We start from the raw sequence: 57,671 nt of genomic DNA, 5'->3' as shown, positions 1-57,671 counted from the left end.
AATGTAAGAAGCCAATTAAGAAACAACCGTTAATAACCCTATAATAAGGGGCGCTAATATAGCATATTATCGAGCACTTTGGATATGAACATCCGTGACAGGCTTATGATTAATAGCTATTAGTAAGAGGGGGTTTGTAGAATGTGAGTCGCGACGATCGAGTAGAATGAAGTGTCTGTTCATAGCACCTTATATAGTCATTCCACTATAAAAGTATTACTGCGTTAACTTCGCTTGAAGTATTAAATATACATCTATACTCGGTTGCCTTGTACTACTTTTAAATTGAATCGACTATAGCATCGCTGACTAGGTCGTGTCCTTATTTTAAAAATGGTGATAAAAATTGCCGTCAAACAAGGAAAGTAGCGCAAATAATATCGAGATATTGATAAGCTATTTGACGATGTTTGGCAAAAATTAGCCATTTTTAGCCCATTTAAAGGTTAATAGATTGGACTGAAGGCACGTCCTAGTCATGCTGGTGATAATGTGGGTCGTGCTTGACTGGTATGACAACTAAAAACCTGGTATGTCCATTCAACGTATCAGTAATGATGCGCCCTTGATGTGCGGTAACGATTTGTGATACTAGCGATAAGCCTAGTCCAGAACCTTTATTTTTTTGTTGCAACCGCACAAATGGACTAAATACTTCTTCACGTTTGTCTTCTGGAATACCCGTGCCTTCATCAATCACTGCCAATACTGCATATTTCGGTAATGGGCGTACAGGATCGGTCTTGGCTTTTTTTAGATGCTTGGCAAACAAGCCTTCTTTGCGCGGTGTACTGAGTACTTCTGTAGGATTTTGAGTGTTATTTTGAGCATCACCCTTGTCGCGTGTATTGCCACTTTTATTTATTATAGCACCTTTGGATTTAGGAACTGTATCATTCAAGGCAGTACTCTTAGCGTCATTGATAACTGCAGACGGCTCTTCAGTGTCAGGAACTGCTTTCCAAACCATCTTTTTAATTTTGTCAGTCAAATCATTGGTAAAGTTATGATAATTAGCAATCAATGAAGATTCACTGGTGCTTCCAACGGTATCGTTACTGTTGACTGCGTTTGTCAAAGTGCTTGAGTCAGTTTGAATGCTATCCACATCAGTAGATTCTGTTAAGGTCGCGTGGGCTTCAATAGAATCAGTGTCGCTGTTGGCATTACTAATATTACCATTATCGATTTTAGTCTCTATGTTCACATCGGCATCGGCATCGGAATTGAAATCATGCTCAACCGCAATATTTTCTCCGTTTCTATATATCGGTGGTGCTGGCAACACAGTCATAGTATCTGGGGCTTCAGATTTAACTTTATCAGTAATATGAGAAGAATCATTTAACTGCGTATGACTATGAGTATCGTTTTCATTGACATCGATTGGTTCGTGATAGGAGTTAAAATCAGAGCTATTATAATCAGCAAAGCTACTGCAGAGTATCGTTTGTAGCAGGTAATCAGGTATGGTATCTGCTTCATCAATAGTTTGCACACCATACAATAGTACCGTCACGGGCGGCTTGCCGTGTAGCATAGCATTGGTTAACAAGTTACGAATCAAATGGGTCAACATCGATGATTGACCATCGATCACAATATGTTCACCAATGAGTGTCGCTTCAGGATAATGTTGCCGTTCTTGATTCACCAGATCATATAAGTCTAAGCTTTCAACTTGCTGCAAGGCATGACCGGCGTCTAAACGACTCACCAATAAGATACTCTCTACCAAATCATTGAGCCCTGACAAATCGCGGTTAATCGCTTGCGCACGTTTATCAAACTTTGCTTTGGTATCAGATGGTAGCGCCCCTGCGAGCATATCCATCATCTCAATCTGTAAGCGGATACGAGTAATGGGGGTACGTAGCTCATGAGAAGCATGTGCTAAGAGCAGGTTATTGGCATCGATAAGGTGTTCGATTTTTTGTGCTGCTTGATTAAATCCACGCGCTAGTGAGGCGATCTCATCGTTACCACGAGCATTCACCCGTACGGTAAAATCACCATCACCCAGTTGCGCCATCTGCTGGCTCATCTGATTGATGCGCCAAGTGATGGTACGAGCAATCCACCATAGGACACCTGCCATAATCAGTAACAGTAGTAGTGTGCCAGTAAATAAATTCAGCGCAGAAGAGAGTACTGGTTTTTTAGGCGGTAAGCGTGATTCATACAAAAGCGTATAGCCGGTGCTGCTATAAACTTGAGCTTGCTTGGTAGGGGAGGTGTCTGCGAGAGAGGGAAAAACGCGTGAAAATAAAGAGGGCGGTGCGGGCAACTCCAATGGCAAATCGCTGTTATCCGTTTGCATTAGCAATCGACCTTCGCTGTCATACAAGCCCATCTTTGCCTGTAATGACTCATCAAAGATATCAAAGCTCTTTTTGACCACTGCTAGCATAAAGCGCGCTTGCAAGCGATTGTCCTCGCTAACAGAGATATTCAACTCATGCAAGAAAGGGTCTATTTGTCCTAAAATCTGGGTGGCCAATACTTCTGATCGAATACTTGCATCTTTATCGTGCACAAGTTGCGTCAACAGCACCATCGCCACTGCAAATAAAATAAGTGCCAGCATGACACTGGCAAATAATTTGGCAAATACCGAACGAAATCCCAACTGCTGCATTAAACCATCTCTACTATCAGCCGTTTATATCGACTTATACTTCTAATTTGCATAAACAAATTAAAAGTATGGTTTTTATCGATTAATTTGCCACTTTTGTGATCAAACCTGATCAGTGGCAAATTGATAACCAACACCGCGTACGGTAATAATACGTTTTGGCTGGCGTGGGTTGTCTTCAATTAAAGCACGCAGGCGCGAGATATGAACATCAATGGCGCGATCGATATTATCTGAGCTGTCATCATTGGGCATGGCTTGCCACAGTTGCTCGCGATTCAATACTTTACCAGAATGGGTGGCAAAGTAATGCAATAATTGAAACTGATGCGTCGTTAAACGAACAGGCTCATCGTCGATGGTCACTTCATGGCTGTCAGGGAACACGCTCAAACGACCAAAGGTCAAGCTGTCAGACTGGCTATCTGCTTGATTAGGCTGCTCATGACGGCGAATAACAGCACGGATTCGAGCGAGAAGCTCGCGTGGCTCAAAAGGCTTAGATATATAATCATCAGCACCCATCTCAAGTCCCAGCACGCGATCGGTGGTATCGCCTTTCGCTGTCAACATGATAATTGGCACTTTATTGGTCATGTTGTTTTTATTGCCGCGAATTTTTTGACAAACTTGCATACCATCCATGTCAGGCAGCATTAAGTCAAGCACGACCAAATCAATGTCACGCTCTTTAGCATCCAATAGATCAAGCCCTTCTTGACCAAGCCCTGCATGATGGACGTCATAATAATTCATGGTCAGGTAATCGCTGATTAACTCAGCTAGATCAGGATCATCTTCGATTAATAAAATCTGCTTGCTCATGGGTTATCCTCTAGTTGTTGTTATGGTTGGCCAAACGTTTCATCTGTTTTGATATTTTGTATCACGATAAATACATCGCTGATTTTAGGATCTTAAACAGTTAAACGATTAAGCCTCTAGGTTCTCAAACTTTCTAAGATTTCTCAAACTTTCAAGATATTGAATCATTTAATACCAATGATTCAGAATACTCGGTTAATGCTATATATTGTACGGTCATATTGCCTAATTACGCAGTTACAAAACAAGAGAGGCTTTGTTAATGTTTCTACACAATGTAACTGTCGGCATGCATAGCTATGAGACATTGACTTTTTTACCTTTAGCATCAGCTGGTAAATCAGCCAAACAAATCAAACTGTCGTTGCTAATACCCGCAATTAAATATTGCTTTGTGATAGGGTCATATTCGACTACTTCAATAGGCTGGCGTGTTAGGCGCTGATCCTGTCCAATAATCCACACGTTAGCAGTTAACGGTGACAGAGGCTTATATGGTGACGTTTGTAATTCTGTCAAGTCAACATCGTGCAACGCGCGCTTAGGTACGATAGTGCCCACATCTATTTGACCATAATTAACCCGCCCCGTGACTTTCATATCTGGCAATAACTTGTCTCGACTTGCTTCATTGTCAATGACGTTAACATAGACCAACAGCTTTTTCGGCTGGCTGGTCGCTGTCAGTTTACTGACTTGTCCTGTGAACTGTTCCGACATACCTTCAGCTGTAAAATTGACAGTCTGACCAACCGAAAGTTGCGGTTCTGCTTGAATAGGTAGGGTCGCGATAAAGTGTAATTTAGTTTCATCGCTAAGCTGTAATAAAGGCGTGCGCGCCTCTAGTCTTTGACCTGCTTTGGCATATAAGTTTTTTACACGACCAGAAAAACTGGCGCGCACAGTGACCAAATTATACTGATTCTGCTGCGGTTTTGAGCTCGCCGTGCTATTAGCGCTGGTTTGGTCATTGTTTTTAGGATTGCCGACTGCGTTTTTAGGAGTGCCCACTGTGGCGTTTGCTGCTGCCTCTTCTTTGTTAGCAATTGGGTCGTTTTTAGTGGTTGTTGCACCATTTTCTGCTGTAGGCTGATTTGGTTTTGAGCTAGCGTCCGTTTTTTGTGAGTGTGTTTGCTTTACATCAACCGCATCGTTCGTCATCTCAGAATCTGGGGCAACGCTGTTCGATGCCGAAGATTGCTCCTTGGCTGGGTTGGATGCATCTACTGTTTTGCTTTCTGATTGCACGCGTCGAACAATAAGCAGCGGCATATCTTTTTCTACCCATTGACCCTCAGTAACCAGTATTTCTTCGACGTTAATGGGGTATGCAGCGATAAGTTTAGTCTGTTTGATAGGTTCGATCTTACCTTGTAAACCAAGGCTGGGCTGATAACGTGAAGGTTTTATGCTCAATATATGATCTGGCGTCATGGTCACACTATCGTCGGTAATGACAATAGGGGTATCTACAGTCTCACTGTTTTCTGCAGTCACAGGCTCATTGGTAGGCGGTGATGGCTGACAGGCAGCAAGAAGAAAAGCACTCAGTAGATAGGTGCTATTTTTTAAAAATTTAGAAGCCATCATAGCAGTCACCATAGTAGTCATCGTTTTATTATATAGTGAATTGCCACTGGGTGAAATAAGTGCGGAAAACTTAATAAACCGCTGACATTAAGTCTACTAAATCCAGTCATTAGCTAAGCTAGGAGTGACAGCAAGTCTGAACAAATTTTTATATTACTGACCAGTTCGAATATTGGCTCATTCATAACTGGAAATTAGTCGATAACTGTGCTAAAACAAACATAACAAAATACAATGATACATTTTTATCACAAAAGAAAATTATTCAGCAATGTGCCAAGCGTTTCTATATAATGCAGAAATATCATAAGGTTGATGGTTCTTCTACTTCGGGCTTACCTCTTTTATCGTCAAGGTCATCAGTAATAAAAGGTACTTTACCTTGTTTTAGACCAAATACGGTTGCAGTGGACGATAATAAAAGCAAAATAAGTCGTCTAAAAAGCCATAGATTTGGCGCAATTTAGTAAGCTTATTAATTAGAAAGTGCGTATAGTAGCCCATGTTGACGCTCTGTTTGACAGGCAGATACTGGCAGATGATATGTCGACTGTCATAACATATGGTAATGCAAATTTAGCGTCTCATATCAGTCCAATAATGAATGATATGACAGGTTGAAATAACCGTTAAATTTTTGCATTGATGGATGGTATTAAGAATAAATAGTCGTTTATAGGACACTGATAATGGAAAATAATTTTGATGGTTTAAAAGTAATGGTGATTGATGATTCAAAAACCATTCGCCGTACCGCAGAGACTTTATTACAAAAAGCGGGTTGCGAAGTTGTGACCGCCATTGATGGTTTTGATGCTTTAGCAAAAATTGTCGATAACAATCCAGATATTATTTTTGTCGACATTATGATGCCGCGTTTGGATGGCTATCAGACTTGTGCGCTAATAAAAAACAACCCTGATTATGCCAGCAAACCTGTGATTATGTTGTCGTCTAAAGATGGCTTATTTGACAAAGCGCGTGGTCGTATTGTGGGTTCAGATGAGTATCTGACCAAGCCATTTAGTAAAGATGAGCTGTTCGAGGCAATTAATCAGTACCGCTAATATAAATGAGTCCGCTTGTAGATATATCGTTAAATAACGTCTTACGAGTTGGTATGATTTATGCATTGCTATGCTTTATATAGAATCAGATAAATTAGGCTAGGCATTACGGTTAAGAGGTTTAGTATTGATAAAATATTACTAATAACTGCTCAATATTTAACCGAAACTGTTAAGAGAGTTGCCCTGCCATTCATGGTTGGCGTGCTACTTTCAGTCGGATTGTCTCAATAATATAACAACATATCCTTATGGATACTTTCGAAAATAAAGGAAATTCCTATGACTACAGTTTTAGTCATTGACGACTCACCATCTGAGATGGCGAAATTTCGCGACATGCTTGCCAGACATAATTTCAAAGTATTAGAGGCTATAAATGGTGAGCAAGGTTGCCAGATGGCCATTGATCACTTACCAGATGTCATTTTAATGGACGTGGTTATGCCTGAGATGAACGGTTTTCAGGCCACTCGCAAAATTACTCGAGGTAAAACCACCGCGCATATTCCAGTGATTATGATCAGTACCAAAAATCAGGAAACCGATCGAGTTTGGGGAAAACGCCAAGGCGCTAAAGAGTATATGGCTAAGCCCGTTGACGAAAATGGATTGGTTAATATTATTCGTAAAGTAATGGAGTAGATTGTGGCTTCCAGAGGGTTTATTGAGCTTCTGCGTTTAGCAGACTTGGCACGCGCGCGCAAAAGTGGTCGCCGCGGTGGACAAGAGTATGACTGGCAAGGTGTGGTATTCGAGATTGGCGGACAGCGGTTAGTTGCACCGATGGGTCAAGTATCAGAAGTATTGGCCATGCCAGAGTATACCAGCTTGCCTCTAGTGAAGCCTTGGATGCTAGGCATCGCCAATATCCGCGGACGCCTATTGCCAATCACCGATTTGTCTCAGTTTCTACAGGTCCCTAGTCGTTTAACACAAATGAGCCAACGCAAAGTCATTGTCATTGAACATGACAATCTCTTTTCAGGACTGTTAGTGGATCAAGTAATTGGGATTGAACAATTTACGCATGATCAATACCGTACAGAAGCTATAGAGCCTAATTCGCCCTTTGCTCCTTATAATCACGGCAAGTTCTTTAAAAATGAGCAAGATTGGTATGTTTTTATGCCAAGCCTGCTCGCACAAGACTTGCAGTATACCGATGCTGCAATATAGCAGTCGATAACAGCTATCTGGCTGCTATAACGATGACGAAATAATAGCGAATGACATGATACGGTTGGGTGTCAGTATTCATACAGGCTTTGCTAATCACTGTTGTTTTTATAACAATAAGATTGTCAAAGTCAGTCACGATGAGACTTTGATGATTGTTTGAAAGGAATACGTACGATGAGTGATGTTATAAAGAAACCTGTAGCTGGTACGACCAATACAACAGATGGCAAGGACGCTAATAGCAAGTGGAAGTTATTGTTAGGGTTTTTTGTGCTAATAAGTGTGGCCTGCCTGATTTGGCTGGTCAATTCGTTATCGTCAGTAAGTCAGTACTTGGCTGATTTTAATCAATCCGTTACTTTACCAGCGATTATATTTGTCGTAGGGGTATTAGGCATCCTCTTTGCTCTGTATCAGTTACTGAAGCAGCGTGGGGGATCAGAGCGTCTACTCATTGAAAAAGAAACCTTGCGTCGTCGTCAGGAAGCAGAAGCGGAATCTGAGCGAGCGCGTCAAATTCAAGAAGAAAACGAACGTAACCAGATTGCTATTCTACGTTTACTTGATGAATTGGGTGATTTAGCAGAAGGTGATTTGACGGTTAATGCCACCGTATCAGAAGATTTTACTGGGGCAATTGCTGACTCAGTAAACTTTGCGATTGACCAATTACGTCAATTGGTTTTGGTTATTAACAACACGGCTGACCGCGTTTCGCAGTCTTCAGACCAAACACAGATGAATGCAGTCGAACTTGCTGAAGCGTCTGAGCACCAAGCACAAGAAATTGCTGGTGTATCAGCGGCTATTAATGAGATGACAGTATCGATTGACCAAGTTTCGAACAACGCTTCAGAATCAGCGACCGTTGCTCAGCGCTCAGTAGCTATCTCTCATAATGGAGCGGAAGTTGTACAGCGCTCTATTGAAGGTATGAACGTGATTCGTGATCAGATTCAAGAGACCTCAAAACGTATTAAGCGTCTGGGTGAGTCTTCGCAAGAAATTGGTGATATCGTTGGTTTGATTAATGATATTGCTGACCAGACCAACGTTTTGGCATTGAATGCTGCTATTCAGGCATCGATGGCAGGTGAGGCTGGTCGAGGCTTTGCAGTCGTTGCTGATGAAGTCCAACGTCTTGCTGAGCGTTCAGCTAACGCTACCAAACAGATTGAAACCTTGGTAAAAACCATTCAGGCAGATACCAACGAAGCAGTTATGTCAATGGAATCGACGACCTCTGAAGTTGTGCGCGGTGCACGTTTGGCAAAAGATGCTGGTGAAGCCCTAGAAGAAGTGCAGAGCGTTTCTAGTACCTTGGCTGACTTGATTCAAAACATCTCAAACGCCGCTTTGCAGCAGGCAGAATCTGCTGGTCACATCTCTCATACGATGAATATTATTCAAGATATTACCTCACAAACCTCTTCTGGCACAATGGCAACCGCGCGCTCTATTGGTGAGCTGAGCGAAATGGCTGCAGCATTGCAAGAGTCAGTCACTGGTTTTAAAGTATCAAACGATGATGAGCTACTAGAAAATGAGATGTTGGATACCGAAGAAGCGTTATCAGCAAATGTGTAATGACAAGTGTTAACGTCAAGTAGGTGTTAGACCACTGACCGTTTTTAAATTAATGTGTTAATAATATACTGTGCAGATACGATGATTTGCAGCAGTGACTATAGCAGGTGACGTGAATAATTTTACTCAACCAGACAGCAATTCCATCAAAGCAGTCAAACCCTCGTTGATTAAGGGTTTGCTGCAGACAGACAGTTTTGATGTGCAGCAGTGGCAGCGATATATAGAACAAGAGATTGGTTTCGTTCTACCCAATGTCCAGCTGCAATGGTTGATAAATGCGATTGAACACACGGCATTATCACATGGATTGACAGTTGGAAAGCTGTGGTGTCAACTACCAAAAAATGATGAAGTACGCCAGCAGTTATTGGATAAAGTACTGATTCACGAAAGTCGTTTTTTTCGCCATATGCCTTCTATCGATTTTGTCACAAAGTGTGCATTACAGCATCAGCGCCAGCAGCTTACTGCCACTAGTACTGATCGTGGTCACAACAATGATGCTAATGATTTATTTCGCATTTGGAGTGTTGGTTGTGCCAGTGGGCAAGAAACATGGTCATTGGCGATGAGCTTGGCTTCTGAACAATTGATTAATTATACGATATTGGGTACAGATGTTAGCCAACAAGCCATTACAAAAGCACGACTAGGGCAGTATGATAAGCGGCAGCAGACGTTAATTCCAGACCTGTGCCAGCAGTTCGTTCAGTCATTGCGAGCTAAGTGTGATATCAGTCAATCGCATTTTTATAAGGTGTCTACCGCAAAAAAGACGATGACTGGCACTCAGGCAGACTGGCAGATTGCGTCAACGTTACGACGCTATGTTAGCTTCGCTTTACACAATATTATTGAGCAAAAACCACCCACTTCGCACCTTCAGCATGTCATTATCTGTCAAAATATGCTGCTATATTTTCGCAAGTTTGATCAGCGTGATATTTTGGCAAGGCTATCAGAGCAGTGTGCGTTAGGTGGATATATTATATTGGCTCCAGGTGAGGCGTTGTTTTGGCGTCCTTCAAATATGCGCCGTATTGCGCACCCACAGGTTAATGTGTGGCAAAAAATTAATGTCTAGATTAGTGCCTAGACAAGTTAGGATAACCCTATGAAAAACCAGCCCAATGACATAGTGACGCTTGAGTGGTTATTACCACTGTTTAATCAGCAATTATCACAGATATCTGATGGCTGGCAGTTAGACGCTGATAGCACTGATTACGAGCAGATGGTGCAACATTATCATCAGGTTGGTGGCGCGCTAACGATGATTCGCCTTAATTTATTAGCAGATCTTGCCAATAAACTGAGCTTGCTGGCAGACGTTAGCAGTCGCGATAGTATTTCTGCTAACGACCGCCGCATTGGTCAGTTTTCTCATCGCTTGCTACAGCGTGAGTTGAATCAATACGCAGGTATGGGTAATCACAACACCGTTTTAATTGATAATGCTGCTGAGGAGCTTACTCAAGCACTAGCGAAACTAGGGATAGCACCAGATATCTCGGTCAGCTTGGCGAATACTCAGCATAAGAATCTAAATAATCATGCTATCGATGATCATATTATCGACGGTATCAATAGCATCGAAGTGATGATGCCGGCGAATAGAACGGCGACGCATTTAGCTGATTATCACTATCAACAATTATTACTGGTTTGGCGACAGCAAGTACAAGCGTTATTGAGTGCCAATACCAATCAACCGTCCTTATTGACTACACTAGAAAGAGTCAGCCAATACTTATGGCAGACCACTCAACATGATGACTTACAACGCCTTTGGTACTTAACGGAACTGTGGCTAAATGACCTTGCTCATAATGATACCCCATTACCTGAGCATTATGCGTCATTGCTAAGTCAGCTGGATCAAGTAATAGAGTCTCGCACTCAGCAAGCTGAGTTGTCATCAAGCGTTATTCGAAGCTTAATCATAAGAGTGTATATCGAACTAAATAGCCTTGCTCAAAGTAGCAAGCGCACTCAGTCACTCCTAAATGATTTGTCGCAAACGTCGTCAACGGGACCACGTTTTTTACCACGTATACTCAGTGAGCTTGAGACACTTATCTTTACTTTGGATAAGCCAGACACACTTCTCGTTCCTTTACAGAAAATACAAAGTCAACTCGAAGGTCGAGGTTGGACTTATTACGTGTCGCAAATACATGCAATTGTTACAGACATAGAGCAGGCTCTATCATCAGAAACAGGATTTGCGCAAGAACAATGGCAGATTGAGCGTCAGCTTCAAGAGCTATATAACGCTATCTATCATACCGAACAGACGATATCTCTCAAAATAGGGGACGCCGCTTCTTTTACGGCATTGTCTGCAACGTTTGAAGATATTGAAACGCAGTCGGAAGAAAGTCCTGCGACGGCTTCTGTTGGTGGAAGTTTACGTGAGCTGCGCATCGCGGTAGAAGATGTCAAACAAAGCTTCCATGAATATGTACAGCGTCAAGACATTGACTTACTGCCCATTGCTGCTGATTTTACCGATATTGGTGATGCTTTTGCCGACATGGGATTGCCATCAATTCGTCAAACCATGAATGATATGTCAAGCATATTTACACAATTGACCATTCATGAGATTGACGTACTCAGTTGGGATGTGACTCAGGCATTGGCTGAAGGGCTAACGTCTATTGAATTGTTGCTTGATTACCTTGCACAGCAGGTTTTTGACCAGCAGCTATTAATGCGGGCAAATGAGTATACTGCGACTGCCGCCCAACTTCTTACTCACTATATTGCATCGCCAGAGACCATTAAAGACACTTTCCTTACCCAAAAATCCGTAGCGACCAACGTATTGCGTTATGATGATAGTGGCGAGATTGCTCCTGCTAGTAGTCAAAATGATGTTGCTAACCAAGCTTTGACTGATGTAGATAATGAGCGTGTGGTAGGGCAAGACACGGCTGATGGTGATAGTACGGAGAGTGACGCATTAACGCGTGCTCGTGAACAAGTTAAGCCTGATAATTTTGAGATGGACGCAGAGATTCGTGACATCTTTATCGAAGAGGTGACGGAAGTCATTGCTGATTTAGAAGACTTTTTACCTATTTGGCAGCAAGATTCAAAGGATTTAACCCCACTCACTGAGGTGCGTAGAGGGTTCCATACTTTAAAAGGCTCAGGACGTATGGTTGGGGCTTTTAGCATCAGCGAGATGGCATGGTCGATCGAAAATCTGCTCAATCGTCTGTTAGATAAAACGCTGCCTGTTACAGATGACGTCGTAAATCTGGTGATGGATACGGCAAAACGGCTACCAGCATTAGTGATAGATTTTGAAGCGCAACAATCTCCAAGCTTTGATCCTGCTATTACTATTCTACAAAGCCATAATCTCATGACACAGCAACCTATCAATGCTGGGCTGACCATATTAGATGCTGTCACTGCTGATTCAGACTCAGCATTAGAACTATCGCATCCATTTGATGATGATGCTGAACTGCTAACTGCTCTCGACATGAGCAATGAGTCAAACGAGACAACTGCTGATAGTACGAAGAGCACTGCTGTTGCTTCCTTATCTGCTATTGATATTCCAGCGATACTCAAACCCTTTATGCAAGAAACTGAGCAGCTAGCGGCAGATGCTCATGATGCCGATCCTGATATTAAAGAGATATTTTTAGAAGAAGCTGACGAAGTATTGGCTGAGATTGTACCTTTATATGAAGATTGGCGATTATTGCCAGCTGACTTAAGCGGATTGGTGGATATTCGTCGTGGGTTCCATACCTTAAAAGGTTCCGGTCGTATGGTCGGTGCAAATTATACGGCTGAGCTGGCTTGGGCTATAGAAAATATGCTTAATCGCATTTTGGATCATAGTGTGGCTGTCTCAGCAGATATGCGTCAGCTTATTGCCGATGTGCTAGCTGCCTATCCTGCGATGCTAACAGTATTTGAAAATGACAGCCAAAATTATCCAGCGATGGTGCCTTTATGGATCGCATGCGCCAATGCTTATAGCAAACAGCAAGGGGACGAATTTAGCTATTCTGCCTTGTATGAGCAAGCATCAAATAGTTCTGAGGATGAGACCATCCAAGCGTCAGTACTATCGTCTGCTATTGATGAGCATAGCCCGACCCAAGATAATCTTAATACAGCGATAGATACCACGCTGCAGACGATTAATTCTGTCAATGAAATGATAGCAGAAGCGCCTATTTATTTAGCACCGCAAAGCGAAGAAGAAAAAATGTTTTGTGAGATTTTTATCGACGAAGCAGAAGGACTGTGGCAAGATATTGACCAATTCGTTGATGAGCATCAAGATCAGTCTTATATTGAAGTGACGGATGAGATTGTACGCGCATTTCATACCTTGCGAGGGGCTTCAGGTTCTAGCGCTTTAGCAGCGATCAGCGAGGTTAGCGCAACGATAGAGCATAGCTTAGAGTTACTACAGCAGCAAGATACTGCCATGAATGCTCAACATCTAGAAGCATTGGCGAAGTCTGCTACGCTAATGGACGGTTATTTAAACAACTACAAGCAAAACGTTCAGCCGCAAAATATATCGATCGAAGATGCACAAAGTCAGCAAGACATAGCCTCATTGCAAGCCATGCTTGGTGAGCAATACGTCATTAGCGATGATAAGGTCACGGCTGATAACAAACCAACGATAGAGCAGTTGTTAGACAGTAATATTGATGAACTATTGGATGCTGAGTGGGAATTAGATGACGCACTTAATCACTCTGAGACAGCACATGTTCAGGGCTATATATCGCAGCAAATATCGCAAATAGCTTACTTAGCCAATAAAGCAGAAGCGTTTCCAAAATTCACCTCTATTCTCAATGAGTTGGGTCACGCTTATGCCTATTTGAGTGATAATATTGATACGGTAAGAAATATCGATACCCAGTCGGTTTTACACGCTGGTCATGCTCAACTGGTTGGTTTGTTCGATGCATTGGCTGGTAGCACGTCATTGAAGATTGACCAACAAGTTATTGAAGATCTACAACGTATTTACCAAGACGATGATAGCCATGGTGATGAGGGTATCTTTGTCGTGAGAGCCGTTGCAGCACCTGAACTACAGCTTGAATCTATTGATACTGATGCTGAGCTATTAGAGATATTTTTAGAAGAAGCTCAAGAGCTCGATGCCGCGCTGGATGAGAGTTTTAATAAGTGGCGTACTGATATCAGCAATATAAATGCGCTAAAAGTTTTACAGCGCCATCTGCACACTATCAAAGGTGGTGCGCGAATGGCAGGTATTCGTAGTATTGGTGATCTGACCCATGAAGCTGAAAGTGTCTATGAAGCATTCGTAGAAAATAGAAGAATACCGACAGCACAATGGCTTGAAATAATGCAAATAGTGCAAGACACAATGTCGTTGCAAGTACTGCATATCGTAAATCATAAAAAATCATTTTTTGCCTCAGCGCTGATTGAGCAACTACAACAGTTTGTAAAAGCCCAAGCCTTGCCAGAAACGGTAGAGCTAATCATACCTATTCCGAAAACTCACTTCGAACCTGAAGCACAAAGCAGGGTGACTAACAACGCTCACCTCAGCGCTGACGTATCTGATACCTTGAGCCTAGACATGATGATTAAACAGTCATGGGCGAATGGTTTGCCAGATCCTGATATATTGTCGGTGTTTTTAGAAGAGGCTGAGGAGCTCACCAATCGTAATAAGTATCTGCAACTGTTCTTAAAAGATACCAATAACACAACAGCATTACAGGCATTGCAGCGTGATTTGCATACCATCAAAGGTGGCGCACGAATGGTCACCGCAGCTGGTATCGCTGATCTGGCACATGAAATGGAATCGGTTTATACAGATTTTGTAGATAATCGTCGTCCTGCTACCAAAAAAGTATTGGAGTTGCTGGTTGCCAGTCATGACTGGCTTGCTGATGCGATCTCTATCCTTAGACAACATGTCAATCCACCGACGCCTGCGCTATTGATTGAGGCATTGCAGCAATTTAGTAAAAATCCTGACAGCTTAAAGCAAATCCCTAAAGAATCCCTACAATCGCAGCATGAAGCGCTCTTTATTGCTAGAGAGCAGCAAGACTCACAGTATCTGGCAAAAGATATTAGCGAGATGCCCTCTATGCTCAGCAGTACGGGTGAGGAAGATCAGAGTGCCAATAATAACGAGATGATTCGTATCTCAGGTGGTTTGATCGAGCATATGATTAACCTGTCTGGTGAGTCAGCCATCAACCGTGCTCGTATCGATATGGGCATGAGTAGCTTGACCAATAGTATCGAAGATATGGGTATTACGGTACAGCGCTTGGCTGATCAGTTACGCCGAATGGAAATCGAGCTTGAGGCGCAGATCTTGTCGCAGATAGACGATGAGCTGATTAATCACGAAGGGTTCGACCCTCTAGAGATGGATCAATATTCTTCTTTAAATCAGTTATCCAAATCTTTGACAGAGTCAGCCTCAGATTTGATTGATATTAATCATACTCTATTAGAAAAAACACGAGACAGTGAAAGCCTTTTATTACAGCTGTCTCGTACACAGACCGAGTTACAAGATGGGCTTATGAATTCGCGCATGGTGCCGTTTACGCGCTTAACGCCACGTCTTGAGCGTATCGTACGACAAACTGCCAATGAGCTGAATAAATCTGTTGAATTAACGATCATCAATGCCGATGATGAGATGGATAGAACCATTCTAGAGCGCATCACTTCACCGCTTGAACATATGCTCCGTAACGCCGTCGATCATGGTATCGAAAATACCTCAACGCGTTTAAAAGCAGGTAAAGAGCGTAGTGGGCGTATTACTCTTGAGGTAAATCGAGAAGGTAGTGAGATTGTCATTCAGTTAATAGATGACGGTCGCGGCATCGATGTAGAAGCCGTTCGTAATAAAGCCATTTCTCAAGGCTTGATTGATGCAAATGATAATAGCCTAACTGATCTTGATATCATGCAGTATATTTTCCATGCTGGATTGAGTACCAGTAAGCAAGTGACGCAGATTTCTGGACGTGGCGTGGGCATGGACGTGGTCATCAGCGAGATTCGTCAATTAGGTGGTGCTGTATCGGTTGTCTCAGAGTTGGGCAAAGGCTCACGCTTTACGATGCGCTTACCACTGACGGTTGCGGTATCTGATGCATTGGTTGTGCGTGCCGCGGATCGTTATTATGCTATACCTTTGGTACAGATTGAGCGTGTGGTACGGATTAATCCAGAGAAGCTTTATGACTATTATCAGTCAGGTGATGCAACGTTAAACTTTGAAGATGTTGATTATCGAGTGCGTTATTTAAATGAGATTTTGTCAGGCAACGAACTGAATGAGCTGGTCGTTAATACCAATACCAGTTTGCCACTCATTATCATTAAGAATCGTAGCGGACAGAATATTGCATTGCAGGTTGATCAGATTGCAGGGTCACGTATTGAAGTCGTGGTCAAACCTCTAGGACAACAGTTATCGAATCTACCAGGTATTTCAGCAGCGACTATCATGGGCGATGGTTCAGTAATGCTTATCTTAGACCTGATTGCTTTGATGCGTAATGCGCAGTTGGTCAAAAATATCTCGCAATCTGCTGATTCTAAACGGAGTCGTTTAGAGTTTAAGTCTACTATTTTAGTGGTTGATGACTCTGTTACCGTACGTAAAGTGACGTCACGTTTCTTAGAACGCCAAGGGTTTACTGTGGCGGTGGCAAAAGATGGTATCGATGCGATTGAGATATTACAAGACATGATACCAGACATGATATTGCTCGACATTGAGATGCCACGCATGGATGGTTTCGAGGTGGCTACTCAAGTGAGACACAGCAAGCGCTTACAACATATCCCAATCATCATGATCACATCACGTACAGGTGAAAAGCATCGTGAGCGTGCACTGGAGATTGGTGTGAATGATTACATGGGTAAGCCATTCCAAGAGCAAGAGCTACTTAATAAAATCCAGCACATACTGGGTCAAAAGGTCAGCTTAACCTATGAAGGATAATGCACGTGTTTTGGCGCTAAGAGGAAAAAACAAGGACGATATTAAGGTGATGGTAGTGGCAGAAGACCATCATCAGCGTATGGCCTTTTCAGATACTGTACGCAGTTGTGGTTTTAGCCTTGTTGGCTGTATGTCACGGGCGCAACTGCAAGAAAAACAGGGGAGCTCTGATACCTCGATTGACATCTGGCTAATAGATAGTGATTACGACGACAGTGTGGTAGCCGCGACTACGGCATCTAAACCTGCTGCGGTGTTAGTGGGTTTTAGTCAAGCACCTTATCTAAATGAAGCGCCGCAATATGCCAAATGGCAGCGCAAATTAAAGCGTAAGCTGGCACATATGTTGGCATTACCCGTTTTAATGGATGCACCCGTGCACAAACCTGATAATGCTGATGCAGACTGGCGCTACGTAGTATTTTTGGGTGCTTCTATGGGCGGGCCGAGTGCTATAAAAGAATTTTTGGATAACTTGTCGGCGACGCTACCGGTATGTATTTTACTGGCGCACCATTTTAATAAAACGATGATTGGCACACTGCCACGCATCCTGAATCGCCATAATGACTGGCATTGTCAGGTGATTACTTCTTCGCAGCGTTTAAGAGCAGGCCAGTGTCTTATAGCTCCTATTGATAAACAGATTGTTTGTGACTCTACCGGTCGAGTCATATTGCTAGAGCAAGCTTGGGAGGGTGAGTATAAGCCCGCGATTGGTCAGATTCTCAAAAACACCAGTGACGTTTATGGTAGCGAGCTTATCAATATTATATTTTCTGGTATGGGTAATGATGGCTCGCAGTATCTGGATCTCATTCAAGAAAACAACAGTCAATTGTGGGTGCAAGATCCCAGCTTAAGCGCTTGCCCAAGTCAACCTCAGGCGATTATTGATTCAGGGTATTGTGGTTTTATTGGCAGTCCAGCGGATTTAGCACAAAAACTAACAGACTATATTGATGAAAGATTAGTAGTAGCCTCTTTGCATTAACTGATTGTGAGCGATGTATGAAACAAATTTTGAAACATTCGTTTGAGGCAGTGAGCTTACTGACCACAAATAACGGTATGCTTGATGTCACTATTGTGCCAGCATTTGACCAACCTGATTGGCTTATTCCAAGCAGCCTGATTTTGAGTGTGGATGATTATAATGAGCGCACGGCAACCTATGAATGGCAGCAGCAAAAGATAGTAGTATGTCATCTGCTACCACAGGATCAAATGCCAGATACCATGATTGTATTAGAGGGCAATACTACCGATCATCGCTTAGCTTTACAAACGGCAGGCGAGCTGCACCACCGACAAGTGCGTATTTCTGAGGTTAAAGATACTGACGTTCCTGAGCAATTTAACAGCCCTAAGCATGCCGATAATATAGACAGCGACAAAACAGCCCTACCTTTTGATGAAAACGTTATGCTATCCTATCTTTTCCAAACGGTTATGATCGATGATAAGGCTTATTTGGTGCCCGACTTAGATAAAATTGCGCATCAATTGGTCGATTTAGACAGTTAGCTTCTCGCTTATATCGGGGTTTATTTCTACTATCAGAGAAATAGGGTTACCCAATTACTTTGATGATTGCTAATCGTTGAATGAGTGGTTATTTTGTCAATAACATTGATGATAGATAATTAGTGATGAGGGTAATAGGATAGCTCATGAATAGTAGCAATTCAAATGTGTCAAAGTGGCCAGTCAGCAGCCGGATATTTCACTGGATCAGTGCCGTTTTACTGTTGGTTACGTGGATAATGATTCTGTTGTACGATAATCTGGATAACAATCTTTATATTGGGTTGCATAAAGCGTTTGGTATTAGTTTGTTATGTTGGATGATAGCACGGGTGCTTAATCGTGTATTTATTAAGGCGCCGCCACCTGTACCGATGCCAAAGTGGCAGTTATTAGCCTCTAAACTATCGCATTTTGGCTTATATGCCTTATTAATTGCAATGCCAATAGCTGGTTTGCTGATGTCCGTTTATGGTGGACGCCCCGTCGATATTTTTGGCTTGTTTCAAATCTCTGTATTTGTCACACCAGATAGAGAGTTGGCACGCTTTTATAATGACCTGCATACTGATATTATTTGGCCGACCATTATTGCCTTTACACTTATTCATATCGGTGCTGCTCTATATCATCAGTTTGTCAAAAAAGACAATTTGATAGCGCGTATAAAATAATGGTCTCAAAATAATCGTAGGCTGCCATAGGTAAACCTACTATTTCATACCATATAAAAAAGCCCTAAGTTATGATACTTAGGGCTTTTTTGTTTTTCTAAGACAGCGCTTATTTTTTGTGTTCAGGTAGACTGATATTCATCTCTAATACGTCTAGGCTGTCCTCAGAACGATGATTGATATTCACATCATCAATCTGTACGCCATTGACGTATTTGTTGACCACTTCTAAAATCTCACGTTTCATTTTTTCGATACGATCAGCTGTTAAGCGGTTGTTTAAGCGATTTTCGCTCGCAACGATAACCTTAAGACGCTCAGTAGCCATATTAGCGCTACCTGCGCTACCACTGTCGTCAGTACCAAATAGGCTACTCCAAAATCCTTTTTTCTTCGTCATCATTGACCTCCAAACCAGCGCTGTAATAGACTCTTTTTCTTCACGTCAATATGACGTAGTGGGCGTTCTTCACCTAAGAAGCGGGCGACGATGTCATCATAACATTGACCAGCAATTGAATCGGTATAATGAATAACTGGCTCACCATGGTTAGATGCTTCAAGCACTGAGTGACTTTCAGGAACAACCCCAAGTAATGGAACTTTTAGGATATCATTTGAAATGGTATCAATGTCCATCATCTCGTTGGCTGCTGCGCGCTCGGCATTATAACGAGTAATAATCAAATGCTCACGTACAGAGCCTTGGTTTTCTTCAACCTTTTTGGTCTGGCTTTGCAAGATACCGATAATACGGTCTGAGTCACGCACTGAGGAAATCTCAGGGTTAGTGACGATGATCGCTTCATCAGCATGATACATGGCGAGTTGTGCACCGCGCTCAATACCAGCTGGTGAATCACAGATAATATAGTCGAACTGTTTAGACAGCTCAGACATGACCTCTGCCACCCCTTCGTCTGTCAGGGCGTCTTTATCACGCGTTTGACTGGCGGGTAGGATATACAAGTTTTCAAGCTGTTTGTCTTTGACCAGTGCTTGCGACAAGCGTGCGCTACCAGTGATGACATCAACAAAATCATAAACAATTCGGTTTTCACAACCCATGATTAAGTCTAGATTACGTAGACCCACATCAAAATCGATAACGACTGTCTTATAGCCACGCAATGCTAAACCTGCGGCAAAAGAGGCACTTGTCGTGGTTTTGCCCACACCGCCTTTACCTGAAGTGATTACAACTATCTTCGCCACAATGGCACACTCCTATGAATCAATGGGATATCTTTTATATAAAAAAATAGCGCAATTGCACATTATTCACATGCTATATATACACTACCTGCGAAGGTAGCCTAGCATAAATAAACAAAAATTTATAGCACGTCCATAGTAAATCAGAAAAACAGCTTATATATGGATCACAAAGCGTTGCTACCTAGAATTTGCTGGTCAATATTGCCTATTGTGAATAATAAAATAGACGCTGACGAGTAGTGTAGATAGTGGCAGAGCTAGCGATTCATCATAGAACAGTTTTGTTAAATAAACTTACTATAATATTAAGTGCGCTGTCTAAACGTCTACTGTTGAGATTTTCTAATAAACGTTTTTTGATAAGCGTCATGTATGATGAAAATCGGCTTAGCCTGTCTACATTTATAAAAATCACGGACGCATCTATTGTTATTAACGGCAAAAGATTTAAGCGTCATCCATTACCGTAAATACTAAGCCTTCACCTTCGACAAATCTTACTTGTACAGATTTGTCAATCACGTGCTCAGGTAAGTTGTCTCGTAAGCAATAAGTTCCCGCTACTGACACCAAAGAAGGGTTAAAAACTTGACAAAAAATACGGGCATCTTTGTCACCAGTAGCGCCAGCAACCAAGCGACCTTGGGCACGACCGTAAACGTGCAAGCTATTATCGGTAATCGCTTCCGCCCCGCTATTGACACTATTGGTCAAAATCAAATCACCGCCCACGTGATTCAGGCTTTGTCCTGAACGTAGCATTTGATCGTAAATTAAACTGGTAATATGCTCAGCGCTCACCAATGTCTCTGCTGTGGCGTGTGCTATCGTTGTTTCTGTGTTTGACTCGCTGATGGCTGCAGTATCATTGGTACTGTCTGAATTGGTGCTGGCTGATTCTGTATGCTTATGATCGGGAGCTTTACTTACTTGCGTTGCAGCTTTCTTGCTAGGTAATATACGCTCAATACGTTTGCCATCAGCAGGGAAGATGGCCAATCGCTGCTCACGGGCTTGCGCATCTAGTGTACCGGTCACGACGCCAATAGGCTGTAAGCCCCACGACCATAAAAGCTCTACCAATGCTGAGAGATCTTGTTCAACCTCGCTATCGATAAGGATGGGGATGTTACTAGATTTATTACTAAGCGTTGCGGCAAGCTGGGCGTCTATCGCGCTTAAATCATCTGTGCTAAATTGCAAACGTGAAAAAGTCAGCATCTTGCCATAAAATGCCAATGCTGGTAATGCTGGTGCGGCGCTCGAGCCTTGGCTGTCGTTGTCTGAAACTGTCATATATAAATCCTCAAGAGATAATTCTGTCGCTGTATCCACGGTGTTGTTTTTATTATCAAGTCATACCATTCATTTGCTTGCCAAGCCTAATGTTTTGTAGGCAGGGCGTGCTATTAGCAGTATGGATTATAGATGAAGCATCTCTTGATGCTTCCACTGCTGCACTTTTACCTGCGCTTCAAATTCAGTCAAACTGTCATCAATGATACTCGAAATCAAGGTATCTAACGCAGTATTATCCGTATCGATACTGGCAATGCCGTTGGCAATTGCTACCATCAATGAATCGAGGCGTTCGGGGTCTAGAAGGCGTTTATTCAGTGCGTAAACGACGTTTTCACCTATATTGTGACCGACGTGTTGCAGCTGTGATTCAATCAAGCTACCGGCAATCGGTATCATGCGTAGGTAGCGACGCAGCTCAGGCGTATTGGCCAAACCCTCTTCAATAGCATTGCCCATCTCGCTGGCTAATATACTGCCGCCACCTGATGCTGCCGTCAACTCCTGTAGTTTTGGTGCTAGCTCTGTGCGCAGTATCGACAGTACTGCTGCCTCAATCTCGTTACGATTACGAGTTATCGTTGATTCAATAAAAGATTTATGCGTTTTAGGATCGGTCAGTTGCTGCCGAAAGTTTTGAATAGTCGTCAATATGACGCGGTCGGATAGCTCTTCTAATAATAAGTCGATATAGAACCTAATCCGATTGATCCATGGCTGCGGCAGCACTTGGTAACCAAGCTGGTATAAGCGTCGCCCAATGATAACCGCTCGGAATAAACGTAAGGCACGCAGCTGCGGAAAGCACCCCAATACCTCATACCAATGGACAAAAGGAAAAAAGAACCAGCGATAGTAGACGTTTTGTTTTATCGCAATCGACCAACGTAGCAGTAGCTCAAAGATCAAAAATAGGGTAAAAAACCCACCAGCGGTACGTAAAGGCTCATGTAAGGTATTTTGATACCAGTTGAGAGCATCGCTAATACTGAGCCATCCTGCGGCATTGCTACTAAAGCTACTCATCAAGATAGCATCAATACTAATCAATAATAGATCGATACTGATGGCAATAATCATCACGATATCGTAAGTGAGTTTTAAGCGATTTGGCGTTGGTCGGTTTGGCGTTGGTCGGTTTGGCGGTGGCAGCGTATTATTAGGCGGCTGATTGGATACAGGCGCTGAGTCTAGAGGCAGGCTAGTAGAAGAGGAAGCGGGCACAGTCAAACCTTATAAATGATAAATAGCACGAAAAATAAGCGGCTCAAATAGTACAGGGCTATCAAGTCACTAACGGTCAAAAAGTCATGGGCTCATGACTATTCACATTATCAATGAATAGAGCCAAAAAACAACCCATCTTTCATTATAATTACGCATTATCATTTACGAGTTAGCATTTACGAATTGACATCTAGCATTCGCATTTTAAACAACAGCGCTCAATCGTGTTTATAAAACGACTTAAAGTAATTCACTGTTGTATGCCGTTGCTCTGTTAACGATGTCTCTAAGCATTCGGAGCTTTAGGGTTTGTTTCAAACTCAGCCAACATATCGGTAATACGCTGATCTTTTTGCTGCCAAATTTGCTCTACCCAATCAAACATTTGAGATTTTACCGCGTCATCATTTTCGTAACCACCATTTTTAATACCGTTAAATAATGCATCAGGCATCTCAATATAACGCACATCGACGCCCAAACGCTTGATGTTACCTTTCCACAAATCACTATAACTTGGTACACCATCAGGATAAACGATGGTCATATCTAGCATGCCATCGATGTCTTCGCTTAGCGCGTTAATGGCTAAAGATAGGCCGCCTGCCCGTGGCTTCAATAAATGAGTATAAGGAGACTGTTGCTTTGCATGTTTGGCTTTGGTGAAACGCGTACCTTCTAAGTAATTCAGTAAAGTAAAAGGTTTGTCTTTTAACAGGGCACAGGCGCGTTTGGCTTCTTCGATGTCTTTGCCTTGTAGAGCAGGATTTTTAGCGACGGCTTCTTTAGAATGCCGACGCATCATTGGGAAGTCTAAAAAGTAAAAGGCTTGACCCACAATCGGAATGTAAATCAGTTCAAATTTGGTAAAAAACCGTGTCAATGGCAAGCGTTTTTCACTAATGTACTGCACGATACTGGTATCGACCCAAGACTGATGGTTGCTGACCAGCAAATATTTACCATTGATGTGAACGTCATCGGGTAAGCTGATGCGCCAATCTTTACGTGGCAACATGTCATCGATCAAGGCACTGTTGCTACTGATCCAATAAGTCGCGATTTTGATGACCGCTTTGTCTGCGATAGGAGCACCAGTGATGACTTTGCCGACACCCATTAACCATAAGGGAATACTACCACCGAAGCTGTTGGCTGCAATAACCCCAGTCGCTGTCGCAAGTGAAACGGCTTTGCCTAACTTAGGGTTGCGTTCGTGTATTTTTCGAATAGTAGATGTCAATCGCATGCTAAATCCTTTTCGGTCAGTCTTATTAGTATATAAATGATTCATTGCCAGTTTTATTGCACAATTTTAGCAGAAACGGTTCAGAGTGTACGAGTGTAAACGTGACTTGTGATAACACCTTGCGCTAATGGGTAGTTAAAAGTGAGAACACAAACGTATCCAATCACTGTGAAAGTCTCATTAAATCATTCTGCACTTCTCATACACAGGTGTGACAAAATATTACACATGATTAGATTGTAATTGCCATAATAATGACGAGTGTATATTCAGCATTTAGATGGAATTAACAGAAAATATTTATAAAAAGCACACTTTGTCTATAATTTTTTAAACTTAAGAGGAAATATTATGCGTAATACATTAATGATTGCAGCAGTAGCGTCAGGTCTAGCTCTTAGCGGTTGTGCTACTGATCCAAACACTGGACAACAACGCTTGAACAAAACTGCCATTGGTACATTGGCAGGTGCTTTAGGCGGCGGCGCAATTTCAAAAGCAACAGGTGGTGATAACACAGGTCGTGATGCCGCGATTGGCGCAGCTTTGGGTGCTGGTGTTGGTTACTACATGGAGCGTCAAGCCAAGCAGCTTGAGCAGCAAATGGCTGGTACAGGTGTAACCGTTACGCCAAATGCGAACGGTAATATTGACCTAGTAATGCCAGGCAACATCACGTTCTCATTTGATGATGCGTCTTTAAACCCATCATTTAGACCAACGCTTGATAAGCTTGCATCAACGCTAAATGAATATAACCAAAACACGATAACGGTTGCTGGTCATACTGATAGCAAAGGTTCTGATGCTTATAACATGAAACTGTCACGCGATCGTGCTTATGCAGTAGCCAACTATTTAAGCGCACGCGGTGTGGCTTCTAGCCGTATCAATGTCGTCGCTTATGGTGAATCTCGTCCAGTTGCTGATAACAGCACCGAGTATGGTCGTCAGCAAAACCGCCGTGTTGAATTAACCATCAATGCGCCAAACAACGTACGTTAATTCATACGATGGTTTAGCTGTCATTATAGTGTTAAAAAAGGTCAGTGATAAACTGGCCTTTTTTTATGCCTGATATTTAGATTTCAAATTAAAAATGATTTTAGGTATCAGGATTCCGTTAGCTTCGAATCAATATAGAATATTTCTGATGCTTTCATTTATAAAACAATTGTTAGCTAAATGGTTATATTAATATTAATTAAATATTGATAATGATTATCAATAACACTATAATTTACAAAGCTTTGTTATTGTGGCGATACTAGGGTAGGTTGTCAGTTCATTTGAGGCTTTTCTACTAGGGTAGGTTGTCAGTTCATTTGAGGCTTTTCTAAATGGACTAAAAATAGCTAAATTTTGTCTAATAGTATCAAATTCTGGTCAATATTTTGATATTATGTGTGCTGTTTTTCTCATTTGACTGTCATTCATCTCATTTTTATCAGCATTATTTAAAATGAAGATATGCCCTAATGCTCTTTATTCAAAGCCCATTTTTCTTTTGCGATACTTTTTGAGGATATGTATGACGATTACCACAGTAACGAGCCGTAAGATTTTACCAACTACTTTAGCTGCTGCGCTTGCAGGGTTGTTAATGGTGTCGGGTTGTACTAAGCAAGCCAAGGAAGACACGGACACTACCGCTGCCGATACGCAAACAGCTGTGCAAGACACAACCGCTGCAGATACGACGAAACTATCAGCGGTTGATCAAGCTTATACCGATAGACTTATGATCAGCTATGCCAACATGGCGCATGCGGCCTATAAAGATTCGCTAGATACTGCTAAAGCCCTGCAAACAGCAGTAGAGACATATGTGACAACACCAACCCAAGCAAACCTTGATGCGGCAAAAGCGGCGTATAAAGCCGCGCGCCAGCCGTATTCGCAAACTGAGATTTTCCGTTTTGATGAAGGCTTTGTGACAGCCAATGATAAACGAGCTCTCGGTAGTATCGATGGTTGGGAAGGACAGGTAAATGCTTGGCCACTTGATGAGGCGCTGATTGATTACGTTAGTGATGGCTATGAAGGTGAATACAATAGCCAAGACAATATCATCAATAGCGATAGCATTACGGTTGGTAGTATCAAACAAGATACCAGTAATATCACCCCTGAGCTATTAGCAGAAATGAATGAGATTGGTGGCAGTGAAGCCAATGTGACGACCGGCTACCATGCGATTGAGTTTATGCTATGGGGACAAGATACCAACGGCGTTGGCGAAGGGGCAGGTAATCGTCCAGTGACTGATTATGCGACTGAAGCAGGTCAATGTACCAGCGGTGAGACGGTCAATGAAGATGCTGGTATATGTGAGCGTCGTGGCGCATTCTTAAAAGCAGCGACTCAATTATTGGTTGATGATTTGACTGCAATGGAAGCTGAGTGGCAGCCTGAGAGTGAGAATACCTTACGTAGCGACCTGATGGCTCGCAAATACGATAATGGTCTACGCCAAATCATGTATCAGATGGGCAGCCTAGCATTGGGTGAGCTTGCTTCTGAGCGTATACAGGTTGCGTTTGTAACGGGCTCTACCGAAGATGAGCACGAATGCTTCAGTGATTTGACCCATCTAAGCTATGCCAACAATGCCCGTGGTATCCAAAATGTCTTTAACGGCAACTATAAGACAGTCGCTGGTAAGAGCGTTGGTGGCTATGGTGTTAAAAACTATCTAGTCGATACGAACAACAAAGAAGCGGCTGATAAATTGGCTACTGACTTTGCTAAGGTAGAAGCCGCCTTTAATGTGATTGTTGAAAAAGGTGAAAAAGAAGGCATCAAAGTTGATCAAATGATTGCCACCGCTGGTCAAGTAAGCAAACAAGGTATTTCAGCTGAAGAGCAAAATACCCGTCGTAGCTGGATTGAAAATAGTATCACTAGCTTACAAGAGCTGACAGCTGGTATCGAAAATGCGGCAAAAGCGGTCGGTATTGACAATTTAGATGCTGACGCAGGTTCGCAGTTTTAACCGATCACGAATTTACTGGCTTAACAGCAAGCATAGCAGTGATTGACATAGCAGTGATCGATAATGCCTGACAAGTCGTTATAAGCTAATGAGAATTATTTTCATGGAAAAATAATTTAGGTATAATACACACGTTGTCGACTACCGTTGGCAGCGTGTTTTTTTACCATATTAAAATAGCCTGATAGGTCAGTACGTCATTACATTGCTGTACCTTATCGACTAGAAGTGAAACACTTTATAGCATGCGATTTTAATGGTTCTAGATTAGAACTAAGGTACTCTTTATGAACACGACGATGAACACCACAAATATTTTCAAAGCCAAAACCCCTGCCTCTTTTTATGCGTCTTTTGTCAGCAAAACTACCCTGTTAAAGCCAACGCTTGGTATTCTATGCGTGCTATCTCTTAGTGCTTGTCAGCCGACGAACAGTGTGTCTGATGATATTTCTGAAAACGAAAAATCTGCCATTAATAATGCTGACAACCCAACGCTAACACCTGAACGCCTCCAAACCATCGAAACGCTCGCTGGCGTACCAATGCAGCAATTGGCAAGCTTTGATCCGCAAGAGGTCAAGCAAGGTGGTGATACAGGAATCAGTATTAGCAGCGCTGAGAGTTACTCTAAACCTTCATCAAACTTGACGGCATCACGAAAAGGGCATTTCTTTATTGGTAATGCGTTCTTTCGGCAGCCGTGGGTGATTGCCCCTGCCAGCACTGACAGCCGCGATGGTCTGGGCGCATTGTTCAATGTTGCTGCCTGTCAGTCGTGCCATGTCAAGGACGGTCGCGGTCATGCACCTATGACCAGTGATGACGATGCCGATAGCTTGCTTATTCGCCTTGCGATGCCAGCGACCACCGATGAGCAGCGTCAGCAACTGCAAAACTCACTTATCGAAAAAGTCGTTCATCCTATGTATGGTGGTCAGCTACAAGATCGAGGTATTCAAGGTGTGCCTGCTGAAGCCAGAATTGCGGTGCAGTGGACAGACAAGCCCGTTACTTTTGCAGATGGTCATATCGAAACATTGCGCGCGCCCACCTTTAATTTAACCAAACCGGGTTATGGTGCGTTTGATGATGATTTGATGGTGTCGCCGCGAGTGGCTTTACCGATGATTGGGCTTGGATTACTTGAGCAAATACCAGATGAAGCGATTAAAAAACAAGCGGTTGATAATAAAAACAGTACGAATGGCGATATCAGTGGTAAGTTCAACTGGGTGATGGATCCACAGACTGGCAAGCATGCCCTTGGACGCTTTGGCTGGAAAGCAGGGCAAACCAAGCTTATCACCCAAAACCAAAGTGCTTTTAATGAAGACATGGGCTTGACCTCAAATATCCGTCCTCATGAATCCTGTATGCCGACACAGACGGCTTGTATGAATGCGACGACTGGGGCTGATGAGCAAGGCAATGGTAAGTCGCCCGTCGAAGTCAATGATGAAGTGGCTAAGTTTGTGGAGTTTTATACGCGAAATTTGGCAGTACCGCATCGGCGTGATGCTGACGATACGCTAGTGCTCGCAGGCAAAAAACGCTTTTATGATATGGGTTGCCAAAGTTGCCATACGCCAAGATATCAGTTGCCAAAAACCGACGATGACCATCTTGAGCAGCATGGGCAAGTGATTTATCCTTATACGGATTTGCTATTACATGACATGGGTGATGATCTTGCCGATCGCACGATTGCTGGAAAATTACCCGCAAAAAATATCCAAGTTGAGTTTTTAGCCAATTCTTATGAATGGCGTACGCCTGCTTTATGGGGCATTGGTCTGGCGCAAACGGTCGATCCACAAGCAACATTTTTGCATGATGGTCGCGCCCGTACGTTGATGGAAGCGGTGCTATGGCACGGCGGTGAAGCCCAAAAGCAACAGCAAAAAGTACTCAAACTCGACAAACAAGGTCGTTCTGAATTGAATGCGTTCTTACAGTCATTATAGAGATAATGTCATTTACCTATGCTAAATGACTGAGTAATAACTGAGAAAATAAGAAAGTGTTGATAAGGTTATCCGCCCAATCAGACACTAGAGATTAAAGCTTGTAAAGATTAGAATTTAAACCATTATTAATAATAACATTGAGAAATTTATGAAAATAAACCATGCTTTAGCGATGGCCTTATCGGCCTTAAGCGCAGGCTTGCTGATCAGCTGTGTTAAACCGGCTGATGACAATAAAGCGCCAGAAGTAGATAGCCAAAAAGTTGCGCAAGACAATGCGGCATCTACAAGCGCAGCAGAAAAAGATAGTAGGGGAGATAAAATTACCGCTGTCGATATTAGTGCCGAGACCGAAAAGACCTATTTGACCCATGTGGCAAATGACATTGTCATTCCAGCCTATGCGGATGCCGCAAAACAGAGTGATTTATTGCATGATTTGGCACAAAAGCATTGTCAGCAAGCACCAGTCAGCGGTGATGAGCTGCAAGCACTGCGCGATCAATGGCTAGTGCTCGCACAAGCATGGGCAGGCGCTGAGATGATTAACTTTGGTCCAGCGACCGCCAGCATGAGTAATTTATATATCAATTACTATCCTGATGAGCGCGGTCTGGTACACAGTGGCGTTGCCGATCTAATCGCTGCCAATCCTAAGCTCACTGCCGAGCAATTGGCTAACGAGAGTGCCATCGTGCAAGGGGTGCCAGGATTAGAAGAAGCGTTATATGCCAATGACAGTCTGGATGCTGCTCAATGTGCTTATGTGATTAGTGCAAGCAGTGCTTTGAGCACGCGCCTAAAAGATATTGAGAAAAACTGGCAGCAAAATGCCACTAGTCTATTAGCTATTGATAAAACGGCTGACAGCGATCAAGGATTGAATCAATGGTTTAATTCTTTACTCTCGTTGGTTGAGACCATGAAGTCTAATGCCATCGATCAACCGTTAGGCTTAACAGGAAAGGCAAAAGGTCATTTGCCAGCCGCTACCGCAGAGCAAAGCCGTGCCATTATCAATGCTAAATTGGCGACATTGAATGAAGCACTGACAGATCCCGTTTTGACCGCTATTTTGGGCAGCAATAATGAAAATGAAGTAGCAGATAATTTATCGACCGCGCTTGCTGATGCCACTACATTATTAGCACAAATGCCAGAAGACTTAGGGACTGCCGATAAAGCCACTCAACAAGAGCTGTATGATCACCTCACGACTATTACACGTATTATTAAGCGCCAATTGATTCCGGCGCTGGGTATCCGTGTGGGCTTTAACAGTACTGATGGCGATTAAGAAATGCACTCTATCGATACTAAGACAGCAAAAAAATCACAGCCGCAGCCAGAAGATAAGCAGTCTAATAATGAGCTGCTGGCAACATCAGCATTGACGATGCTTTCTACTATAATGGGTACCGTAGCGCTTGTCGGTATTCATCATCGTTATCGCAAGCAGCGTCAGCCTGATGCCCGCTTGCAGGATTATGTCGTAGGCATACGTTCGCAGTTGCAGTCGTTAAACTCTACACCAACACCCCAGCTAGCACGGTTTAGTTATGCTTGTCAGCAAGCCGCTACTGCATGGCAACACGCTTATCATTTATCGCTAGATGATAGGAATAATACCAACCATCATAGCGTCGCTGACTTTAGCGCGGCACATACCACCACCGTACTGACGCGACCCATTTGTTGGGTTAGCGGCGTGGCGTCTATGCCAAAAAATAGCGCATTAGCAAATGATGAGCAGCGTGATGACAATGATTTTGGTGTGGTCGGTATTGATGCTGATCGACAAATCGTTTGGCAAACGACCATGCCTGAACGTGTCCATGATATTGTCGTTCAGCCTGTGCTTAGTGATCAAGATAGTACGATGAAGAATCATAGCAGTCGTGACGTCGTGGTGATGGGGCGCCGTCCGAGCGAAAAATTCTGGGTGTTTGATACTGCGACAGGACAAGTAAAATTCGCCATTAACGCTGCAAACAACCGTCATTTTTATGGACACGCTTGTTATAGCCTAGACGGTGAATTGCTGTATGTGACCGAGAATGACACCATAAGTTTGGATGGTAAAATCGGTATCTACGATGCTTACGATAATTATAAAAAAATAGCAGAGTACAACTCGCATGGTATCGGTCCGCACGAGCTGATTATGCATCCTGATGGCGAGACATTAGTGATCGCTAACGGCGGTATCAAAACCGAGCAAGCGTCACGTGAAGAGCTCAATTTAGACAGTATGCGTCCTTCATTGGTTTACCTTAATCGTCATACTGGCGCTTTACTTGAGCAGATTATGCCTGAGCACAATCAAATGAGCGTGCGTCACCTAGCCATGCATGGCGATGGAACGGTGATGATAGGAATTCAATTCCAAGGTGAAAAACATATCAATGTGCCGTTAGTATTGACCCATAAACGCGGTGATACGGATTTTAAACCTCTTATTATGCCCAATGATCAATGGCAGCGCTTCCATCAGTATATCGCCAGTGTAGCGGTCGATAGTGCACGTAACCTACTATGCGTGACCACACCAATTGGCGGTTGTGCAGCGATTTACGATTTAAATACTCGTACATTGATTGATGATGTTAGCCTGCCAGATTGTGCAGGTGCAGCAGTATTGTCTAATAATAATACTGAAAAAGCAGAAGATAATAATGAGCAATCAGGTTTTATCGTTAGTGATGGTCAAGGTCAATTGACCAGATTAACGGTCAATGATTTATCTATAGCAAACTCAGACATCGTCATTACAAATGAAGCTATTGTTAAAGACAGTCAATGCCATATGATGTCCTTTGATAATCATCTGCAAGCGCTCTGAGCATGAATGTACCGCCAGCATATCAGTCTATTTTATTAGACAGCGCTAAACATTGTTTGGCGCAAGCAGGTATTGAGCTACATATCAGCAAAAAGCAGGTTAAAAATATCAACTTTCGCTTAAAACCGCATAAATTACTGGTATCTGTACCACTATTTATTAGCCCAGCACAAGCTGCGCAGGCTGTGATTAAGCGCGTGTCATGGGCGATAGCAAACCATCCGCAAGTATTAGAGCAGTATAAGCGGCAACAACGTCCTTTAGCGCAAGCTTTAACTGCTGATAGTACCTTGCTATTGTGGGGTACAAAGCAACCGTTCACTTTAAACCATGATGAAAAACTTGCCTATCATCGGCAACATCTTTCTGAAGCGATACCTGCATTATTTGCAAAGTGGCAACCGATTGTCGGTGCGACAGCCAATGAGATACGCCTAAAAAAAATGCATACGCGCTGGGGTAGTTGTAACACGCGTGCGCGCCGAATTTGGTTATCTGTGTATCTGCCTGCTTATCCTATTGAATGCACAGAATACGTCATCGTCCATGAGCTGTGTCATTTACACCATGCTAATCATAGTGCGGATTTTTGGCAGGCGGTAGCGAATGCGATGCCTGATTATCAGTATTGGCACGATATGCTGGCAGGGAAGACGGGAAAATTAGATTAAATGATTTATCTGAATAATATCCATAATCGTAAGGCATGTCCTCATTTTCATCACCATCTTTAAAATGAGACACGCTCTAATAAGCCTGATATGATAAGACATAACGATATAAACCGTGTCGTTTAAATAATAATTTTGTCTTCAGGGATGTCATATGGAAAACGTCAATCAAGCGGAACTTTGGCAGCAGCGTTATGAGCAAGACAGTATCGGTTGGGACATGGGACAGGTATCGCCACCGCTCAAAGCTTATATTGACCAACTGCCCGAATCTGCCAAAGAGCAAGCGATTCTGGTGCCGGGTGCGGGCAATGCTTACGAAGTAGGTTATTTACATGAGCAAGGATTTACCAATGTCACCTTGGTTGATTTTGCCCCAGCGCCGATTGCAGCGTTTGCTGAGCGTTATCCTAACTTTCCAGTTGAGCATTTAATCTGTGCCGACTTTTTTGAGTTATCGCCTGAGCAGTATCAGTTTGATTGGGTGCTTGAGCAGACGTTTTTTTGTGCGATAAATCCATCACGCCGTGACGAGTATGTGCAGCAGATGGCAGCGTTACTAAAACCGAATGGTAAGCTGATTGGTTTGCTCTTTGATAAAGACTTTGGACGAGAAGAACCACCGTTTGGCGGCACAAAAGCTGAATATCAGCAGCATTTTGAGCAGCATTTTGATATTGAAATCATGGAGCCAAGCTATAATTCACATCCTGCACGGCAGGGCAGTGAGCTGTTTATTAAGATGCGTGTAAAAGCGTAATTTCGTGCTCAATATTTTTTCGAGCCTGCTTCTCTAAACGTTCATAGTAATAATCTGTCAGATAAAGCGTTGGATGTGCCAGCAATTCTTTTAATACTGCCATGCGTCCGACGCGATAATCGCCATCTAAGACATGCGCATACTCTTGGCGTACGGCGTGAGCATAGTGTTCATACACCGACCAAGATGACCCTAAAATACTTAAGTCCATATCTAGTAAATAAGCGGCATCGCTGTATTTCTCTCTCTCTTTAGTTTCGTTTGACCAGTTGTCAATTTGATGACTAGCCGTCATCATAATCAACGCGTAGATATGTTGGCATTGCTCTGCACTTAAATAACCCGTTAATGACTCTACTACATATTCTGCACTTTTAAGCTCGTTATCTGAGCGCGTCGGTTCATATATCACATCATGATACAACAGTGCTAACGCAATGATATTCGGCTCATGCAAATTATCCTTAACCTGCTCAAACTGCCCAAACAACTGCTGAATATGCTGCAAGCTATGATAAGCACGCTGTGGCTCGTTATAACGCATGGCGATATCTTGCCAAAGTATGCTCACTTGCTCTAGCGTGATATGGTTACACATAGCAGATAAATGCTGCGTAAAAATCGTACCAAGCTCAGTATTTAGTTGCGACAAATCGTCCATTGTTAACCTTCGTTTGATAACTGCTGGCAATTTACAACCAACAGATTATTCTTTATTAGCAGCATCTTCAAATGCTTGCTTAAACACTTTACCTAATAAGTTGACGTCATCGACACGAGCATAATTTAGACGGGTGACAAAAGCAATATGGCGGTGTGGCCCTTTTTCTGCTAATGGTACGGCTACCGCATTTTGGTTCTGCAGATGCAGCTGGTCGAGCGCCATTTCTGGCACCAATGTCGTCCCCATATTGGCAAGTGCCATCTGTATAAGGGTGTTTAAGCTAGCATCTGAAAAGCTTGACTTCATCTGTGCACGGTCAAAATGACAGACAGAAAGGGTTTGATCGGTCAAGCAATGCCCTTCGCCGAGCAGCATAAGATTGGCGGTAGCCAGCTCATCCGCGTTGATGGTTTCAAGCTTGGCATGCACATCATCTTTTGGGAATACGGCAAAGAAATCCTCGCTCCAAAACTCAAAGCTGTGCAAACCATCGACCGCATAAGGCAGCGCAATAATAGCCGTATCAATATGACCGTAACGCACTTGCTCTAGCAAACGCTCCGTTTGTTGCTCAACGATGGTCATACGAAACTCAGGATATTGAGCACGCAGGGCAGGTAAGACTTTTGGCAGTAGATAAGGCGCAATCGTTGGAATGATACCGACAGTCATCGGATACGCCAGCGGCGATTGATGGCTATGGGCGCGTGTGGTCAAATCATTGACTTCAGAAAAAACTCGCTGCGCCCGCGTTAAAATGTCTTCACCGATAGGGGTAATCAATACCTGCTTATTATTACGCTCAAAAATCTGCGTATCCAGTTGCTTTTCTAACTCGGCGATACCCAAGCTCAGTGCCGATTGTGAGATATTACAGTCTTCTGCTGCACGTTTGAAGTGACGGTGCTTGGCCACTGCTAAAGCAAACTCAAGTTGACGTAAAGTAATCATAAAACCTCTCTATTAATGGGTTTTTAAGGCGATATATTAGGCTGATTCATTTGGTGTACCAATTCGATATCCACACTCGATGTCATCTTAACGTAACCTAACGGCTGTATAGTGACTGACGCATGCTCTATAGTGGCTGATGCATAATGCACTGATGATAAAAAGTAGAGAGAATAGTTTAACAAGTTTAATAAAACAAAACATCACATTAAAAACTTTTAACTGGATTAACGATAGAATTCGCGTATAGTTTGTCAGGTAGCCCAAAGCAGTAAAGGCTTAATAGAAACAATCATACCAAGAAATTTCAATTAACTTAACTATCAATCAACTATAAAGGAGCCAATCATGGCGTCTATTATCAATCAAGAAATCCCAGAATTTTCAGCTGATGCGTACGTTAATGGTGAATTCAAAACCATCACTTCAGAAGATGTAAAAGGCAACTGGGCAATCTTTTTATTCTACCCAGCTGACTTTACCTTTGTTTGCCCAACTGAACTTGAAGACATGGCGGCTCATTATGACGAGCTTAAAGGTTTGGGCGTAGAAGTATACTCAGTATCTACGGATACTCATTTCACGCATAAAGCATGGCATGATTCTTCAGAAGCGATCGGTAAAGTACAATACCCAATGATCGGTGATCCTACTGGCCGTATCACTCGTGGCTTTAACGTCATGATCGAAGAAGCAGGTTTGGCTGAACGCGGTACATTCCTAGTTGATCCAGACGGCTTGATTCAAGTTGCTGAGATTCATGCTGGTGGTATTGGCCGTAGTGCAAAAGACATGCTACGTAAAGTAAAAGCAGCTCAATATGTTCGTGAAAACGATGGCGAAGTTTGCCCTGCCGCTTGGGAAGCTGGTCAAGAAACGCTAAAACCAAGTCTTGATCTTGTTGGTAAAATCTAACTCTTGATTTAACGAACTGGTTCAATACTTTAGATATTTGTAGTGCTGTATATCCTACTTTGAGTTAAATCAGCATTATAAATGAAGACCCCATCAGCATAAGTTGATGGGGTCTTTTTGTGTTATTTATCAATAAATGTTTTTATTCATGCATCGTGATAATAAGTGAAGCGCTAAGCATGAGATTGTAGTTTATTTTTATCAATTATCTTATAAATCTCATCTTTTAAATGCAGTTTTCGTCGTTTCATCAGTTCAATTTCTTCATCGCGACTGGTGTGTGTCACCAAGTTTTTATCCAACTGATTAATCTGCTGATCTAGCTGGGTATGCTCATCAAAGATCGTCGCAAAATGACTGTCTTTTAGCTTAAGCTCAGCAATAATGTCTTTGTTATCTTGCCATGTATCAGTCTTTCTCATGTTGTCATCCTTGTTATGAAGCGCAAGTTTGCAGTAAGCATCCGCGCATGGTCGTAAGATTGTTTTGATGAATTGCTATGATTTCGAGACTTGATTTTATTAAGCCAAAACACTATTTAGCTCAATATGGATAAGACCTAATAGTAGCAGAAAGCGTCTTTGATAAACTTGCATAAAAGACAATCTGCAACGAGGGAAATAAGAGTTTTTCTTATTAGCCTCATTTGATTGTAGCGAAAAAATAGCCTTGTTACCATGAGAATAATCTACATGTAGATTAATATTTAATTTTAAATAATAATTAATGATTGGTTTTATAAAACATAAGGTTTGAGTTTCTCAGCTTGCCGAAACCCTCAGAACCTATGATAATAGAGACATCAAAGGGCATAAACTTATGGCCTATAATATTTTAGATAAAATTATTAATACCAAATAGTCTATATTTGAACGAGCAACTTGACAGTTGCCGTTACATATCCAGTAATGATGAGGAACAAACATGATAGATAAAAGTTTATTAGATGCCATCAAAAGTTATAGCGAAAAAATGACTCGTCCAATTACCTTTGTATTGGGTAGTGGCGAACATAGCAAGCGTGCTGAATTGATTGATTTTTTGACTAAAATCGCTGGCACCACAGATAAAATCAATTTTGATGCAACAGCAACTGATGATAGCTTACCAAGTCCAATTAGCTTTAAAGTGGTCAGTCATGTCGATGGTGAATTGACTGATACGGGTATCGTCTTTAGTGGTATTCCCGGTGGTCATGAATTTACCTCGCTGATTTTGGCTATTTTGCAAGCCGGTGGTCATACGCTAAAATTGGATGAAAGTATTCAAAAGCTGATTAAGCGTTTTAATAAGCCACTACAGTTTCAAACTTACGTGTCGCTATCTTGCCATAGTTGCCCAGAAGTGGTGCAAGCGCTCAACCAGTTTGCACTATTGAACGATGGTATTAGCAACGAGATGATTGATGGTGCTCTATTCCAAGAGCAGGTTGATGCTAATAACATCCAAGGTGTACCAGCGGTATTCTTAAATGGTAAACCGTTTGCCAATGGTCTCATCGACACGGCAAAATTGATTGGAAAGTTGCAAGAGCAATTTCCTGACTTGTTAGCAGAAGCTGCTGACGATGCTGAGCAGTTAGAGCAGCAAGATGTGACGATTATTGGTGCAGGTCCAGCTGGCGTTGCCGCTGCGATTTATACCGCTCGTAAAGGCTTAAAAGTGACGATGGTTGCTGATCGTATCGGCGGACAGGTGAAAGACACGCAGGATATCGAAAACTTGATTTCTGTGCCTTTAACGACTGGTACTGAGCTGTCAGCGAACTTTGAAAAGCATTTACGCGAATACGATATTACTTTAAAAGAGCACGTCAGCGTCAAAGAAATTAGTGAGACAGAAGATGAAAACTATCGCATTCATCTAAATACGGGTGAGACGTTTGAGACACGCAGTATTATCTTAGCGACGGGTGCTCAGTGGCGTAAGCTTGGTGTTCCAGGTGAAGAAGAAAACATCGGTAAAGGCGTGGCTTTCTGTGCTCACTGTGATGGCCCATTCTTTAAGGGTAAAGATATTGCTGTCGTCGGTGGTGGTAACTCTGGTATCGAAGCGGCATTAGATCTTGCTGGTATCGTGAAGCATGTGACCGTGCTTGAGTTCGCGGATGATTTAAAAGCGGATCAGGTGTTGATTAACAAAGCCAAAGAGAAAGCCAATATCGAATTTATCACTGGCGCAGCGACGCAAGAAATTAAAGCGACTGATGGTAAAGTGACTTCGATCGTTTATCAAGATCGCAGCACAGGTGATACTCATGAGCGTGACTTGGCAGGGGTGTTTGTACAGATCGGCTTAGTACCGAACTCTGCGTTTGTCAAAGGCTTTGTTGATTTGAACCGTTTTGGCGAGATTGAGATTGATGAGCGCTGCCGTACTGATCGCAAAGGTATCTTTGCTTGTGGTGACGTCACGACTGTGCCATTTAAGCAGATTAATATTGCGATGGGTGAAGGTAGCAAAGCGGCATTATCAGCGTTTGAGTACTTGGTTATGCAGTAAGTTATTTCACGCTAAATTTAGTCTAACAAGCCACCTCTTTTGAGGTGGTTTTTTTATGGGTGCTGATATACTACTTGTAAAAATTTATCAATTAACTTATGTTCGTTAATATTTTATGAGAGCCTTAATAGTGAAAAATAAATATGCAGTTCGCAAAAATAATCATTGGGTTAAATGTCTGGTTTTTATATCGTTTATATTTAGTGTAACCAATGCTTATGCAGGGCAAACGGTCAATGAGATTCTGAATGAATACTATCCTATCTATAATGAGGCTAAGCAGTGTCGAGGTATTATGGCTAATAACGGTTCATCAGATGGCGAAGGCACACTTTATCAAAACGGTTACTGTATTAAAATTGATAGACAATTAAAGGTACAAGCCAAGCAGGGTACAAGGCTATATATATCGGTCATTGGCGATATCGGTTTTAATGAAGACGGTAGCGAAGCGTATGGAGCACACGTATTTTCTGGTCTAGTAGGCATGTTTGTTCTAAAGCCACAAGGTTCAGGCTGGGAAGTAGAATCTGCCAATCCAGCGATGAATGCAGGTGCTTCTGGTAAAGGTCTAAAAGACTGGAAGCTGATACAAGTTGCCCCTGATAAATGGGGATTTATTAACATTCATAGTGATTCGCATTGGGTTCATTCAGGCTCGGCTTTTATTTTACTTACACCAGACAAGAGTAATATTAGAAGAAGCTGGGTAGAAGCCAAGTATGAACATTCTAATGGAGGATCTGGGTCAGCAGGAGGTTGTAGCAATCCTGATGCCAGTACTTGTACACTTTTAAAGGCTAAGCTAGGCGTTGATAAGAAGACGATAATTAATGGTTTTTATCCGTTAGAGATTACGCTAAACGGTTTTGAAGATGATAAGGTATATAAAAATCAAGTCTATCTTATTAAGTATCAACCCCGATTAGGGTATCAAGTACCTAATGATTATCCAATGAAAGATGTAAGCTTTTGATTCATATTCATAACTATATTCGTGTTTCATAAAAATGAACGATAAAAATTTTGAGAGCTTCAAAGGAAGTATTTAAGATGTTCAAATCTAATTTAGGATTACTCAGCTTAAGAAAAGTAGCGTTCCTTATTACAGTCACATTAATATGCGGTACAGCCTCTGCTGCTGATAGTGTGATGGATATCCTCAAGCCGTACTATCCGCTTTATAATGAAGCATTAGGGTGTCATGGCGCGATTGCTCCTTCTGGTTCCGTCAATGGTTTAACTAGAGAGCCTTATATGACGGGCTATTGCATCGATATTGATAGGCAAAAGGTCATAGAGACGGATAAAGGTAAACGTTTATATATAGTGATGAAAGGTAACGCTAGTTTTAACGAGGATGGTGAAGCGTTGGAGTATACCGACACTCGCTTTGACAGTGGTTTAGTCGGTATGTTTGTTTTAAAGCCTAAAGGTGAAGGCTGGCAAGTTGAGTCGGCCAATCCTTATATGAATGCAGGCAGTAATGGTCTTGGTTTAAGTGGTTGGGATTTAGAACAGTTTGCGACAAATACGTGGGGCTTTATAAATGAGCATGGTGATACGCATCAAGGTTATTACAGTGATAGTCTTGTCATATTGACACCTAGTGGCAGCGGTATTACACAGAGTTGGATAGGTATTAATTTTAATAACGAAAATGCGGGGAAATGCGAAGACGATATGTCAGAGTGCGATAATACCAAAACTACCTTTACTATCGATAGTCATAAAACCGTTAATGGGTTTTATCCTTTAGAAATAACACTCAATGGATTTGTGAAAGGCAAGAAATATCATAACGCTACTTATCGTATTAATTATCAAAAAAACAAAGGCTATATAGAGCCTAATGAATATCCTTTAAAAGATAATTATTAAGCTCGTTTTCAATGATTCACTTTTGGTCAGCCAACACCCCAACCACCGACAGTATCTCACCTGCTTCATCTTCTTTAATTACGCGAGTTTCTTCAAGTGCTGCCTCTCGCCAAGCCTGTAGATGAGGATTGTTTAACATCGTTTCACAATATTGTTTGGTCGTTGATTTCAATGCTATGTCAGAGGCATCGGCATACGTTTGCAAGCGTAGAATAACTGGTGCGAAAAAAGCATCAGCAGCCGTAAATGAACCAAACAAGTAGCCGTCTTTTGAGCGCTCTTTCAGGCAATCTTCGAATATTGTTTCTATACGCGCGATATCATTTAAGCAGGCATTGCTAGGTTGTATTTTTGCTTTAGCTCGAATGTTCATCGGCATCTCACTACGAATGCCCATGAACCCTGAGTGCATCTCAGCGATGATGCTTTGGCAATAAGCGCTATTTATTCTGTTGCTAGTATTGGTCTCAGCGTCAGACTTCTTCAATCCTGTCCAAAGATCTAATTCTGTCAAATAATCATTGGCGTGAATGGCTATCGCTAAAGTATCCCATACCGTAACTTTTTCATCACCTTGACCATAAACCAGAACCGGTACTTTGCCTGTTGGCGCATGTTCATTGAGAATGGGTATCGCGGATGGATGAAACAGTTCAATCAGTTGCTCATCAAAATCAATATTAAAAGCTTTGAGTAATAGCCAAGCTCGTAATGACCATGACGAATAGTTTTTATTGCCGATAATGAGAAGTGGTTTTTGCATCATAAAATCCTATCAAATTATATAAATAAAATTTGATTATGTACCCAATGCTGAAAATTGACCAGTCTATAGTTTAGTAATTCCAATAAAAAACACCCATCCAAAATTTGGACGGGCGTTTTTTCAGCAGTAGCGATTATATTTAAATCACTATCAATCGTCTAATAAATCCATACGCTTTGCCGCTTCATAAATACCTGTTGAGCGGTTGCCAGTACGGCAAAAGATCAGCATTGGCTGTTCAGCTTGATTAAAGAAATCAGCAAATTCTTCGACATGGTTTTGATTAAGCTCACTACCAGCGAAAGACACTTCTTTATAAGCAAGACCTGCTTTTTTAGCGGCAGCTTCAATCTCAGCGCTGGTCGGTTGATTCGGCTCTTCACCATCTGGACGGTTGTTAATAATGGTTTTAAAACCATTTTCAGCAATCATAGGTACTTGATCAGGGGTGATTTGTCCGGTAATACTAATTTGATGGCTCATAAGAGCTCCTTTTTATTTTTTAGCGTAAAAACGAAACTTTTGCGCTTGGATTAAAATATTTCAATAAGGTATAGCGGTTTTTACAACAAACCTTGCATCAATGCGCTTTGATACAACAATTTAGCACGTGCACCTGTTCCGCAAAACATCAATATTGGTTTAGGCATAGAGCGATAAAACGCCGCAAACTGCTCGACAGTCGCCATGCTCAAGCGCTCATCATCAAAGGGTAAATGATGATAAGTAAGGTTGGCTTTTGTCGTCGCACTGGTAAAGTCGCCGCTATTGGGCTGCGTTTCTGTCTCGGCATCAGGACGAATATTGAGCACGGAGCGGTAGCCAAGCTCAGCAATCTTGGTGCATTGGCTTGGATAAATTTGCTTATAAATGGTTAAGTTATCGGTCATAAGTAGCTTCGGTCGCGTATATTAAAAGACGTTTGGAGGTATCGTATTGTAGCTAAGTGCCATTTTATAAAGGCTGTACTTTAGGTATCTCTTCTAAAGGCTGTATTTTTTAAGGGCTTATACCAATTTAGCATAACACAGCTTTTATCATATCTATATTTTGTCACAGCATAATAATAATTATGCTTGATTGAGCAACATAGTCTCACAGACCGATTAGAAATCCTTTAGCGCATTTACCGCATCCATCGTGCTTAAATAAACTTGACCTGAGAGGTTAGTAATGACCGGAGTATGCTCGATGATGTCCATTACTGGCCCTTTAATAAAGCTAAAGTTTAAATGTTTATTTTGGTTCAACAGCTCTTGATTGAGGCTAATCAGCATCTCTTGTCCGGTCAAATCAATATGATTGACTGCTGACATGATGAGTATGACCTCATGCGCTTCTGGATATTGCTGAGTGGCTTGTATGACCCTACGATGGACGGATTCACTATTGCCAAAAAATAAGCTCTCATCGATACGCAGCATCAATAAATTGCTAAAGGTCACCACATCGTGACGGTTTATATTGCGAAAATGCCCTGTGCCAGCTAGCTGCCCAACCACAGCGACGTGCGGTTTACTCGATTGCCAAATGAGGCTAGCAAACGACACCATCAAACCAATCACCAAGCCAGTATTTAATCCAAATATCAATACGCCGATGAATGCCGCCAAAAAGCTGGCCGCATCTAGGCGGTCGCGTTGCCATGCCGACTTCAAGGTTGCCATATCAATGAGACCGATGATCGATGCCATGATGGTTGCACCCAATAAAGCGTAGGGCAGTGGTGCGAGTACATTGCCAAAAGCGATTAAAGCAGCAATCATGACCAGCACAGTTACTAAACTTGCAACTGGTGTTTTGGCCCCTGAGTCGGCATTGATAGCGGTGCGCGAAAAGCCGCCAGCGACGGTAAAGCCTTGAAAAAAGCCACCTGCCATATTGGCAAGCCCCAGTCCAGTCAGCTCCCTATTGGCGTTAAAAGCCTCACCGCGCAGGCGTGCATAGTTGCTGGCGACGGAGCTGCTAGAGACAAAGATAATCAATGCCATTAAACCTGCGCTAGGTAATAAATTCAGCGCTTCATCGAAGTCTGGTACATAGGGCAGAGTAAAGGTTGGTAAGCCTTGTGGAATATTCCCAATCGTGGCCACGCCGTTCGTGGTCCAGTGTAAGCTAATGCTCAAAACAATCGCAATACCGAGCAAAATAAGCGGAAATAGTCGCTCAGCCCATTTGGCATAAGACGCTGATAACCAAGACTTCCATAGCCATTTGCTACCGTAGCGACTGGCCACCAACAGTGCAAAAGCAATGACGCCAATAACTAAGGTTAGCGGATGTAGCTGGCGTGCATACATTTGCGTGCTTGATAGATAACCGATTAAGTTATTTCCCGCAATAGGAATCGCGGTCAGATATTTAAGCTGACTGATAAAAATTAATACGGCGGCACCACTGATAAAGCCTGCTGAAACGCCGCGACTGATAAACTGCATAATCCAGCCCAGTTTGAGCCGCCCTGCTAGCCATAACATCGTACCAACCATCAATGACAGCAAACTTGCCATCAATATATACTGCTGAGAGCCCTCTGTAGCATAAGGATGTAGGCTACTGGCTGTCATAATCGCTGTAATAGCGACAGGCCCTACTGCTTGCACATTACTCGAGCCTATCCATGCATAGACCAGCACGGGAACGATGGCCGCGTAGAGTCCATAGACGGGTGGTAATCCTGCCAATACCGCATAACCTAAGCTTTGCGGAATGACGAGCACCCCAACCACCAACCCAGCAACAACGTCAGTTGGCAGGGCAGACAGCTGGTATTGACGCAACCAAGCAGGAATCAGACGAGCGGCAATAGAAGGCATAGCAATATGTCATCACAATATATAGTCAATCTTATATAAATCAGATACGGTGTCAGGCTCGCTTAGTCTACTATTGGTAGTACTTTCGCTTGCCTTCCTTGTATCTAAACTATATTGAACCGACTATAGTAGAAAAAATTGAATAAAAGAAAAGAAAAGAAAAGGTTAAATACAGCCAAGCGCTAAATTCATAAAGTTATGCTGAAAAATGACGCTAACAAGTGATGCTAAAAACTCAAGCCAACAAACTAGCTGTCAGTTTTGGCACAAAAGCGTTCATACAATAAATGTAACACCGCCAAGGCATCGTCGCTGGCAATACTATAATAGATTTGCTTGCCTTCACGGCGGGTCGTCACCAGCGCATCTTTGCGTAGAATACCAAGCTGCTGTGACAAGCTTGGCTGACCAACACCGACTAAGCTTTCAAGCTCGCTGACGCAATATTCTCCTTGAGTCAACTGACATAAGAGTAATAAGCGATCTGGATGTGAAAGCGACTTTAACAATTGGCTGGCTTGCATGGACGCTTGCTGCATTTGCTCAGTAAGGTCTTTAGGGGCAAAGTCTGCTACGCTAGATGACGCATCATCAATGCTAGTAGTCGAGGTGCTCAATGCTGAAGTAGAAGTAGTCAGAGCAAGCTCCTTATATAAGACATAATAAAAAATTTAGGATTAATAGCTAAGATAAGATTAATTATCAATGATATTGCCACGGATAGCAAGTTATCATTATTTACATTATATAAATTGATAAAATGTTAAATCGTTGCTATATTGATATGCATCGTTGATAAATATGTGGCGGTCAATACGATAAGCTGAAGCCGGTGCATATTATACTGAACAATTTATCAAAAAATAAAATATTCATCTAAAAGCCAAGAGGTAGCCATGCAAGTTCATTCATTCTTACATAGCGACACAGAAACTTATACTCACGTACTCGCGGACGTTCAACAACAAGTCTGTGCCATCATCGATCCTGTATTGGATTTTGATGCTAAGTCAGGGCGCACGAGTACTACTAGCGTCGATGAGGTGATAGAGTTCGTCCGCGAGCATGGTTGGAAGCTGGTTTACATCATAGAGACTCATGCGCATGCTGATCATATATCCGCCGCGATACATGTCAAAGACACACTTGGCGGGCAGTTGGTAATCGGTCAACATATCACCGAAGTGCAAAAAATATTTAAGCAAATATTCAACTTTGATACCAGCTTTCGCACCGATGCCAGCCAGTTCGATATTCTAACGGATGAGGGCGATACCTTGGCGCTTGGCAATATTACTATTACGGTCATGTATGTACCGGGTCATACGCCGGCAGATATGGCCTATATTGCTACTGATGATGAAAAGACCGTGGTCTTTGTTGGTGATACTTTATTTGCTCCTGATGTCGGGACGGCTCGCTGTGACTTTCCAGGTGGGGATGCCAAGACGCTGTACCACTCAATCAAGAAGCTCCTTGCGCTCCCTGAAGATACGATAATATATCTGTGCCATGATTATCCAAGCAAGGGTCGTCAACACTGTCCAACCACGACTGTCGCTGCACAGAAACTGGGCAATATCCATGTCAAAGATGGCATCAATGAAGCAGAGTTTGTGCAAATGCGTGAGCGCCGCGATGCCACTCTTGACATGCCGCGTCTAATTATTCCATCGGTACAAGTAAACATCGATGCAGGTCATTTCCCAGAGCCAGAAGACAATGGTACCCGTTATCTCAAAGTACCGATTAATGTACTTGGGCAATAAGACAGATATCAGGATAAGCAGACATCAGAATAAGCAAACATTATAAACATGCATCACGTTACGTAAGCACAATACGAGTATAAGCCATCATAATGCTAGTCTTTACCGTAAACACATGGCTATATTACTCCTCTACCATTAAGCCTTCACACTTAAGGATTGAACCATGGAAATTAATATCGGCAGTACTGAGCGTTTACTACGTATCATCGCGGGTGTTGTGATTATCGGCTTGGGTTTGTATTTTCAAAGCTGGTGGGGCGTGATTGGCTTAGTGCCTTTACTCACGGGACTCTTCCGCTTTTGTCCTTTGTATAAAATGCTTGGGGTGAATACCTGCAAGCGTTAAAAAGTCGCTAGATTTATTGTCATAAATACATAATCAAGCATGGGTATTGGATACTTTGATCGACCAATACCCATGCTACTTGTATAGGAGTCTTATAATGAGTGAGCAAAACTCTCATCTGGTCTGCCCACATTGTCAGGCAACCAACCGCATACCAGCAGCCAAACTTAGTGCTGCGCCAAATTGTGGCAAATGTGGTCAGCCGTTATTAACGGGGAGTCCTCATGAACTAAACGCCCAAACGGTTCGTAAAGTCATTCAAAAAAATGAAGTCTTGACCATCGTTGATTTTTGGGCGAGTTGGTGTCAGCCGTGTCTGATGATGGCACCGCAGTTCAAGACGGCAGCCAGTCAGTTGCCACAAGTAGTGTTTGCCAAAATACAAACCGATAAATATGAGCAAGCGGCGGCACCTTATAATATTCGCAGTTTGCCAACCATGGTGGCTTTTAAAAATGGTAGAGAGATAGCACGGCAGTCAGGTGCGTTACCTAGCGATCAAATTGTTCAGTGGGTACAAAGCTTACATTCTTGAGTTTTAACGGATTATGATTATAAAAAAGCCAGTATGCTTATTGCATGCTGGCTTTTTTATAACAAATACTATCTAAAGTCATCAAAGAGTTGAGCAGTTAAATATTACTTATCAAACTTAACTTATTAAATATAATCTATTACACATAATCTATCACGTATTACTCGCCATAAATCTTAACACCATTGGCAAAGCTACAATGCTGAATGCGGGCGGATTGAATGATGGCATCACGCTCGCCATAGAGCCGTGATAATTTTGCATCGCGCGCCTTGGTATTGTTGCTTTTGCCAACGCCAAAGCTAATATTAGGGGAGATGCCCCAACGTCCCGCAGAAACCCCAACCCCGACACCTGAGGCGGATAAAGTTGATTGCTCATTGCGCGCCGCGTCGACATAGCGATTGACGCGGGCATATTCTTGACTAAGGGCTTGGCAATCGTAACTTTGATACGTGCTTGGCGGCACATATTGTGGCGTGACATTGCCCGTCGAGGCACAGCCTGAGAGACCAAAAATGCCAGCTGTCGCCAGTAGTGTCGCTGCAGTAAGAGTTTTCATAGTGGCTCCATTAGGCTAGATTGAGGCGATTGTATTTATGTAAGATAGCAAAAATAATGGGATTAAGATATTGAAAATATAGCACTTATTAAATATTTTCAATGCTGGTAATATAAGTATTTGTGCAATAAAAATGTCATATGTTTATTAAAATAAGTTACCAGGTTTAGCAAAGGCTAGTACCACAATGCCCACATATGCCGCTCCAGCAATAAGAATACCGGTCTTTCTTTGACTAGATGTGGCGTGGTTATTAAACGCTTTGATACTGGCACTGATAGCCGCAACGAGTAAGATTACTTTTGCAAATACCCATTGTATGGGTGCATTGGCACTCATCAGCTGCATTAGCATGACTGCCCCTGACACAATAATGAGGGCATAGAGAACGTGCGAAGAGATTTTAACCACGCGTGGCGCTTGCTTGTTTGAGCTTAATACCAAATAGCTCTGATATAAAAATAGGGCAATGAGCAATACAGCCATGAGCATGTGTAGATGTTTCATGAGATATTATTTCCTTTAAAGGTGCAGTTTCAGCGCTTAATGGTTACATATAATTATGGTATGGAAAGCCCTACCTTCGCAATAGTTCGTTATTAGCCCTTGTTTTGTCCAGCACATAACGGACTATCAGGGCTTTGACCTTGCCATTCTATTGGGGTGTAAGCATGAATCGCTAAAGCATGAATTTGACCGCCTTGCGAGGTTAATAAGGAGTTTGCCATTCCATATACAAGCTGATGCCGTGCGACCAATCTTTTGCCTTCAAAAGCATCACTAACAATCGTAAGCTTAAAATGGCTTTCTTTACCATCAAAATAGCCAGAATGATTCATTGACTCATTCAACAATTCTATATGTTGCGGCTGCAACGCTTGTAGCTCAGCATTGAGCGCATCAGCGGTCGGTGTTTTACTCATAATGATCTTTCCATATATTTTGCCTAATAGTACTTGGCGGTATCATACTTAGCAATTTGTGAATTGCAAATAATGCCCATTATAGCAGACGCTATTAGCGGTAAAGCCTGCTATTAAGTGGCGTGTGCCTGTAAGCGATTAAACTTTTGAGCTATCCTGTTTTTAAAAAATATAGCAATGAAAGATATTCTTTTTAACATACTGTCTTTAATGACGATAAATAATAGCCAGTCATGGCAAGTAGCGGTATCTGTTAGCTATCAGCATAAAAAAGCAGAGCACAATTTATAACATGTACTCTGCTTTTATAAGTAACAATCATTATAAGTAACAGCCATTTACTCAAAGCATGAAATCTAACAATCTCGTTAGCGACGCGCTTTTTGATAAAGCGGCATCACTTTAGGCATTAACGATTGCAATTGAGCAATACGATTGCTGCTGGTCGGGTGAGTGCTTAAGAACTGTGGTGGCTCACCTTGGCTCGCGCTTTGCATTTTTTGCCATAAGGTAACCGCTGCTTGCGGGTTATAGCCAGCACGTGCCATTAACTCTAAACCAATTTGATCGGCTTCAGCTTCTTGTGTACGACTGTGCGGACGGCTCAGTCCCAAATCCCCAGCAACGTTTGCTAGTTCAGCTTGACCTTGTGACAGTCCAAATATACTAGCAGCCACGCCGATACCAGTCTGTGTCGCATATTGACGTGAGAGACGTTCACGTGAGTGCTCACGCAGCGCATGTGACATCTCATGACCCATAATAGCCGCAATCTCGTCATCCGTGAGATTCAGGCGGTCAATGATACCCGAGTAAAACATGATTTTACCACCTGGTACCACAAAGGCATTCAGCTCATTAGATTTGATCGTATGCACTTCCCATTGCCATTTCGCCGCATCTGGACGGTAGACACCGACCTGACCGACCAAACGATTAGCGATGTTCTTTAAGCGATTAAGCTGAGCCTTATTGGTATCTAGCACGCCGCGCGCTTTTGCTTCTTGCAACGTTTTGGCATAACTCTGTGCAGACAGCTGCAAAACTTGCTCACTAGAAACCAGTAATAGCTGCTGACGGTCAACGCCAACGGCACCAGTACTGGTGGTGCTGGTACAACCTGTCAGTGCTAGTGCCGACAATGAAGCGGCCATCACGGTGCTGGTCAGTAATTTTTTCATAATAAACATCCTCACTGTAAATGATAAAAAATAAAATAAAACAAAGCGGCTATTAATAATAAAGCGGTTGTCGTTAAAGTGATTATCGTTGAAACAATTATCGTTCAAATGACTCGTATTAAATTTTTTGTGGAATAAAGAGTCAAAGCAGCAAGTAAGGCAATTTTTTATTAATGTTCTACCTATGCTTGCTACGTGACCTCAACAGTAAAATTTTACCCGAACTGTCATTAGGCATAAGTATAATAATGTTACTAAGGCAAAACCAATGCAGGAAAAGTAACAATACAACGTAGGATTGTAAGTGAGAGGGACGTTGACACCAACAAATCTATTTTTCGATACTAACGTCTATAAACTTGATAGGCGGCATAAATCTCAGTCAAAAAATAGTCTCATAGGCAATGAGATACTACCTACAAGGACAGAGCTTTAGATTTCTAACATTATTGTGAAAAATAATTGATATTATTTAAAATAAATAATTATCGCTAAATCAATTATTTATGATAATTACATCAATAAATAGCGAGTTAAAGACATAATATTGGAAATAAACGTTAAAAATGAGGTTGACAGGGTTAGAATATCTGATAGAATAGCCAGCCTATCGAGACGGAGTTGTTGTTAACAACACTACAATTCGATAATCAGCGGGAATAGCTCAGTGGTAGAGCATAACCTTGCCAAGGTTGGGGTCGAGAGTTCGAATCTCTTTTCCCGCTCCAAATATGGCTTGAAAAAGCATCAAAGCCTCACTTTATTGTGAGGCTTTTTTTTGTCCTGATTTTAAGGGTTGTCATTGTTTCTTAAGAATATTTCGATGACATTCCAAGCTACTATCGACGGAATTCACGACATAGATTACTAAAAGTTGTAGCGCCAAAACTAAGTTACAAAAGGTGGTCAATTTGACACATTAGCCTCAGTTTAATCACGCATAATTATATAGATCGTTTAAACGAATATAACAACAAATAATCCATCTATAAACATGATGATAATAAGGAATAATTATGCAAGAATTCAAACATAGAGCATTTAATGAATTATTTGATCTGTCAGGAAAAACCGCAATTGTGACGGGTGGTGCAAATGGTATTGGTAAAGCAACGGCGTTACGTCTAGCACAAGCTGGGGCAAATATCGCTGTTGCTGATTTAAAATTAGAAGACGCAAAGGCTGCGGTCAAGGATATCGAAGCTTATGGTGTAAAAGGCTTGGCAGTCGAATGTAATATCTTAAAAGATGAAGATTTGGTCGCTATGGTAGATAAGGTCGTCGCTGAATTTGGCACTGTGAATATTTTAATCAATAATGCTGGTGGCGGCGGCGGTGGTCGTGAAAACCCAGCCACAGCATCGGTCGATGATATTCGCCGTGACTTTGAGTTGAATGTTTTTAGTTGCTGGCGCTTGTCTCAATTATGCGTGCCACACATGAAAGCGTCGGGTTATGGCTCGATTGTATTTACCACTTCGATGTCGAGTATCAATAAAAGCCCGAAAATGAGTGGTTATGCGGGATCAAAAGCGGCTGTCAATCATATGGTGGCGAACTTGGCACATGATTTTGGCCCTGAGGTACGCGTCAACGCGGTTGGCCCTGGTGCAACGCGTACTGATGCGTTAAAAACTGTACTAACACCAGAAATCGAAAAGAAAATGCTAGAGCATACGCCGATTCAACGTTTGGGTGAAGCTGATGATATCGCTGGTGCTATGCTGTACTTTGCCGCACCACTATCTGAGTGGGTCAGTGGTCAAACCATATTTGTGAATGGCGGCGGTGTGCAAACCTTGGACTAAGCTTATCTGCATATAAAAGTATTTAAACCATGATGTTAATGCTATAGTAAATAGTAAAAAAACCGTTATGAAAAGCGTCATCCAATGTATAGTTGGGTGACGCTTTTATCGTTTTAAGCCTATGTTTCATGATAAAGGTGCTGGCGCATTGATAGGCTGTATCTTTCAATTGACTGAATGTACTCAATTAAAGAGTATTCAAGTTACTCAAGTTATTAAAAGCAAATATGGGCGACCTCATTGCAAAAATTTTGCTTGCCATGCTTAAAGCCTGCGATGGCTTGCGAATTGATTCTAATCGCTTCTACCGCGTCTTTCGCTTCTAATATGACTAGGGTAGCCAGTGCTCCTACTTTAATCTCCGTTTGCCGTGACAAAAGCTTCGCTGCATTTTTGCTAATCATATCGAATACCTCCGCTATCTGCTCATCTTTTGCTAATTGAGTGATATTGGCATACATATTTGCCATTCTAATTAGTGAGGCATCACCGTAAGGCGTGAAAGCATTTAAAATATTATTACTAGAAATAGTCGTATTGATGCCCATTGCTAATAGCTCATTGGCGTTGACCATGCCTCTAGGAATGAGCGCCTCATAATTACGTCCATTCAAAAATATGTCGGTGGCTGGTAACACTGTCAAGGTAATGTCAGCGAATTTCAGTAAGGCAGCCATTTCTATACGCTTGTCTTTGTCCATCGCCGATAATTTAGTCACATGACCAATAGACACGCGACCTTGATAATGGCGCTTGATGGTTTCTTCAACCAATTTTGGAATGCTCGAGCCTTGTGGATCCAGATCAAAATCCAGATGAAAATCAACATCGACGTCAAACTGCTCAGCCAAGTCAAACACCATTTCAATATGCTTGTGAGGATTCTCATCTTTGTATGGGCAACCACCAACCAAATCAGCGCCCTGTGACAATGCCAGTTTAAGTAGCTCATGAGTATGCAGGTCATTGGTCAATCCTGATTGCGCAAAGGCGCAAATCTCTATATCGATGGCAAATGCATAGGTGTCGCGGGCTTTTTTGATGGCATTAAAGGCACGCATCTCTGTTTTTGAATCTGTTTCAACAAAGGTGCGCAGACCAACGGTGCCTTTTTTAATCGCCATCTCAATCACTCGTGAAGCACGATTAAACACATCTACTTCTGTAAAATCCTTTTTAGCCTTACCTGTTTCTTCAACAGCCTCGTTTAAATCACCTTGCTCTATAGTACAGCGATCAAGGATGCAGGCTTTATCAAGGTGAATGTGGCTCTCATAGAATCCTGTACAGACAAAGTAACCTTTAGCATCGTAAATTGCTTTTGGCGCATCATCACGTTCAGTTTTTTCCGCAACATCGTCAATGCTCTCAATATAAGCGCCGCTTATACTGATATTGACCAAGTTTTTATGATTGGGTAATTGGGCATTTTTTATAAGTAAATCGGACATCGTTTTTCCTTGTTTTTTTGCTTGGAGTGATTCAACGATCAATGGCATTTTAGTGTCAAGAGTGGGGGTTTTGAACTTTAAATCCGCATGACTATTCGATGTTTTTATTTTTTCCTACCCAACGGTCGTTTTTTGTTCATGAGTGGTTAGGGGCAAGCGTCATCGAGTCTAATATATGGAGTATAATGACCACCGCTACGGTATGTAGACTTTGTTTATCAATAGACTATATCGTTTTTACCAAAAAACATACTTAGTTATTGATATTTTATTGTTATAATTATCTTATAAGTTTTAGGTGTATGTTAAGATATACTAATAATAAAAAGAGTAAATAATAAGCTAAATTTAGCTTCATACCTTTAAATTACGAAGGCACTTCTGTGATGGAATGACTTCATTCAAATACAATCAGATAAATAGGAAAAAGTATGTCAAATATCGATGAGTCGTTACAAGAATTAATGAATCTTGATGGTGCAATGGGTGGCTGTATCGTCGACTATATGTCAGGCATGGTACTTGGTATGGCTGGCGGCGGCGTTGACTTAGAACTTGCAGCAGCAGGTAACTCGCAAGTGGTAAAGGCGAAGGTCGCAACGATGAAATCACTAGATATCAAAGGTGAAATCGAAGATATGTTGATCACCTTGGAGTCTCAACTGCACATCATCCGTCCTACAGCCAAGCATGAAGACTTGTTTATTTATTTGGTGCTTGATAAATCAAAAGCCAATCTTGCATTAGCCCGCCGTAAGGTACAATCGGTAGAAAATAAACTAGAAGTATAATTCGGTTGGTCGTGTTCAAAAAATGAGTGATTTATCAAACTCTCCTTGTTGCTTATCGCGCCTTAAATAAGACAAGACTGGCAACAAGGTCAAATTCACTATGTACGTACTGTACATAGCGAATTATTATTTTATAAGCAGTAGGAATAACTTAACGAGCGTGAGCCGTTTTATCAAGTGGTGGCAAAATGAAGTGTATTGCATACGTCAGTAGAGTGCCTATCAGTGATCGCACTATTCGAATGCCTACTGGGTTATCAGACATCGTTAGCGTCTCTCGTAAGCATAATCCAAAATCGCAAATTACGGGTATCATCTCTTACCGTGACGGTCAGTATCTGCAAGTGCTAGAAGGCCCTTATCTGGAAGTAGACAAGTTAATGAGTAAGATAGCTTCTGATCCTAGACATGAAGATCTTTGGGTGTTTCTGGATGTGCGCGTGATCAAACGCAGCTTTAATAATTGGGCTGTGAGCGTGTTCGATTTTGTGGATCAAGGCAACTTTTTTAATGCGTTCATTGAGAATAATAGCGCTGTGTTAAACAGCTTTAATGAGTATCAACAAAGACGTATTCAACCGTTTATTGATATAAAAAAATCTGATACGGTGCCTGAAAAGTATTATGAAGGTAAGGATTTAAGATTGCTGGCATGGCCTGATCTCAACAATGAAAGCCAGCCGCAAATGATTATGAACCTGTGTATCAAATTGACTAAAAAGCCTTATTCGTTTAATGCACTAGCGGACAGTGGTGATTTTGGCAGCCATCATCAAGTCACACAGATTATCAGAGAGTTTGATCGTTTAGGTTTATTGAGTGTCACAGAGGCAGCACCGATACATGAGCAAACCGTAAATGAGAAAAAACCTAATAAATTTTATGGTGCGATCAAAAAATTCCTAGGAATGAGGTAAAAAATTGAATTATCAGAAACTAGCAATCATTGGGGAAGTAGGTGCTGGAAAGACTCGGTTGGTCAAAACCCTAAGCGAGATAAGCCCCATCGAAACAGAAGCAAAATCTAGTATCGATATCGGTAAAGAGTACACGACGGTCGGTATCGATTATGGGCGCATCACTCTGTCTGACGATATGGCGCTAGGTATTTACGGTGTGCCAGGTCAAGAGCGGTTTTCTTTTTTATGGGAGTTTGTCAATCAGTCGCTATGGGGATTGCTCATTTTGATTAGATATGGCGAGACACCCGATTATGCCAATTTAGATAAGCTGTTACACTTTTTTGCACCAGAAAAAAATCAGACCACGTGTATCATTGGCATCACTCATTGCGAAGATGCTGACAAAGATAGTCTTTCAGCACTGGGACAAGAAATAAGAGTGATGTTGATGCAGCATAATGTGGTGGCACCTGTGCTCTATACAGATCCTAGGAACAGAGAGTCCGCTGTGTCTCTGTTGTCATTATTTAATACCCTTAATAATCAAGACTAATGCCAGATATGACTATGTTAAAAGAAAAATTAGACGAAAAATCACCAGCAAAAATAGCGTTATTAAGCCACATGAAAGCATTGTGTGACGCCAATAGAGAAGTCATATTGGTTAGCTTATGCACCACAGATGGCTTTCCCATTAGTTGCTTTTCGATCAGTGAATTGAGCAATCAAACGGACAAGTTTGCAGCGATGAGTAGCACACTATCAGCACTGAGTGATTCATCCGCGAGTCAAATGAAGCAGGGCAAGTGCGACATCACTATCGTCGAAGCCACTGCTGGAAATATGCTATTTGTCAAAACTGACTATATTGGTAAACCTTGTGTATTGACTGTGGTAGCGCAGAATAAGATGGCACTAGCAGAAGCAAGATATAAAACCAAAAAACTGATTGGTGTCATTTCTGCTATCACTGAGTAAGGCTCACAAGTAACCAAGATTGCTGGATTCGGTAGGGCTATAAGCGATAATTCGACTGTGATAGACATGTGATATTATTTGCGTGAGCAAATATCGACACTGTATTCAGATATCGACCTTGTATAAAGGTAATGCCCTGACCTTTGACGGCCATATCTACCAAAACTCAGCATTAGTGGCATTAATTTTGGCATGAATCCTGTGCTTAAGCTTTCTGCCTTCTTCGTCCGTCAGCTCTAAATTGCTTCTTTTGCCCAGACCATATTGTAAAAATTCATGATTTCTCAAATCTGCTAGCGTCTCAAGTAATCCCATTCTGCTCAGATAGTCGGGACTGGTACAGAGCGAATAACGAGTCAGCGCCAGCCGTTTTGCTTGGTCGCTGGAATCTTGCAGCTCTTAATACTCGACCAGCTCATACCCTTCTTCGATCAAATCAATGTGTCGATCAGAAAAACCCAACTCAACGTTTAGAACGGGACAGCCAGTGCTGTATCTGCCGGTGATGGCGCGTAATGAAGAATTTCTACAGTACATTGCGTAGAGGCTTGTCGCGTATTAACTATCGGGCGAATAGGCTGAACTTATGCTGTTGGCTCTATTCTAAAATGAATGGTTCTATTCTGAAGTAAACGGTTCTGCTGTGGTTATTTGACGCTATGTTTACAGTGTTATTGTTCTGAAAGTTAGAGTAGTTAATTACAGTCAATAAATTTTTTTGATAGCTTATTTTTCATAATTTGTTCTTTGCTAGCTTAATATACAAAGCACCACTTAACGGATTGTCGAGCGGTGCTTTTTTGAGCAAAAAGATCAATTTTAGATGGTGGTTTTTTAGGTACTAATTCTAACGATACTGAGCTTAAAGATACTAAGCTTAAAGATACTATCAAGGATAAATAGTTAGGCTTGGCTTTTTTTACGACCCATCAAGCTATTAGCTACCCATGCTGGACCAATTAATAAAAATTGTAAGTCTTCAAAAAACGAGGGTTTTTTGCCTTCAATTTTATGACCAATGAACTGTCCAATCCAAGCAACCACAAAAATAGCCGCCCAAACCTTAAAGCCCCATGGTAATAATGCCATTGCTGACAAACAGATAAGAATAAACATTCCCATCGCCAAGAATAACGGCGTGGATAAACGCATATAAAATAACAATACCAACGCGCTAAGTACCAAGGTAAACCAAACTGATAGCGACATGCCCATGCCTAACAGGCTGACAAATATAGTAGGAACGCATAGCCAATGGATTTTTTTATTGACTAGGTTTTGATGACTGACAGAATATTCACTAAGCCATTGCTCAAGTGTGCGTTTAGACAGCCGCTTTTGCTGAGTACGAGACATACTAACCTCCATGTTAGTAGATGAATTGAAAAATCTCTCCTATCAGTTGTAGCACTAATTGAGCCAGTCCACCACATTATCTGATAGACGCCACAGTCAAAACCTATAACGTTATCAACATGTTTGCCAATATCTGCGAGCTCTTTGGTTTTATTCTTTTGAGATATCACCACTTATGACCATACAAGATAACCGTTAACCTTGTTCACTGCGCTGCCATTCATACAAACCAATAAAGGCGTTTATTTGATATATCATGGTTTGAATGGCAAAAATGTAATTGCCCGACATTAAATTGACGATGAGCCAGACAAAGTTAACGATAATCCATAACCACCAGTTAAATGAATAGCGCAAAATCATCGCGGCTTGTGCAGTAATGGAGAGGACAAAAGCAATGACGTTGATCCAAAAGAAGGAGATAAATCCTAGGAATTTGCTATTATCATCTTCAACCACTGCATAGCCATAGCTGGCGAGTAAATCATTCACCGTGGGGAAAAGTGCGAGACCAATAATAATAAAGGCGGCGGTAATCAACCAAACCGCTTTGCTCGCCGCCTTTGGTATCATGTCGCCATCAGGATCGGTATGTTTTGACCAATAAAAAATACCGTAGACATGGGTGAAAAAGTTAAAGAGCGGCGCGAGCATCAAACCGACTGCACCAGACGTCGCCTGCACGACGACTTCTCCCGCAGTCGCTGCCATTCCCAACCCGTTGCCCATGACATTTTTGCGAAATGATAGCGAAACCACACAGACCAAACCAACGAAAGACACGCCCAAATAAAACATATCAAGTGTGGTGTGTTCTGTCGTGAGCCAAAAACCTGCGGATAATGCTATCACCCCGCAAATGAACCAAGTGACAATCCATTGCATCGCCCACTTTCCAGTAATATTATCTAATAGCTGAATACGCATAAAGCCTTTTTCCTTAAAGTATTAAAACTACAATGAGTTCTTATTTTATTTTTTAGTATCATATTATTTTTGTATTATCGCTATTCTTGCCATCGCTATTTTTACCATCTCCTCTATCTGCCATAAACATACTGATCGATAAGCAGCAGCGCTTGCTGATAGCGCGCATCGTAATCTGGCTGATCAACCATGTGTGGTTTGATATCATGACGAGCAAAAATATCGACGAGACGTTGCTCAAAGCGTCCACGCGCCTCAGGCGTGCCCAATGAGCGCATGCCATCATCAATCCACGGC

At 42.1% G+C, this 57,671-nt stretch carries 52 protein-coding genes, 1 tRNA gene and 1 pseudogene (1 of these 54 only partly in view); 29 read left to right on the top strand and 25 right to left on the bottom strand.

All coding sequences use genetic code 11. The features are described from left to right. Positions 1–472 precede the first annotated feature (472 nt). The 3 genes from JMW94_RS02670 to JMW94_RS02660 all read right to left on the bottom strand — a co-directional run bounded on the left by JMW94_RS02670 (position 473) and on the right by JMW94_RS02660 (position 5,053). Positions 473–2,638: a sensor histidine kinase gene (locus tag JMW94_RS02670; RefSeq protein WP_201600680.1), complete on the bottom strand. Its 2,166-nt coding sequence runs from the start codon at positions 2,636–2,638 to the stop codon at positions 473–475. A gap of 102 nt (positions 2,639–2,740) precedes the next feature. Next, positions 2,741–3,463, bottom strand: a complete 723-nt coding sequence (locus JMW94_RS02665; RefSeq protein WP_045444030.1) for a response regulator transcription factor — start codon at positions 3,461–3,463, stop codon at positions 2,741–2,743. A 297-nt stretch (positions 3,464–3,760) separates the two neighbouring features. Beyond that, positions 3,761–5,053, bottom strand: a complete 1,293-nt coding sequence (locus tag JMW94_RS02660; RefSeq protein WP_227685388.1) for an efflux RND transporter periplasmic adaptor subunit — start codon at positions 5,051–5,053, stop codon at positions 3,761–3,763. Positions 5,054–5,742: 689 nt separating this feature from the next. Between JMW94_RS02660 and pilG the strand changes: the two genes are divergently transcribed. The 9 genes and pseudogenes from pilG (at position 5,743) to JMW94_RS02615 (ending at position 19,116) form a co-directional block, all read left to right on the top strand. After that, positions 5,743–6,120, top strand: coding sequence for a twitching motility response regulator PilG (pilG, locus tag JMW94_RS02655; protein WP_045453505.1), 378 nt, complete (start codon positions 5,743–5,745; stop codon positions 6,118–6,120). Between the two features lie 282 nt (positions 6,121–6,402). Then, on the top strand, positions 6,403–6,765 hold the full coding sequence (locus JMW94_RS02650) for a response regulator (protein ID WP_045444033.1): 363 nt from the start codon (positions 6,403–6,405) through the stop codon (positions 6,763–6,765). 3 nt (positions 6,766–6,768) lie between these two features. Beyond that, complete coding sequence (locus JMW94_RS02645; protein WP_201600674.1) at positions 6,769–7,299, top strand: chemotaxis protein CheW; 531 nt, start codon at positions 6,769–6,771, stop codon at positions 7,297–7,299. A gap of 309 nt (positions 7,300–7,608) precedes the next feature. Continuing rightward, positions 7,609–8,889: pseudogene (locus tag JMW94_RS02640) on the top strand (methyl-accepting chemotaxis protein); the annotation flags it as partial. A gap of 112 nt (positions 8,890–9,001) precedes the next feature. Then, complete coding sequence (locus JMW94_RS02635) at positions 9,002–9,976, top strand: CheR family methyltransferase (RefSeq protein ID WP_227685387.1); 975 nt, start codon at positions 9,002–9,004, stop codon at positions 9,974–9,976. 30 nt (positions 9,977–10,006) lie between these two features. Beyond that, complete coding sequence (locus JMW94_RS02630; protein ID WP_201600655.1) at positions 10,007–16,915, top strand: Hpt domain-containing protein; 6,909 nt, start codon at positions 10,007–10,009, stop codon at positions 16,913–16,915. Next, positions 16,905–17,909, top strand: coding sequence for a chemotaxis protein CheB (locus JMW94_RS02625; RefSeq protein ID WP_201540113.1), 1,005 nt, complete (start codon positions 16,905–16,907; stop codon positions 17,907–17,909). Before JMW94_RS02630 ends, JMW94_RS02625 begins: the two co-directional genes overlap by 11 nt. Before the next feature lie 17 nt (positions 17,910–17,926). Continuing rightward, positions 17,927–18,442, top strand: a complete 516-nt coding sequence (locus JMW94_RS02620; RefSeq protein WP_201600640.1) for a hypothetical protein — start codon at positions 17,927–17,929, stop codon at positions 18,440–18,442. Positions 18,443–18,588: 146 nt separating this feature from the next. Further along, positions 18,589–19,116: a cytochrome b gene (locus tag JMW94_RS02615; RefSeq protein WP_201600637.1), complete on the top strand. Its 528-nt coding sequence runs from the start codon at positions 18,589–18,591 to the stop codon at positions 19,114–19,116. 109 nt (positions 19,117–19,225) lie between these two features. On the opposite strand, the gene minE is transcribed toward JMW94_RS02615, so the two are convergent. The 5 genes from minE to JMW94_RS02590 form a co-directional block, all read right to left on the bottom strand. Continuing rightward, positions 19,226–19,516, bottom strand: coding sequence for a cell division topological specificity factor MinE (gene minE / locus JMW94_RS02610; RefSeq protein WP_055124765.1), 291 nt, complete (start codon positions 19,514–19,516; stop codon positions 19,226–19,228). Further along, a complete protein-coding gene (gene minD / locus JMW94_RS02605) occupies positions 19,516–20,331 on the bottom strand; it encodes a septum site-determining protein MinD (RefSeq protein ID WP_201600634.1) in 816 nt (271 codons plus the stop codon). The genes minE and minD overlap by 1 nt, the downstream gene beginning before the upstream one ends. A gap of 450 nt (positions 20,332–20,781) precedes the next feature. Beyond that, positions 20,782–21,630 (bottom strand): septum site-determining protein MinC, encoded by an 849-nt coding sequence (minC, locus tag JMW94_RS02600; RefSeq protein ID WP_201600631.1) that lies wholly within the window; start codon positions 21,628–21,630, stop codon positions 20,782–20,784. 126 nt (positions 21,631–21,756) lie between these two features. Continuing rightward, entirely contained in the window at positions 21,757–22,785 is a 1,029-nt protein-coding gene (locus JMW94_RS02595; RefSeq protein ID WP_413786178.1) for a hypothetical protein, read from the bottom strand. Between the two features lie 361 nt (positions 22,786–23,146). Next, on the bottom strand, positions 23,147–24,109 hold the full coding sequence (locus tag JMW94_RS02590) for an acyltransferase (RefSeq protein ID WP_201600625.1): 963 nt from the start codon (positions 24,107–24,109) through the stop codon (positions 23,147–23,149). Positions 24,110–24,460: 351 nt separating this feature from the next. Between JMW94_RS02590 and JMW94_RS15055 the strand changes: the two genes are divergently transcribed. From JMW94_RS15055 to JMW94_RS02555, 7 genes are all read left to right on the top strand, one after another. Further along, positions 24,461–25,114, top strand: coding sequence for an OmpA family protein (locus JMW94_RS15055; RefSeq protein WP_055124860.1), 654 nt, complete (start codon positions 24,461–24,463; stop codon positions 25,112–25,114). Positions 25,115–25,640: 526 nt separating this feature from the next. Further along, entirely contained in the window at positions 25,641–27,104 is a 1,464-nt protein-coding gene (locus JMW94_RS02580; protein WP_201600622.1) for an imelysin family protein, read from the top strand. Positions 27,105–27,391: 287 nt separating this feature from the next. Continuing rightward, on the top strand, positions 27,392–29,071 hold the full coding sequence (locus JMW94_RS02575; RefSeq protein WP_227685386.1) for a di-heme oxidoredictase family protein: 1,680 nt from the start codon (positions 27,392–27,394) through the stop codon (positions 29,069–29,071). A gap of 151 nt (positions 29,072–29,222) precedes the next feature. Continuing rightward, positions 29,223–30,371 carry an imelysin family protein gene (locus tag JMW94_RS02570; RefSeq protein WP_201600609.1) on the top strand — a complete coding sequence of 383 codons (1,149 nt, stop codon included), beginning with the start codon at positions 29,223–29,225 and terminating at the stop codon, positions 30,369–30,371. Between the two features lie 3 nt (positions 30,372–30,374). Beyond that, positions 30,375–31,916 carry a DUF1513 domain-containing protein gene (locus JMW94_RS02565; protein WP_201600605.1) on the top strand — a complete coding sequence of 514 codons (1,542 nt, stop codon included), beginning with the start codon at positions 30,375–30,377 and terminating at the stop codon, positions 31,914–31,916. A 2-nt stretch (positions 31,917–31,918) separates the two neighbouring features. Further along, positions 31,919–32,587 carry a M48 family metallopeptidase gene (locus tag JMW94_RS02560; protein WP_201600602.1) on the top strand — a complete coding sequence of 223 codons (669 nt, stop codon included), beginning with the start codon at positions 31,919–31,921 and terminating at the stop codon, positions 32,585–32,587. 154 nt (positions 32,588–32,741) lie between these two features. Next, on the top strand, positions 32,742–33,347 hold the full coding sequence (locus JMW94_RS02555) for a methyltransferase domain-containing protein (RefSeq protein ID WP_201600599.1): 606 nt from the start codon (positions 32,742–32,744) through the stop codon (positions 33,345–33,347). Here JMW94_RS02555 and JMW94_RS02550 read toward each other — a convergent pair. Both JMW94_RS02550 and JMW94_RS02545 read right to left on the bottom strand, forming a co-directional pair. Then, positions 33,325–34,008 carry a hypothetical protein gene (locus JMW94_RS02550; RefSeq protein WP_201600596.1) on the bottom strand — a complete coding sequence of 228 codons (684 nt, stop codon included), beginning with the start codon at positions 34,006–34,008 and terminating at the stop codon, positions 33,325–33,327. The two genes, JMW94_RS02555 and JMW94_RS02550, sit on opposite strands and share 23 nt — an antisense overlap. A gap of 45 nt (positions 34,009–34,053) precedes the next feature. Continuing rightward, positions 34,054–34,962, bottom strand: a complete 909-nt coding sequence (locus JMW94_RS02545; protein WP_201600593.1) for a hydrogen peroxide-inducible genes activator — start codon at positions 34,960–34,962, stop codon at positions 34,054–34,056. Between the two features lie 348 nt (positions 34,963–35,310). Here JMW94_RS02545 and ahpC point away from each other — a divergent pair, with 348 nt between their 5' ends. Then, positions 35,311–35,877, top strand: a complete 567-nt coding sequence (gene ahpC / locus JMW94_RS02540; RefSeq protein ID WP_045453533.1) for an alkyl hydroperoxide reductase subunit C — start codon at positions 35,311–35,313, stop codon at positions 35,875–35,877. Between the two features lie 173 nt (positions 35,878–36,050). Here ahpC and JMW94_RS02535 read toward each other — a convergent pair whose 3' ends face one another. Continuing rightward, entirely contained in the window at positions 36,051–36,299 is a 249-nt protein-coding gene (locus tag JMW94_RS02535) for a YdcH family protein (RefSeq protein WP_045444089.1), read from the bottom strand. Between the two features lie 502 nt (positions 36,300–36,801). On the opposite strand from JMW94_RS02535, the gene ahpF reads away from it, so the two are divergent. The 3 genes from ahpF (at position 36,802) to JMW94_RS02520 (ending at position 40,260) form a co-directional block, all read left to right on the top strand. After that, positions 36,802–38,379 (top strand): alkyl hydroperoxide reductase subunit F, encoded by a 1,578-nt coding sequence (gene ahpF / locus JMW94_RS02530; protein ID WP_201600590.1) that lies wholly within the window; start codon positions 36,802–36,804, stop codon positions 38,377–38,379. 130 nt (positions 38,380–38,509) lie between these two features. Then, positions 38,510–39,355 (top strand): hypothetical protein, encoded by an 846-nt coding sequence (locus JMW94_RS02525; protein WP_201600587.1) that lies wholly within the window; start codon positions 38,510–38,512, stop codon positions 39,353–39,355. A gap of 77 nt (positions 39,356–39,432) precedes the next feature. After that, positions 39,433–40,260: a hypothetical protein gene (locus JMW94_RS02520; RefSeq protein ID WP_201600584.1), complete on the top strand. Its 828-nt coding sequence runs from the start codon at positions 39,433–39,435 to the stop codon at positions 40,258–40,260. Positions 40,261–40,276: 16 nt separating this feature from the next. Here the strand turns inward: JMW94_RS02520 and JMW94_RS02515 are convergent, their stop codons facing one another. The 5 genes from JMW94_RS02515 to JMW94_RS02495 form a co-directional block, all read right to left on the bottom strand. Continuing rightward, complete coding sequence (locus tag JMW94_RS02515; RefSeq protein WP_201600581.1) at positions 40,277–41,023, bottom strand: glutathione S-transferase family protein; 747 nt, start codon at positions 41,021–41,023, stop codon at positions 40,277–40,279. 153 nt (positions 41,024–41,176) lie between these two features. Next, positions 41,177–41,509, bottom strand: a complete 333-nt coding sequence (locus JMW94_RS02510) for a TIGR01244 family sulfur transferase (protein WP_021813753.1) — start codon at positions 41,507–41,509, stop codon at positions 41,177–41,179. A gap of 80 nt (positions 41,510–41,589) precedes the next feature. Beyond that, positions 41,590–41,916 (bottom strand): beta-lactamase hydrolase domain-containing protein, encoded by a 327-nt coding sequence (locus JMW94_RS02505; RefSeq protein WP_201600578.1) that lies wholly within the window; start codon positions 41,914–41,916, stop codon positions 41,590–41,592. A 216-nt stretch (positions 41,917–42,132) separates the two neighbouring features. Then, entirely contained in the window at positions 42,133–43,842 is a 1,710-nt protein-coding gene (locus tag JMW94_RS02500; protein WP_201600575.1) for a SulP family inorganic anion transporter, read from the bottom strand. A 248-nt stretch (positions 43,843–44,090) separates the two neighbouring features. After that, the gene (locus tag JMW94_RS02495) at positions 44,091–44,459 is read right to left on the bottom strand and encodes an ArsR/SmtB family transcription factor (RefSeq protein ID WP_265088300.1); all 369 of its coding nucleotides are present in this window, start codon (positions 44,457–44,459) and stop codon (positions 44,091–44,093) included. 279 nt (positions 44,460–44,738) lie between these two features. Between JMW94_RS02495 and JMW94_RS02490 the strand changes: the two genes are divergently transcribed. The 3 genes from JMW94_RS02490 to trxC all read left to right on the top strand — a co-directional run bounded on the left by JMW94_RS02490 (position 44,739) and on the right by trxC (position 46,495). Further along, entirely contained in the window at positions 44,739–45,611 is an 873-nt protein-coding gene (locus JMW94_RS02490; RefSeq protein WP_201600572.1) for an MBL fold metallo-hydrolase, read from the top strand. A gap of 166 nt (positions 45,612–45,777) precedes the next feature. Beyond that, the gene (locus JMW94_RS02485) at positions 45,778–45,960 is read left to right on the top strand and encodes a DUF2892 domain-containing protein (protein WP_198330188.1); all 183 of its coding nucleotides are present in this window, start codon (positions 45,778–45,780) and stop codon (positions 45,958–45,960) included. Positions 45,961–46,057: 97 nt separating this feature from the next. Continuing rightward, positions 46,058–46,495, top strand: a complete 438-nt coding sequence (gene trxC / locus JMW94_RS02480; RefSeq protein ID WP_198330189.1) for a thioredoxin TrxC — start codon at positions 46,058–46,060, stop codon at positions 46,493–46,495. A gap of 160 nt (positions 46,496–46,655) precedes the next feature. On the opposite strand, the gene JMW94_RS02475 is transcribed toward trxC, so the two are convergent. The 4 genes from JMW94_RS02475 to JMW94_RS02460 all read right to left on the bottom strand — a co-directional run bounded on the left by JMW94_RS02475 (position 46,656) and on the right by JMW94_RS02460 (position 49,161). Further along, positions 46,656–47,057, bottom strand: coding sequence for a hypothetical protein (locus JMW94_RS02475; RefSeq protein WP_201600569.1), 402 nt, complete (start codon positions 47,055–47,057; stop codon positions 46,656–46,658). 147 nt (positions 47,058–47,204) lie between these two features. Then, positions 47,205–47,564: a SirB2 family protein gene (locus tag JMW94_RS02470; protein WP_201600566.1), complete on the bottom strand. Its 360-nt coding sequence runs from the start codon at positions 47,562–47,564 to the stop codon at positions 47,205–47,207. Positions 47,565–47,656: 92 nt separating this feature from the next. Continuing rightward, positions 47,657–47,980 (bottom strand): BolA family protein, encoded by a 324-nt coding sequence (locus JMW94_RS02465; RefSeq protein WP_201600563.1) that lies wholly within the window; start codon positions 47,978–47,980, stop codon positions 47,657–47,659. A 368-nt stretch (positions 47,981–48,348) separates the two neighbouring features. Then, complete coding sequence (locus tag JMW94_RS02460; RefSeq protein WP_045453551.1) at positions 48,349–49,161, bottom strand: M48 family metallopeptidase; 813 nt, start codon at positions 49,159–49,161, stop codon at positions 48,349–48,351. Positions 49,162–49,814: 653 nt separating this feature from the next. On the opposite strand from JMW94_RS02460, the gene JMW94_RS02455 reads away from it, so the two are divergent. Together JMW94_RS02455 and JMW94_RS02450 are read left to right on the top strand one after the other, a co-directional pair. Beyond that, a tRNA-Gly gene (locus JMW94_RS02455) sits at positions 49,815–49,889 on the top strand. A 288-nt stretch (positions 49,890–50,177) separates the two neighbouring features. Next, positions 50,178–50,969 (top strand): glucose 1-dehydrogenase, encoded by a 792-nt coding sequence (locus JMW94_RS02450; RefSeq protein ID WP_201600560.1) that lies wholly within the window; start codon positions 50,178–50,180, stop codon positions 50,967–50,969. Positions 50,970–51,184: 215 nt separating this feature from the next. On the opposite strand, the gene JMW94_RS02445 is transcribed toward JMW94_RS02450, so the two are convergent. Further along, positions 51,185–52,420, bottom strand: a complete 1,236-nt coding sequence (locus JMW94_RS02445; protein ID WP_201600558.1) for an amidohydrolase family protein — start codon at positions 52,418–52,420, stop codon at positions 51,185–51,187. A 431-nt stretch (positions 52,421–52,851) separates the two neighbouring features. On the opposite strand from JMW94_RS02445, the gene JMW94_RS02440 reads away from it, so the two are divergent. The 4 genes from JMW94_RS02440 to JMW94_RS02425 all read left to right on the top strand — a co-directional run bounded on the left by JMW94_RS02440 (position 52,852) and on the right by JMW94_RS02425 (position 55,091). After that, complete coding sequence (locus JMW94_RS02440) at positions 52,852–53,211, top strand: hypothetical protein (protein ID WP_201600555.1); 360 nt, start codon at positions 52,852–52,854, stop codon at positions 53,209–53,211. 188 nt (positions 53,212–53,399) lie between these two features. Further along, positions 53,400–54,128, top strand: a complete 729-nt coding sequence (locus JMW94_RS02435) for a BLUF domain-containing protein (protein WP_201600551.1) — start codon at positions 53,400–53,402, stop codon at positions 54,126–54,128. 4 nt (positions 54,129–54,132) lie between these two features. Beyond that, complete coding sequence (locus JMW94_RS02430; protein ID WP_201600548.1) at positions 54,133–54,666, top strand: GTP-binding protein; 534 nt, start codon at positions 54,133–54,135, stop codon at positions 54,664–54,666. 8 nt (positions 54,667–54,674) lie between these two features. Further along, positions 54,675–55,091, top strand: coding sequence for a roadblock/LC7 domain-containing protein (locus tag JMW94_RS02425; protein ID WP_140412966.1), 417 nt, complete (start codon positions 54,675–54,677; stop codon positions 55,089–55,091). Positions 55,092–55,247: 156 nt separating this feature from the next. On the opposite strand, the gene JMW94_RS02420 is transcribed toward JMW94_RS02425, so the two are convergent. From JMW94_RS02420 to nadR, 4 genes are all read right to left on the bottom strand, one after another. After that, on the bottom strand, positions 55,248–55,406 hold the full coding sequence (locus tag JMW94_RS02420; RefSeq protein WP_201600545.1) for a hypothetical protein: 159 nt from the start codon (positions 55,404–55,406) through the stop codon (positions 55,248–55,250). Positions 55,407–55,994: 588 nt separating this feature from the next. Further along, on the bottom strand, positions 55,995–56,447 hold the full coding sequence (locus tag JMW94_RS02415; protein ID WP_201600542.1) for a DUF962 domain-containing protein: 453 nt from the start codon (positions 56,445–56,447) through the stop codon (positions 55,995–55,997). Positions 56,448–56,642: 195 nt separating this feature from the next. After that, a complete protein-coding gene (gene pnuC, locus JMW94_RS02410) occupies positions 56,643–57,374 on the bottom strand; it encodes a nicotinamide riboside transporter PnuC (RefSeq protein WP_087814081.1) in 732 nt (243 codons plus the stop codon). A gap of 113 nt (positions 57,375–57,487) precedes the next feature. Beyond that, positions 57,488–57,671, bottom strand: partial view of a multifunctional transcriptional regulator/nicotinamide-nucleotide adenylyltransferase/ribosylnicotinamide kinase NadR gene (gene nadR / locus JMW94_RS02405; RefSeq protein WP_201600539.1) — the final stretch only. 857 nt of this gene lie beyond the right edge of the window; 184 of the gene's 1,041 nt are visible here — the last part of the coding sequence; its start codon lies off the right edge, out of view; its stop codon occupies positions 57,488–57,490.

Source organism: Psychrobacter immobilis, assembly GCF_904846185.1.
GTDB lineage: Bacteria > Pseudomonadota > Gammaproteobacteria > Pseudomonadales > Moraxellaceae > Psychrobacter > Psychrobacter immobilis_B.
Note: the sequence above shows the minus strand (reverse complement) of the source record. Positions and strands in the feature narration are given on the sequence as shown.

What these genes read in the sequence shown, in the direction of transcription:
- JMW94_RS02670 (WP_201600680.1), bottom strand. Translation starts at nt 2,638, where the DNA reads ATGCAGCAGTTGGGATTTCGTTCGGTATTTGCCAAATTATTTGCCAGT.
- JMW94_RS02665 (WP_045444030.1), bottom strand. Translation starts at nt 3,463, where the DNA reads ATGAGCAAGCAGATTTTATTAATCGAAGATGATCCTGATCTAGCTGAG.
- JMW94_RS02660 (WP_227685388.1), bottom strand. Translation starts at nt 5,053, where the DNA reads ATGATGGCTTCTAAATTTTTAAAAAATAGCACCTATCTACTGAGTGCT.
- pilG (WP_045453505.1), top strand. Translation starts at nt 5,743, where the DNA reads ATGGAAAATAATTTTGATGGTTTAAAAGTAATGGTGATTGATGATTCA.
- JMW94_RS02650 (WP_045444033.1), top strand. Translation starts at nt 6,403, where the DNA reads ATGACTACAGTTTTAGTCATTGACGACTCACCATCTGAGATGGCGAAA.
- JMW94_RS02630 (WP_201600655.1), top strand. Translation starts at nt 10,007, where the DNA reads ATGAAAAACCAGCCCAATGACATAGTGACGCTTGAGTGGTTATTACCA.
- JMW94_RS02625 (WP_201540113.1), top strand. Translation starts at nt 16,905, where the DNA reads ATGAAGGATAATGCACGTGTTTTGGCGCTAAGAGGAAAAAACAAGGAC.
- JMW94_RS02620 (WP_201600640.1), top strand. Translation starts at nt 17,927, where the DNA reads ATGAAACAAATTTTGAAACATTCGTTTGAGGCAGTGAGCTTACTGACC.
- JMW94_RS02615 (WP_201600637.1), top strand. Translation starts at nt 18,589, where the DNA reads ATGAATAGTAGCAATTCAAATGTGTCAAAGTGGCCAGTCAGCAGCCGG.
- minE (WP_055124765.1), bottom strand. Translation starts at nt 19,516, where the DNA reads ATGACGAAGAAAAAAGGATTTTGGAGTAGCCTATTTGGTACTGACGAC.
- minC (WP_201600631.1), bottom strand. Translation starts at nt 21,630, where the DNA reads ATGACAGTTTCAGACAACGACAGCCAAGGCTCGAGCGCCGCACCAGCA.
- JMW94_RS02590 (WP_201600625.1), bottom strand. Translation starts at nt 24,109, where the DNA reads ATGCGATTGACATCTACTATTCGAAAAATACACGAACGCAACCCTAAG.
- JMW94_RS15055 (WP_055124860.1), top strand. Translation starts at nt 24,461, where the DNA reads ATGCGTAATACATTAATGATTGCAGCAGTAGCGTCAGGTCTAGCTCTT.
- JMW94_RS02580 (WP_201600622.1), top strand. Translation starts at nt 25,641, where the DNA reads ATGACGATTACCACAGTAACGAGCCGTAAGATTTTACCAACTACTTTA.
- JMW94_RS02575 (WP_227685386.1), top strand. Translation starts at nt 27,392, where the DNA reads ATGAACACGACGATGAACACCACAAATATTTTCAAAGCCAAAACCCCT.
- JMW94_RS02570 (WP_201600609.1), top strand. Translation starts at nt 29,223, where the DNA reads ATGAAAATAAACCATGCTTTAGCGATGGCCTTATCGGCCTTAAGCGCA.
- JMW94_RS02565 (WP_201600605.1), top strand. Translation starts at nt 30,375, where the DNA reads ATGCACTCTATCGATACTAAGACAGCAAAAAAATCACAGCCGCAGCCA.
- JMW94_RS02560 (WP_201600602.1), top strand. Translation starts at nt 31,919, where the DNA reads ATGAATGTACCGCCAGCATATCAGTCTATTTTATTAGACAGCGCTAAA.
- JMW94_RS02555 (WP_201600599.1), top strand. Translation starts at nt 32,742, where the DNA reads ATGGAAAACGTCAATCAAGCGGAACTTTGGCAGCAGCGTTATGAGCAA.
- JMW94_RS02550 (WP_201600596.1), bottom strand. Translation starts at nt 34,008, where the DNA reads ATGGACGATTTGTCGCAACTAAATACTGAGCTTGGTACGATTTTTACG.
- JMW94_RS02545 (WP_201600593.1), bottom strand. Translation starts at nt 34,962, where the DNA reads ATGATTACTTTACGTCAACTTGAGTTTGCTTTAGCAGTGGCCAAGCAC.
- ahpC (WP_045453533.1), top strand. Translation starts at nt 35,311, where the DNA reads ATGGCGTCTATTATCAATCAAGAAATCCCAGAATTTTCAGCTGATGCG.
- JMW94_RS02535 (WP_045444089.1), bottom strand. Translation starts at nt 36,299, where the DNA reads ATGAGAAAGACTGATACATGGCAAGATAACAAAGACATTATTGCTGAG.
- ahpF (WP_201600590.1), top strand. Translation starts at nt 36,802, where the DNA reads ATGATAGATAAAAGTTTATTAGATGCCATCAAAAGTTATAGCGAAAAA.
- JMW94_RS02520 (WP_201600584.1), top strand. Translation starts at nt 39,433, where the DNA reads ATGTTCAAATCTAATTTAGGATTACTCAGCTTAAGAAAAGTAGCGTTC.
- JMW94_RS02515 (WP_201600581.1), bottom strand. Translation starts at nt 41,023, where the DNA reads ATGCAAAAACCACTTCTCATTATCGGCAATAAAAACTATTCGTCATGG.
- JMW94_RS02510 (WP_021813753.1), bottom strand. Translation starts at nt 41,509, where the DNA reads ATGAGCCATCAAATTAGTATTACCGGACAAATCACCCCTGATCAAGTA.
- JMW94_RS02505 (WP_201600578.1), bottom strand. Translation starts at nt 41,916, where the DNA reads ATGACCGATAACTTAACCATTTATAAGCAAATTTATCCAAGCCAATGC.
- JMW94_RS02500 (WP_201600575.1), bottom strand. Translation starts at nt 43,842, where the DNA reads ATGCCTTCTATTGCCGCTCGTCTGATTCCTGCTTGGTTGCGTCAATAC.
- JMW94_RS02490 (WP_201600572.1), top strand. Translation starts at nt 44,739, where the DNA reads ATGCAAGTTCATTCATTCTTACATAGCGACACAGAAACTTATACTCAC.
- JMW94_RS02485 (WP_198330188.1), top strand. Translation starts at nt 45,778, where the DNA reads ATGGAAATTAATATCGGCAGTACTGAGCGTTTACTACGTATCATCGCG.
- trxC (WP_198330189.1), top strand. Translation starts at nt 46,058, where the DNA reads ATGAGTGAGCAAAACTCTCATCTGGTCTGCCCACATTGTCAGGCAACC.
- JMW94_RS02475 (WP_201600569.1), bottom strand. Translation starts at nt 47,057, where the DNA reads ATGAAAACTCTTACTGCAGCGACACTACTGGCGACAGCTGGCATTTTT.
- JMW94_RS02470 (WP_201600566.1), bottom strand. Translation starts at nt 47,564, where the DNA reads ATGAAACATCTACACATGCTCATGGCTGTATTGCTCATTGCCCTATTT.
- JMW94_RS02465 (WP_201600563.1), bottom strand. Translation starts at nt 47,980, where the DNA reads ATGAGTAAAACACCGACCGCTGATGCGCTCAATGCTGAGCTACAAGCG.
- JMW94_RS02460 (WP_045453551.1), bottom strand. Translation starts at nt 49,161, where the DNA reads ATGAAAAAATTACTGACCAGCACCGTGATGGCCGCTTCATTGTCGGCA.
- JMW94_RS02450 (WP_201600560.1), top strand. Translation starts at nt 50,178, where the DNA reads ATGCAAGAATTCAAACATAGAGCATTTAATGAATTATTTGATCTGTCA.
- JMW94_RS02445 (WP_201600558.1), bottom strand. Translation starts at nt 52,420, where the DNA reads ATGTCCGATTTACTTATAAAAAATGCCCAATTACCCAATCATAAAAAC.
- JMW94_RS02440 (WP_201600555.1), top strand. Translation starts at nt 52,852, where the DNA reads ATGTCAAATATCGATGAGTCGTTACAAGAATTAATGAATCTTGATGGT.
- JMW94_RS02435 (WP_201600551.1), top strand. Translation starts at nt 53,400, where the DNA reads ATGAAGTGTATTGCATACGTCAGTAGAGTGCCTATCAGTGATCGCACT.
- JMW94_RS02425 (WP_140412966.1), top strand. Translation starts at nt 54,675, where the DNA reads ATGACTATGTTAAAAGAAAAATTAGACGAAAAATCACCAGCAAAAATA.
- JMW94_RS02420 (WP_201600545.1), bottom strand. Translation starts at nt 55,406, where the DNA reads ATGGGATTACTTGAGACGCTAGCAGATTTGAGAAATCATGAATTTTTA.
- JMW94_RS02415 (WP_201600542.1), bottom strand. Translation starts at nt 56,447, where the DNA reads ATGTCTCGTACTCAGCAAAAGCGGCTGTCTAAACGCACACTTGAGCAA.
- pnuC (WP_087814081.1), bottom strand. Translation starts at nt 57,374, where the DNA reads ATGCGTATTCAGCTATTAGATAATATTACTGGAAAGTGGGCGATGCAA.